The 57671-nt window shown below is 41.9% G+C and carries 42 protein-coding genes and 1 tRNA gene (2 of these 43 only partly in view); 24 read left to right on the forward strand and 19 right to left on the reverse strand.

The annotated features are described in order from the left end of the window. On the reverse strand, positions 1–405 hold the beginning of the coding sequence (locus HUJ22_RS05205) for an FAD-dependent oxidoreductase (protein ID WP_290874914.1). 453 nt of this gene lie to the left of the window's left edge; 405 of the gene's 858 nt are visible here — the first part of the coding sequence; the start codon lies at positions 403–405; the stop codon falls past the left edge of the window. Positions 406–714: 309 nt separating this feature from the next. Continuing rightward, the gene (locus HUJ22_RS05210; RefSeq protein ID WP_290874918.1) at positions 715–1731 is read right to left on the reverse strand and encodes a hypothetical protein; all 1017 of its coding nucleotides are present in this window, start codon (positions 1729–1731) and stop codon (positions 715–717) included. 352 nt (positions 1732–2083) lie between these two features. Between HUJ22_RS05210 and HUJ22_RS05215 the strand changes: the two genes are divergently transcribed. Continuing rightward, positions 2084–3172, forward strand: coding sequence for a 3-oxoacyl-ACP synthase III family protein (locus HUJ22_RS05215; protein ID WP_290874921.1), 1089 nt, complete (start codon positions 2084–2086; stop codon positions 3170–3172). Positions 3173–3535: 363 nt separating this feature from the next. Here the strand turns inward: HUJ22_RS05215 and HUJ22_RS05220 are convergent, their stop codons facing one another. From HUJ22_RS05220 to polA, 3 genes are all read right to left on the reverse strand, one after another. Further along, positions 3536–3979, reverse strand: coding sequence for an SRPBCC domain-containing protein (locus tag HUJ22_RS05220; protein ID WP_290874924.1), 444 nt, complete (start codon positions 3977–3979; stop codon positions 3536–3538). Positions 3980–4014: 35 nt separating this feature from the next. After that, positions 4015–4332: a metalloregulator ArsR/SmtB family transcription factor gene (locus HUJ22_RS05225; RefSeq protein WP_290874927.1), complete on the reverse strand. Its 318-nt coding sequence runs from the start codon at positions 4330–4332 to the stop codon at positions 4015–4017. Positions 4333–4724: 392 nt separating this feature from the next. After that, positions 4725–7478: a DNA polymerase I gene (gene polA, locus HUJ22_RS05230; RefSeq protein WP_290874930.1), complete on the reverse strand. Its 2754-nt coding sequence runs from the start codon at positions 7476–7478 to the stop codon at positions 4725–4727. Between the two features lie 377 nt (positions 7479–7855). On the opposite strand from polA, the gene add reads away from it, so the two are divergent. After that, positions 7856–8836: an adenosine deaminase gene (add, locus tag HUJ22_RS05235; protein ID WP_290874933.1), complete on the forward strand. Its 981-nt coding sequence runs from the start codon at positions 7856–7858 to the stop codon at positions 8834–8836. A gap of 80 nt (positions 8837–8916) precedes the next feature. On the opposite strand, the gene HUJ22_RS05240 is transcribed toward add, so the two are convergent. The 4 genes from HUJ22_RS05240 to nusB all read right to left on the reverse strand — a co-directional run bounded on the left by HUJ22_RS05240 (position 8917) and on the right by nusB (position 12819). Beyond that, the gene (locus HUJ22_RS05240) at positions 8917–10437 is read right to left on the reverse strand and encodes an amidohydrolase family protein (protein WP_290874935.1); all 1521 of its coding nucleotides are present in this window, start codon (positions 10435–10437) and stop codon (positions 8917–8919) included. 124 nt (positions 10438–10561) lie between these two features. Then, on the reverse strand, positions 10562–11656 hold the full coding sequence (gene ychF, locus HUJ22_RS05245; RefSeq protein ID WP_290874938.1) for a redox-regulated ATPase YchF: 1095 nt from the start codon (positions 11654–11656) through the stop codon (positions 10562–10564). An 18-nt stretch (positions 11657–11674) separates the two neighbouring features. Further along, positions 11675–12352, reverse strand: coding sequence for a metallophosphoesterase family protein (locus HUJ22_RS05250; protein WP_290874941.1), 678 nt, complete (start codon positions 12350–12352; stop codon positions 11675–11677). Then, entirely contained in the window at positions 12352–12819 is a 468-nt protein-coding gene (gene nusB / locus HUJ22_RS05255; protein ID WP_290874944.1) for a transcription antitermination factor NusB, read from the reverse strand. Before nusB ends, HUJ22_RS05250 begins: the two co-directional genes overlap by 1 nt. Positions 12820–13068: 249 nt before the next feature. On the opposite strand from nusB, the gene HUJ22_RS05260 reads away from it, so the two are divergent. After that, positions 13069–13142: transfer RNA gene (locus HUJ22_RS05260), tRNA-Val, on the forward strand. Positions 13143–13170: 28 nt separating this feature from the next. On the opposite strand, the gene HUJ22_RS05265 is transcribed toward HUJ22_RS05260, so the two are convergent. After that, positions 13171–15309: a PAS domain S-box protein gene (locus HUJ22_RS05265; RefSeq protein WP_290874946.1), complete on the reverse strand. Its 2139-nt coding sequence runs from the start codon at positions 15307–15309 to the stop codon at positions 13171–13173. A gap of 158 nt (positions 15310–15467) precedes the next feature. On the opposite strand from HUJ22_RS05265, the gene thrS reads away from it, so the two are divergent. From thrS to HUJ22_RS05320, 11 genes are all read left to right on the forward strand, one after another. Next, entirely contained in the window at positions 15468–17411 is a 1944-nt protein-coding gene (gene thrS / locus HUJ22_RS05270; protein ID WP_290874948.1) for a threonine--tRNA ligase, read from the forward strand. Positions 17412–17429: 18 nt separating this feature from the next. Continuing rightward, entirely contained in the window at positions 17430–17972 is a 543-nt protein-coding gene (infC, locus tag HUJ22_RS05275; protein ID WP_290876629.1) for a translation initiation factor IF-3, read from the forward strand. A gap of 75 nt (positions 17973–18047) precedes the next feature. Then, entirely contained in the window at positions 18048–18248 is a 201-nt protein-coding gene (gene rpmI, locus HUJ22_RS05280) for a 50S ribosomal protein L35 (RefSeq protein ID WP_290874950.1), read from the forward strand. 19 nt (positions 18249–18267) lie between these two features. Next, positions 18268–18615, forward strand: a complete 348-nt coding sequence (gene rplT, locus HUJ22_RS05285; RefSeq protein WP_290874951.1) for a 50S ribosomal protein L20 — start codon at positions 18268–18270, stop codon at positions 18613–18615. 168 nt (positions 18616–18783) lie between these two features. Beyond that, positions 18784–19791, forward strand: coding sequence for a phenylalanine--tRNA ligase subunit alpha (gene pheS, locus HUJ22_RS05290; RefSeq protein ID WP_290874953.1), 1008 nt, complete (start codon positions 18784–18786; stop codon positions 19789–19791). A gap of 16 nt (positions 19792–19807) precedes the next feature. Beyond that, on the forward strand, positions 19808–22216 hold the full coding sequence (gene pheT, locus HUJ22_RS05295; RefSeq protein WP_290874955.1) for a phenylalanine--tRNA ligase subunit beta: 2409 nt from the start codon (positions 19808–19810) through the stop codon (positions 22214–22216). A gap of 16 nt (positions 22217–22232) precedes the next feature. Further along, a complete protein-coding gene (locus HUJ22_RS05300) occupies positions 22233–22487 on the forward strand; it encodes a hypothetical protein (protein ID WP_290874957.1) in 255 nt (84 codons plus the stop codon). Next, positions 22484–22777 (forward strand): cell division protein ZapA, encoded by a 294-nt coding sequence (locus HUJ22_RS05305; protein ID WP_290874959.1) that lies wholly within the window; start codon positions 22484–22486, stop codon positions 22775–22777. The genes HUJ22_RS05300 and HUJ22_RS05305 overlap by 4 nt, the downstream gene beginning before the upstream one ends. 33 nt (positions 22778–22810) lie before the next feature. After that, entirely contained in the window at positions 22811–23626 is an 816-nt protein-coding gene (locus tag HUJ22_RS05310) for a TIGR00282 family metallophosphoesterase (protein WP_290874962.1), read from the forward strand. Further along, the gene (locus tag HUJ22_RS05315; RefSeq protein ID WP_366871013.1) at positions 23626–24318 is read left to right on the forward strand and encodes an ABC transporter ATP-binding protein; all 693 of its coding nucleotides are present in this window, start codon (positions 23626–23628) and stop codon (positions 24316–24318) included. Before HUJ22_RS05310 ends, HUJ22_RS05315 begins: the two co-directional genes overlap by 1 nt. Before the next feature lie 70 nt (positions 24319–24388). Continuing rightward, positions 24389–25075 carry a tetratricopeptide repeat protein gene (locus tag HUJ22_RS05320; protein ID WP_290874966.1) on the forward strand — a complete coding sequence of 229 codons (687 nt, stop codon included), beginning with the start codon at positions 24389–24391 and terminating at the stop codon, positions 25073–25075. Between the two features lie 62 nt (positions 25076–25137). Here the strand turns inward: HUJ22_RS05320 and HUJ22_RS05325 are convergent, their stop codons facing one another. The 4 genes from HUJ22_RS05325 to HUJ22_RS05340 all read right to left on the reverse strand — a co-directional run bounded on the left by HUJ22_RS05325 (position 25138) and on the right by HUJ22_RS05340 (position 32580). Next, positions 25138–26343, reverse strand: a complete 1206-nt coding sequence (locus tag HUJ22_RS05325; protein ID WP_290874968.1) for a TlpA disulfide reductase family protein — start codon at positions 26341–26343, stop codon at positions 25138–25140. Positions 26344–26503: 160 nt separating this feature from the next. Continuing rightward, positions 26504–29977, reverse strand: a complete 3474-nt coding sequence (locus HUJ22_RS05330; RefSeq protein ID WP_290874970.1) for a methylmalonyl-CoA mutase family protein — start codon at positions 29975–29977, stop codon at positions 26504–26506. A 129-nt stretch (positions 29978–30106) separates the two neighbouring features. After that, positions 30107–30994, reverse strand: a complete 888-nt coding sequence (locus tag HUJ22_RS05335) for a mechanosensitive ion channel family protein (protein WP_290874972.1) — start codon at positions 30992–30994, stop codon at positions 30107–30109. Between the two features lie 2 nt (positions 30995–30996). Continuing rightward, positions 30997–32580, reverse strand: coding sequence for an Ig-like domain-containing protein (locus tag HUJ22_RS05340; protein ID WP_290874974.1), 1584 nt, complete (start codon positions 32578–32580; stop codon positions 30997–30999). A 243-nt stretch (positions 32581–32823) separates the two neighbouring features. Between HUJ22_RS05340 and HUJ22_RS05345 the strand changes: the two genes are divergently transcribed. Further along, the gene (locus HUJ22_RS05345) at positions 32824–34221 is read left to right on the forward strand and encodes a nicotinate phosphoribosyltransferase (RefSeq protein ID WP_290874976.1); all 1398 of its coding nucleotides are present in this window, start codon (positions 32824–32826) and stop codon (positions 34219–34221) included. A 4-nt stretch (positions 34222–34225) separates the two neighbouring features. Then, positions 34226–34840: a bifunctional nicotinamidase/pyrazinamidase gene (gene pncA / locus HUJ22_RS05350; RefSeq protein ID WP_290874978.1), complete on the forward strand. Its 615-nt coding sequence runs from the start codon at positions 34226–34228 to the stop codon at positions 34838–34840. A 160-nt stretch (positions 34841–35000) separates the two neighbouring features. Here pncA and HUJ22_RS05355 read toward each other — a convergent pair whose 3' ends face one another. Both HUJ22_RS05355 and HUJ22_RS05360 read right to left on the reverse strand, forming a co-directional pair. Beyond that, on the reverse strand, positions 35001–36497 hold the full coding sequence (locus HUJ22_RS05355; protein ID WP_290874980.1) for a DUF5723 family protein: 1497 nt from the start codon (positions 36495–36497) through the stop codon (positions 35001–35003). A gap of 28 nt (positions 36498–36525) precedes the next feature. Further along, entirely contained in the window at positions 36526–38778 is a 2253-nt protein-coding gene (locus tag HUJ22_RS05360) for a hypothetical protein (protein WP_290874982.1), read from the reverse strand. Positions 38779–39080: 302 nt separating this feature from the next. Here HUJ22_RS05360 and lysS point away from each other — a divergent pair, with 302 nt between their 5' ends. Together lysS and HUJ22_RS05370 are read left to right on the forward strand one after the other, a co-directional pair. Beyond that, complete coding sequence (gene lysS / locus HUJ22_RS05365) at positions 39081–40613, forward strand: lysine--tRNA ligase (RefSeq protein ID WP_290874984.1); 1533 nt, start codon at positions 39081–39083, stop codon at positions 40611–40613. A gap of 112 nt (positions 40614–40725) precedes the next feature. Beyond that, positions 40726–41952: an FtsX-like permease family protein gene (locus tag HUJ22_RS05370; protein WP_290874986.1), complete on the forward strand. Its 1227-nt coding sequence runs from the start codon at positions 40726–40728 to the stop codon at positions 41950–41952. A gap of 65 nt (positions 41953–42017) precedes the next feature. Here HUJ22_RS05370 and ald read toward each other — a convergent pair whose 3' ends face one another. Next, complete coding sequence (ald, locus tag HUJ22_RS05375; protein WP_290874988.1) at positions 42018–43133, reverse strand: alanine dehydrogenase; 1116 nt, start codon at positions 43131–43133, stop codon at positions 42018–42020. A gap of 322 nt (positions 43134–43455) precedes the next feature. Here ald and HUJ22_RS05380 point away from each other — a divergent pair, with 322 nt between their 5' ends. Then, complete coding sequence (locus HUJ22_RS05380; protein ID WP_290874989.1) at positions 43456–45786, forward strand: zinc-dependent metalloprotease; 2331 nt, start codon at positions 43456–43458, stop codon at positions 45784–45786. A 54-nt stretch (positions 45787–45840) separates the two neighbouring features. Here the strand turns inward: HUJ22_RS05380 and HUJ22_RS05385 are convergent, their stop codons facing one another. Next, complete coding sequence (locus HUJ22_RS05385; RefSeq protein ID WP_290874991.1) at positions 45841–46104, reverse strand: hypothetical protein; 264 nt, start codon at positions 46102–46104, stop codon at positions 45841–45843. A gap of 202 nt (positions 46105–46306) precedes the next feature. Here HUJ22_RS05385 and HUJ22_RS05390 point away from each other — a divergent pair, with 202 nt between their 5' ends. The 5 genes from HUJ22_RS05390 to HUJ22_RS05410 all read left to right on the forward strand — a co-directional run bounded on the left by HUJ22_RS05390 (position 46307) and on the right by HUJ22_RS05410 (position 57395). Continuing rightward, entirely contained in the window at positions 46307–48385 is a 2079-nt protein-coding gene (locus HUJ22_RS05390; RefSeq protein ID WP_290874993.1) for a HAMP domain-containing sensor histidine kinase, read from the forward strand. 13 nt (positions 48386–48398) lie between these two features. Next, positions 48399–50174, forward strand: a complete 1776-nt coding sequence (locus HUJ22_RS05395) for a hypothetical protein (protein WP_290874995.1) — start codon at positions 48399–48401, stop codon at positions 50172–50174. A 4-nt stretch (positions 50175–50178) separates the two neighbouring features. Then, positions 50179–54414, forward strand: coding sequence for a PKD domain-containing protein (locus tag HUJ22_RS05400; RefSeq protein WP_290874997.1), 4236 nt, complete (start codon positions 50179–50181; stop codon positions 54412–54414). A gap of 114 nt (positions 54415–54528) precedes the next feature. Further along, a complete protein-coding gene (gene trkA / locus HUJ22_RS05405; RefSeq protein ID WP_290874999.1) occupies positions 54529–55881 on the forward strand; it encodes a Trk system potassium transporter TrkA in 1353 nt (450 codons plus the stop codon). Continuing rightward, positions 55881–57395 (forward strand): TrkH family potassium uptake protein, encoded by a 1515-nt coding sequence (locus tag HUJ22_RS05410; RefSeq protein WP_290875001.1) that lies wholly within the window; start codon positions 55881–55883, stop codon positions 57393–57395. Before trkA ends, HUJ22_RS05410 begins: the two co-directional genes overlap by 1 nt. Before the next feature lie 61 nt (positions 57396–57456). Here the strand turns inward: HUJ22_RS05410 and HUJ22_RS05415 are convergent, their stop codons facing one another. Then, positions 57457–57671, reverse strand: the 3' end of a protein-coding gene (locus tag HUJ22_RS05415; RefSeq protein WP_290875003.1) for an FAD-dependent oxidoreductase. It continues 1336 nt past the right edge of the window; the window shows 215 of its 1551 coding nt (coding positions 1337–1551); its start codon lies beyond the right edge, outside the window; it ends in the stop codon at positions 57457–57459.

Here is a 57671-nt window from a genome sequence, read left to right on the forward strand (position 1 = left end):
ATCAGATACCCTGAAAGCTTCTTTCCAAAAAGCCCGTTGAGCATCTCCATCACCAAAAACCCGGGTACATTCCTGCATCCATACCTTACGATCTTTGTATCGAATGATCTGCTCTCCATCTATCCAAACCGACATACTTGGAGTAATCTCCTCCCTGGGAATCTGGATTCCGGTTTCCTTCTCCAGCTTCCACAACGGCTGATTTTCATCAAAACCAATGAGCGTGGTCGCTCCCGACTCAAACACATATCCTTTTCTAAAATAAGACGAAGAACATCCTCCCGGAGCGTGGGCTTTTTCGAGGATGAGGACTTTAAAGCCGTCCTTGGCGAGCATGGCGGCGGCACTCATACCACCCATGCCTGAACCAATAATTATAGCGTCATAATCTTGATTTATTTTCATGTGGGTTTAACATGAAATGGAGGCTTAAATGTTCCCAAGAAATGGAACGCTGATGATACGGATTGAACGGATGCTCACAGATTTTATTAGGGTACCAAAACCTCGTTCCGGTGCTCAGCTCCGAGATGCCTCATCTTTATGCTCGTTCCCAGACTCCGGCTTCTAATTATTGAAGCATGATTAGCAGGATTAAGATAACCTGTATTTTTTCATTTCTCCACAGAACAAGGTTTCAACCCGGGATTGGTTGATGAAAATAAAAAAAGCCACATCACTGTGGCTTTAAGTTACGGTAAAATCAAAATCACCTTATTCTGAAATGGTGAATGTTTTTAGCATGCCTTTATCAGCCGGATCCGGGACTTCAGCAATCCAGGCGTAATCACCCGGCTCAAGGTCCAAATGCATATATCCGCTTTGCCCCTCGGTCATTGCCATTACACCTCCAACAAATTTAGCACCGGTTGGTGCATTCTTGGTCAAACCGAAAGGAGTGGTCCAATTCATCCACTCTCCAAGAGATTGAAGTAAGGAATCGTCTTCTGCATCCTCCAGTTTTACAAGCTGCACATTATGCCCAAGCAGATGGCTATAGGTTGTCTGATCGGCGTAATGAACTTCAACAACTTGCTCTCCGGCTTCAAAAGGTCCGGTGAATACTATTCCATTCTCAGATGAGATGGTTACGGTTTTATGTGCCCGGGGTTCTTCAGCTTCGGCTTTCTCGCTGGTTACCGTTAACTGCTCTAACATTCCGATATATGAATGAAATACCTGTTCTTCATCCTTTACATAGCATTCTACAATATATTCGCCCGGATCGAGATAAACAGTTGTTACAGAGCTACTTCCTGCTGCCGTAAAACCAGGGCCTCCCATTGGCGGGGCTCCAGGATCAAAGAACCATGGTCCTTTTTCTGATATCTCTGCAACCAAGTTGTCTACAAATTCTCCATACCCAACATTTCCATTTATGTATGGATTGAATTGCTCTTGAAATGGAGCTGTAATCGCACCATACCAATGTTGTAAAACAGGTTCACCGGCTTCTTCTGCAGCCTGAATTGCCGCTTCAGGAACTTTATACAGCATGAAGAAATGATCCGAGGGAGAGGCATTATTAAAATTAAAAGTTACCCATCCGGATTTTGTTTCTTTGGTGCTCAAATCAAAGATATGCTGATTGTTTTCAGCATCATGTTTGGCGGTTACTTCTACGGTGTTTACATCCTTTTCTTTTTCGGTACAAGAAATCAGTGAGAAACTGAAAAAAAGTGTTACGATTAAAAGCTGTGAGAAAATGCCCCATAGTTTAGAATATTTCATAGTTCCTTAGTTTCGTTATTTGTTTATTGTGCCCCGGTAAGCGGTTCCCCTTATGTATCACATCTTTGCTTTATTCTAAGAATAGTCTGAGTTGATATAAAGTATTTTTAAACATGAATCAACTCCACAGTTATATTCTAACACCCCTCCTTTAAATACGGAAAGTGAAATTAAAGGGGCTCATCTAAATTATCACACTGTTAGCTTTCAAAGTTGCCCTCCTTTTTACGCAGTGTAGCAGGAGAAGAACAAAAAGTGTAAAAAATCATTTGAATTTAGGGGATCAAGCTTTACGTTTAATGAAGGGCATTTAACGTGTCGCACCAGAAGTAATTGGAAATTGAGGACCGTTATGAAGAATTCAATCAATAGCGTAATTGCCGGAACAGGCAGTTATATCCCCACCCGGCGTGTTAAAAATGAAGCTTTCCTTAAAAATGAGTTTTTTGATATAAATGGAAACCGACTCGAGAAAACAAATAAAGAAATCATTCAAAAGTTTTTCGAGATCACCGAAATTAAGGAAAGACGCTATGTGACCGATAACCTGGTTGCTTCAGACATTGCCTACCTTGCAGCCGAAGAGGCTCTCAAATCGAGTGGCATTGATAAAGAAGAACTGAATTATATCATTGTGGCCCATAATTTTGGGGATGTAAAGCACGGCAGTAACCGCACCGATATGGTTCCGAGTCTGGCGGCCCGCGTAAAGCATAAGCTGGAAATTGAAAATCCCGGAACCATTGCCTATGACTTGCCCTTCGGATGTCCGGGATGGCTGCAAGCAGTCATTCAGGCTGATTATTACCTTAAATCCGGGGATGCTAAAAAAGTGATGATCATCGGAGCCGAAACTTTATCCCGGGTTTCAGACCCACACGACCGAGACAGTATGATTTATTCTGACGGTGCAGGCGCTACCATTCTGGAAGCCCGGGAAAGTGAAACTCCCACCGGTATTCTCTCCCACAATGCCCGCTCCGATACCAAAGTGTATGCCAAGATGCTATATATGGATAAATCCTATAATCCGGCACTAAAAGACAAAGGTGACATCTTCCTGAAGATGCACGGGCATAAGCTTTACCAATACGCCCTGACCAATGTACCTAAAGCCATAAAAGGCTGCCTGGATAAAAGCGGTCTTTCCATTCAGGATGTCAATCATATACTCATTCATCAGGCTAACGGGAAAATGGATGATGCCATCATAAAGAGACTGTATAAGCTTTATGGCCGGGAGGAAGTCCCCGAACATGTAATGCCTATGACCATTTCCTGGCTGGGAAATTCATCTGTAGCCACTATCCCCACTCTGCTGGATCTTATCTGGAAAGATAAACTGGAAGGCTACAATATCAATAAAGATGAAGGCAGCATCTTTGTTTTTGCTTCCGTCGGAGCAGGAATGAATATTAATGCACTTGCTTATAAAATATAACCGAGCTCTTAGCTAACCTTTCTCCTCTTATCCAGGGAGATCTTTCACTTCATTCCGCTTCGCTCCATTTCGTTCAAGATGACAGGCGAGTAATTAGAAAACCGAAAACCGCGCTGGCGCGGCTTTTGAGCGCCCCCCTGTGGCAATGTCATCCTGAACAAAGCGAATGCGGAGTGAATGCGGAGTGAAGGATCTCCATGATATGTCTTCGATTATTTCCCTTTTCCTCGTTCCGGTGCTCCACTCCGGAATGCCCTATTGAGGCTCTGCCTCAAATCGATTGAAGCAGGAAGCTGAGCTTGCGACAAATGTACCGCAACAGAGCGCCGGAACAAGAATAAAGGTTGGGTTAAGGTGAATCGTTTACCCGGTCACTGTATCCCTTTCAGCAACAACATTTTCCAAGCGGTCAAGTATAACATTCCAGCCTTTGTTATGGCCTTCAACCAGTTTTTCATTAGGCAGGAATTCATGAACCAAAGTCACTTCTGTTCCTTCCCGGGTTTTATTCAGTGTGATGGTTACAACGGTATCCTCCACAACATGTGAATTCCAGGTGAACACCAGCTTCTTGTTAGGTATCACCTCCTTAAATTCCCCGGTGTGGGTAAATGTTTTCTCCTTTTCGTGCATGTCTATCTGGTACTTTCCTCCAACCGATGCTTTACTTTTTACGGTTGCTCCTGTTCCTTCAGGGGCTGCAAAAAACCACTTTTCCATGATCTGCTCATTCGTCAGCGCTTCAAAAATGGTTTCCGGGTTGGCGTCAATCATTCGTTTTACGGTAAGGGCTGAATTGTTACTCATAGGTATTCCTCATTTATTTTATTGAAAACCTTTTTTCAGGTTTTAGGTTTATTTTTAGACAAAAAATCTTCCAGTTCGTCGAAACGAGCTTCCCAGAACTGTTTGTATTCCACAATCAGCTCTTCCACTTCTTTGAGCGGAGCATAATTCATCCGACATTTATAGCTCCTGCCCTCTTTTCTTTTAATGATCAGGTCGGCTTTCTCCAATACCTTCAAATGTTTGGAGACCGCGGCCAGCGACATATCATAGGGTTCGGCAATTTCATTCACCGAGTGTTCTTTCTGAGCCAGCCTGCCAAGAATAGATCTGCGGGTAGCGTCCGATAAAGCGTATAGCGTTGAATCTAACATAGAATTATATTTAACTGTTCGGTTGAATATAATACGTACACACAAAACATTCAACTGATTGGTTAAATATTTTTCTGAATGATTGGTTTACCCCCCTAGCTCCCCTTGCCCCTCGTTCCCAAGCTCCGGCTTGGGAATGCCTTTCCGGAAGCTCCAGCTTCCGATTGTGAACCATGATTTGCAGGATTTTCGACTCGTTACGAACCTCAGGTTCGCAATGCCTGACGGAACCTCCCGGTTCCAGTTATGAAATATTCTCCTCTCTTTTACACACGGACCGGGTGGTCCTGACTAGCATTCCCAACAGGAACGTTGGGAACGAGAATAGCTTATGGAGTGGGGTTTAAAAGATTGATATGAGCTAATTCACTTTATTACTTTATTACTCATCACTAATGAGCTTCCAGCCAATTCTCCGCAATCCCCGCCTCCACTTTCAGCGGCACATCCAGTTCCACGGCCGACTCCATTAACTTGATGATCTGATCCGGCACTTCATCCATTTCGCTTTCGTGGATCTCGAAGATGAGTTCATCATGTACCTGCAGGAGCATGCGGCTTTTTTTTTCGTTCTCCTTCAGCCAGTGATAAATTTCGATCATAGCGAGTTTGATGATATCTGCCGCTGTACCCTGAATGGGCATGTTAATGGCCACGCGCTCGGCAAAGCCCCGCACGTTCCAGTTGCCCGATTTGATATCCGGCACATATCTGCGGCGCCCCAGCATCGTTTTCACATAGCCGTGCTCTCTCGCAAACTCTTTCGTCTCGTTGATGTAGTTCAGGATGTTCGGGAACCGCTCAAAATAATGGTCGATCATCTGCTTGCCTTCCTCATTTTCAATGCCCAGATTTTGCGCCAGTCCATAGGCACTGAGTCCATAGGGAATGCCGAAATTGACTTCTTTGGCTTTTCGCCGGTGGTCTGCGTTGACATCCTCCAGTGAATCCAGATCGAAGATCTCCTTGGCGGTACGGGCGTGAATGTCTTCTCCGTTTTTAAATGCTTCGATCATGGCTTTATCTTTGGCGATGTGTGCAATCACCCGCAATTCTACCTGAGAGTAATCGGCAGACATTAATTTGAAGCCTTCCTCAGCCACAAATGCCTTCCGCATTTCCCGTCCCCGCTCGGTGCGAATGGGAATATTTTGCAGGTTGGGATTGGAAGAAGCCAGCCGGCCGGTGGCAGCCACGCTTTGGTTGAATTCGGTATGAACGCGCCCGGTTTCTTCATTCACCAACTCCGGGATGGCATCTACATAGGTAGATTTAAGCTTGGCCAGTTGACGGTATTCAAGGATCAAACTCGGCATTTCGTACTTGGGTGCCAATTTGGTTAATACCGATTCAGCCGTAGAATACTGACCTGTTTTTGTTTTTTTCCCGGCCGGCAATTCCAGTTTTTCAAACAAAATGGTCCCAAGCTGCTGAGGTGAATTGATGTTAAACTCCTCTCCTGCCTTTTCATAAATCTCTTCTTCCAGTTTCTTCAGGTCGGTTTCCAGCTCTTTAGAAAACTCAGTCAACATTTCAGTATCCAGCTTAATGCCATTCAGTTCCATCTCTGCCAGCACTTCCATGAGCGGGAAATCTACTTTGTAGGCAATTTCGAGGAGTTCATCATCTTTTAGCCGCTTATTCAGAATTTCATACAGGCGAAGGGTGATGTCCGCATCCTCGCAGGCATACAAGTAAACATCCTCCACCTTTAAATCCGCCATTGACTTCTGCTTCTTCCCTTTACCAATCAGTTCTTCAATGGCTACCGGCTTATAATTCAGCAGACTCTTGGACAGCTCATCCATTTTTAGCCGCTGATTGGCATCGATCAAATAAGCCGCAATCATTGTGTCAAAGGCATTGCCTTTTACTACCAATCCGGCACGCTTGAGAATCAGAAAATCGAATTTAAAATTGTGGGCAATTTTCAGGATATGTGAATCTTCAAACAGCGGGCGAAGGGCTTCTATGACTTCCTTCTCATCCAATCCTTCCTCCACATTTACCGGAATGTAATAAGCCGTTCCCGGAGTGGCGGTGATTGAAATCCCCACTAAGGAAGCAGCCACCGGATCAGGGCTGTCGGTTTCGGTATCAAAACAAAAGTGATCTTCATCCTTATATTCATCCACTAATCCTTTTACTTTTTCGATGGTATCGAGCAAGGCATAATTTACCTTTTCTTTGTCCAATTCCTGCTTGGGGGCTTCTTTTTTGAAGGAGCCGAACAGATCAACCTGATCACCGTCTTTAGAAGCTACGGGCCCTTCTTCACCCAAATATCTTTTAGTCAGCGTACGGAACTCCATCCGCTTGAAAAATAAACCCAGTTTTTTCTTATCGGGGCCCTCCCATCCCAGCTCTTCCCAATCTTTGGTATTTGGGACATCGGTTTTGATGGTCACCATGTCTTTTGCGTGAAGAGCTTGTTCGCCGTATTCCATTAGTCCTTCCCGCGCCCTCTTGCCTTTAATATTCGGTGCGTCCTCAATCGCGGCTTCCAACGATCCATATTTCTTGATGAGCTTTGGCGCCCCCTTCTTTCCGATTCCGGGTACGCCGGGAATGTTGTCCGAGGTGTCACCTATAATCGCCAGCACATCTATTACATCTTCGGGATAAACGCCAAAATAATCTTTCACTCCCTCCCGGTCGATTATATTAAACCCTCCATTGTTGTTATCCGGTTTCATCATCCGAATGTGATCGTGTACAAGTTGCATAAAGTCTTTGTCGGGAGTAACCATCATAACGTCCACATCATCCGCATTTGCACCGCTGGCGATGGTTCCGATGATGTCATCGGCTTCATAGCCGTCTTCCTCCAAATTCTGAATGCCCCAGGCCTTCACCATTTCCTTTATAAGCGGAATCCCGATTTTAAGTTCTTCGGGCTGCGGCGGACGGTTGGCTTTATAGTCTTCATCTTTTTCATGCCGGAAGGTGGGTGCATGTGTATCCCAAGCCACGGCAATATGCGTAGGTTTTTTCTCCTCCAGCATTTTCTCCAGCGTATTGGCAAATCCGAGCACCGGCCCGGTTGGAATGCCTTCTGAGTTTTTTAATCTACTGTTGATAAATGCAAAATGGGCACGATAAGCCAGCGCCATTCCGTCTAATAAATAAAGGAGTTTTTTGGACATTGAATCTGTTATTTTTAAAACCTCGATTTCCGAATGGAAACTAATTTTTTTTGATTCTAATTACGAATGTAGATTTGAGGTTTAAATAAATCCTATAGTTCTGACTGACCTCCCTGAAAAATCAGTAAACTGATTTTTCTATCCCTACCGGCGGGACACAGGTTTTTAGGCTTAGCAAAGTATATATTTAAAGTTAGGTTATTTGCTCATTCACGAACCTATCTCTCTTTGGAGAGAGACCGATTTCAGCTTGCTGTAAATCAGAGAGAAGAAAGCCAGGGGCTTTTATTTCTTACATGACAATTAACGATTAAAAAGAAAGACTTCCATGAGGAAGACCTTCTTAGAATTTTAATACCGAAGTATTTAATCATTTAATGAACATAAAATTACTCCCAAAAATAGAATTGCACTTGCACTTGGATTGCTCGCTGAGCTTTGAGGTGGTTCAAAAACTGCGTCCCGGTATTTCAAGAAAAGAATACGACCGGGATTTTATTGCTCCGGCTAATTGTGCCAGTTTGCAAGAATACCTGAAATGCGCACACGAACCCATAGCCATCATGCAAACCAAAGAACAGCTGGAAGCCGTAACGCTGGATTTATTTGAACAACTGAAAGCCGATAATATCATTTATGCTGAAATCCGGTTTGCCCCTCTTCAGCATTTAGATCAAGGTCTGAGTGCTAAAGATGTGGTGAGTATTGTAAATGAAGCTACCTCCAGGGGAATTAAAAAAACCGGTATTGAAGCCGGAATTATTTTGTGCACACTGCGCCATTTCTCGGAAGCCCAAAGTATGGAAACGATCAAATTGGTTGAGCAATTTAAGGATACCAAGGTAGTTGGATTTGATATTGCAGCCGATGAAACACTCCCCATCGACAATCATATTAAAGCATTTGAATATGCCCGAGAGAAGGGCATCCCTTGTACAGCACATGCCGGAGAAGCCCGCGGACCGGAAAGTGTTCGAGAGGTTTTGGGAAATTTTTATCCCTCAAGAATTGGCCATGGTGTAAGAAGCATTGAGGATCCTGAGCTTATGAATCACCTGAAGGAAAAGAATATTCACCTGGAAATTTGCCCCACCAGTAATGTGCAAACGGGAATTTATGATTCTGTGGGCAATCATCAGATTAATGCCATTTATCAGAATGGAAACTCTTTAAGCATCAACACAGATGGGCGGACTATTTCAAATGTTTCCCTGAATGAAGAATACCAAAAATTAGACCGGCATTTTGATTGGCGAACTGAGCAGCTTCTGCAGGTTAATCAGTATGCAATTGATGCGGCTTTTTGCGATGAAGAGACGAAAGACAGACTTCGCGAAAAATTAATGAAAGGGTTTTAGTGATGAAGTAATGAAGTGATAAAGTATTTACTTTTGACCTACTTTATCACTTCCTCACTGTATCACTTCATCAACTCTGATTATTTTCTTAGTACACTACCATTTCTGTCTCCGGAGAAAACATCCCCTTCTTTGGCAACTTTTCCGTTAACAATGACCCAATGAAAGCCTGCCGCTAACTCATGGGGACTCTCAAAGGTTGCACGATCCTTGATTTCATTTGGATTAAAAATCAAAATATCTGCTTTATTTCCCACTGCAAGTGTTCCCCGGTGGGTAATCCCAAGTGTTTTAGCCGGCAAGCCACTCATTTTATAAACAGCCTTTTCTAAGGGAAGCCGGTCTTCTTCTACCACATATTTATGAATCACTTTGGCAAAACTCCCATACCCGCGCGGGTGCCGCATGGTTGGACTTCCATCAGAACTGATCATAATATCTATTGCGACGGCAATCTCGTCTTGCAATGCTCCATTCATTACAAAATGAGCCGCAGAGGCTCCCCCGGGTCCTATTTCTAACAGCAAATCAACGGGGGAGATCCCCTCTGAAGCTGCCGCTTCTTTTAGCGTTTTACCTGCATATTTTCCTGTACCAAAAAGTATCGCCTCCGGTCCATTTCGTTGTTCTACTTTAGAAGTAAGATATTCCCGTAAAATCCCGGGATTCTCGTTCATGGCTTGCTTCCACTCTTCCTCCGTTTTAGCCCAGCCCGGGAAAACGATCCCAATACCTGTAAAACTGGCCGCATAAGGATATGTATCCGCAGTAATATCTATTCCATTATCCTGATAGGTTCTAAGCTGATTAAGGATTTCGCGCGCGCGTTCTGCCCCTTTTCCATATACTACTTTCAAGTGGGACGCATGCACTTTTGAGTACTTTCCCAATCCCGCTAATTCTTCCAATGAAGCAAGAATTCTCGAATCATCTTCATTGCGCATATGGCTCATTACAATTCCATCATAAGCACCGGTTACTTTAGCCAGGCGTTCCAGCTCTTGGGCTTCTGCATATAAACCAGGTACATATTCAAGCCCAAGACTCAAGCCAAATGCTCCATCATTAAGTTTGGCTTTAAGTTGCTCTTCCATAGCCTCCAAATTACGCTCATGGACCACTGTATTTTTCTCCAAACCGGCATTTCGACGAAGGGTACCGTGACCTGCAAGCGTTGCAATATTTATAGCCGGCTGAGCTTCCTGAACACGATTAAACCAATTTTCAAGAGATGCATTGGTTGGACAAGAGCCATCTTGTCCCAATAGAATAGTGGTTACGCCCATTGCCAGAAAATTTTGAAACTCAGGGGTACTCAATGGATTGCCATGGGCATGTACATCAATAAAACCGGGTGAGATAACCTTTCCGGCAGCATCAATAGTTTTTTCAGCATGAATAGTGTTCGCATTAATCATGCCAATAAATGCAATGCTATCGGCTTTGATGAGAATATCAGCCTCATATGCTTTCTCTCCTGTTCCATCTATTACCAGCCCTCCCTTGATATGCACATCGTACGGATTTTGAGTTGCAACAGTCGTGCCAAATCCGATCACCAATCCAATAAGAATGGCAAGGATAAAATTATTTCTAAACATAATTCAAAGTTTCTGATTACAAAATCATAATCTGAGTAAGATACAATAATATGAATCAGAAACAGCTGAAATGGCAACAAAGTGATAACTAAGCTATAACGATAAGAGGTCTCATCACTCTCAGTTATACGTTAAATCTAAACAATAACACATCTCCGTCTTTCACCACGTAATCCTTACCTTCCTGCCGCATTTTACCTGCTTCTCGAACTGCTTTCTCAGTACCATATTTTGCGTAATCCTCATAAGCGATGGTTTCGGCCCGGATGAATCCCCTTTCAAAATCGGTGTGGATGACTCCGGCTGCTTGCGGGGCTTTGGTTCCCTTTTTAATGGTCCAGGCACGGGCTTCTTTGGGGCCGGCTGTGAAGTAGGTAATGAGTCCCAGTTCTTCATAGGCAGCTTTAATCAGTCGGTCTAATCCTGCGCTGGCAACCCCAAGTTCCTCCAGGAACATTTCTTTTTCATCCTCATCCAGCTCAGCAATTTCAGCTTCAATTTTCGCGCAGAACATCACGGTTTCGTCATCATGTTCTGAAGCTATTTCCTTCACGGTTTCCACATATTCATTTCCTTCTTCCAGGTCAGATTCCCCAACGTTGCATGCATACAACACTTGTTTATCCGAAAGCAGGAATAAATCTTTATATGCGGCTTTATCATCGGCACTGACATCAAATGTACGGGCTGAATTTCCCTCGCCCAGGTGCTCAGCCAGCTTTTCCACAATATCTAATTGAGCTTTAAGAGTCCGGTCTCCGCCTTTGGCTTCTTTTTTAAGTCGTTCTACTCTTTTCTCAACACTCTCCAAATCTTTCAGGATAAGTTCTTCCTCAATGATTCGAATATCCCGCTCAGGATCAACACTCCCTTCCACATGGATAATATCGTCATCGTCAAAACAACGCACTACGTGAAGAATTAAATCAACCTCACGGATATGAGACAAAAAAGCATTCCCCTTCCCTTTTCCTTCCGAAGCTCCTTTTACCAAGCCTGCGATATCTACAAATTCTATAACAGTGGGAAGAACATTTTTAGATTCCGCCAGTTCTGCCAATTTCGAAAGTCGTTCATCGGGAACAGGCACCATGCCCACATTGGGATCGATTGTACAAAAAGGAAAGTTCGCGGATTCAGCTCCGGCATTGCTTAGCGCATTAAATAAGGTTGATTTACCTACGTTGGGCAAGCCAACAATTCCACATCTTAAGCTCATTTACAGTCTGTTTAAATATTAAAAGTCTATACTTTCTTGTTGAATAAATTTCATTTCAGGCAATACTACGGCTGTTAATACACCAAAGCCTCTGCTTTTGAAAACACAGCCGGTATCAATTCCAATCATATTTTCTTCCACGATAGGCTCCTTCACCGGTGTGTGTCCAAATACAACCGTTTTCTCCCAGCGATTTTTCCGGGTATATACATGATCACGTTGCCATAGAAACTGATTGCGTTCGTAATCACTTTCCAGATTTTCCTGAACCGTTAAATCCGGTGAAATACCTCCGTGAACAAAAAAATATCTTTCTGTTTGCCAATAAAGCACAGTGTTTTTGAAAAAATTGTAATGCTCTTCAGGCATGTTAAAATGCCCCGGCTCAGAATCATAATTTTCTAAAGTAGTACTTCCCCCGTTACTCAGCCAAAGGTCCCACTTGCCGTTCTCATAAGCATCCAAAAGCATTTGATCATGATTTCCCTTTAAGAAAACACATTCGTGATTGCTGTTAAATACTATCAGGTCTTCTACGACCTTTTTTGACTCCGGCCCGCGGTCAGTGTAGTCTCCAAGAAATACATATGTCGGCACCGAGCCGTAATCTTTGTCCAGTTTTTTGAGTAAGGCTTCGTTTGATACGGCACATCCATGGATGTCGCCGATAGCAATTATTTGTTCATTATTTGGCATTATTTACCAAGAGATTGTTGAATCAGTCCTCGTCCTTTCTTGTTAATACGTCCTGATTCATTTAAATCGGTCAAAGCGGCATCAAGAATTCCATTAATAAAACGCCCGGATTTTGCAGTCGAATATCTTTTTGCAATCTCGATAGCTTCGTTGATGCTCACTTTGGTTGGAATTTCTTCAAAATATATGAATTCACAGAGTGCCATCTTCAATACTAAACGATCAATCAGTGCCAATCGTTGGATATCCCAATTCTTAATATGTTTGGAAATAACTTCATCCAGCTCTTCTTCATGTTCAACCGTATTGAAAAACAATTTTTCAGCAAAACGGCGAAGATCTTTTTCTTTTGCGAATTCTGCTTTTTTAATAATGGTATCAGTGACGTGCTGAGTAGAATCCTTCCCGAGCTGGAGTGCGTAAATTGCTTTGAGAACCGTTTCTCGTACTTGTCTGCGATTGATCATGCCAAATAACTATCTTAATGAGCGCCAAAGATAAGGCATTGCTCAAACAATTGTACAGTATGTTAGCAGGAAATTTTAGTTCGCAATTCGATCTATCGGTCGGTCGTTCATCGCATTTCATTTCTGGCTGAAATGCGATGAACCGATGTTCGAATGATCGATGGACGATTTTTCAAAAATGGTCCAATCTTTCGTTGTAATCCTGCACAAAAGCTCCCTATATTTGGAGCCGTTTATTTATTGACTCTTGCGTCCTTAGCTCAGTTGGTTAGAGCGTTGCATTGACATTGCAGAGGTCACTGGTTCGAATCCAGTAGGACGCACTTTAGAAACCCCATGAAATCTATTCACTCAAACTTCCACGGGTTTTTCTATATCAGCCGCCTGTTCCTTCTTCTCAAACTTAAATTCAAAAACGGCTCCACCCTCATTCCTGAAGCTGAAGGAAGCATTCAGCTGTTTAGCCAGCGTTTTAATGAGTGTCATTCCCATCGACTTAGTGATATCCATTTCAGAGTTTTCGGGCAACCCTATCCCGTCGTCCTGAATGATTAACAGCAGTTTATCTTCAGGCTGAGACAGGCATATCTTTATATTCCCCTTTTTACTATCCGTAAAAGCATGCTTAAAGCTATTGCTTAAAATTTCATTTAAAAGGAGTCCGCACGGAATAGCTTGTGTAATAGGTAATTTAACGGGTTTGATATTAAGCTCAATATCTACTTCCAAATCAGACTGCTGCATGGTTTTATGGATGATCCCGGAAAGCTCTTCAAAATATTGATTGATATCGACCTCCGAAAAATCCTCACTTTGGTATAACTTTTCGTGTACCATGGCAATAGAATTCACCCGCATCTGACTATCCTTGAGAATACGCTTGGCACTTTCACTTTCGGCCGAATAAGATTGTAATTCCAACAGCCCGGTTATTACCGCCAGATTGTTCTTCACTCTGTGGTGAATTTCAGCGAGCATCATTTCTTTTTCTCTCAATGATTTACGAACCTGCTCTTCCGCCTTTCTCCGATCTGTTATATCTACATAAATTCCATAAATACCCACCACACTCTTTTCTACCACCACCGGAACGGCGTAAATAATAACATCTAGGATGGTACCGTCTTTTCGAATGCGTTTTTCTGTAGCTTGTTTAACACGTTCACTTTCACTGAGACGAATAGCTTCTTCATGATCCTGCTCCAGCACAATCAATTTATCCAGGTCAAGCCCCTTAAGCTCGTCTTCGCGATATCCGAACAGCTGTTCAAAACCATCATTAACCATTTCCACTTCCCGGTGTTCATTCAATAAAGCAATGCCGATAGGTGAAGAATTGAACAACTTGCTGAATAATCCTTCCCGGTGTTTCAAAGCCTCTTCTGATTCACGACGTTCACTTATATCACGCTCTATCACAATCAAAACTTCTTCCCCAAAATAATTACCGGTATTTACCAAAAACTCTGTGGGGAAAATCTCTCCGTTTTTCTTTCGACCCCACCCCTCATATTTACCAGGTTTCCCGTTATGAGCCAATCTTATAATTTCCTGAATGCGTTCCTCGTCATATTTTCCGGGAGCCGCCAAAATCTTATTGTGTTTGCCAATCACTTCCCTTCTGCGATACCCAAACGTGCTTTCCAAACCTTCATTTACTTCCACAATATAGCCTTCCTTATTTAACAAATAGATGGCATCACTGATAGAATTAAACAAATCCTGATAACTTCTCACGCTACGCCGAGTACTCAACAAAGCCTCCTCACGCTCCGTTACATCGTGAGTCAGTGAATAAATAGAAACGACATCCCCGTTATTATCATACAAAAATGAATTATACCATTCGCAATAAATTACTGTTCCGTCTTTAGTAATATTTCGGTGTATGAGCGATACTTCTTCCTTCCCCTCTTTGTATGTCTTTTCAAGTGTTTGATGCACATAATCCAAATCATCTTCATGTATAAATTTCTGCAGCAGCCGGTCTGTTGAAATTGCCTCCTCTTCTGAATAGCCAAACAATTCTTCTGCTTTTTCTGACCATCTGATGATTTTTAAAGAGGGATCCCATTCAATTTCTGCCAAGGGAAAGTTATTCAAGTTAAGCTGACTGGAAAGAAGCTTTTTCTGAGACGTTTTACCCTCAATAATTTCCGTCACATTATGGGCTACCACTAATTTAGCGGGGCGTCCTTTGTAATTAATCATGTGCGCCGAAAGCTGAAAATAAATATCCTTTCCCGCTTCCGTTTTAAATAACCAGATATTATCTAAAGAAAGATGATTATTCCTTTTTGGATCTGAATCAAGCTCATTGAAAGATTTCTTTATGCCAAAATCCAGAATCCTTTTCTTGAGGAACTTTTTCTTTGAAAACCCTAAAACCTGAACTGCCGCAGCATTCGCATCTAATATTTTCAATGATGCCTGTTCACAGACAAACATTGGCTGAGCATCAAAGAAGCTCGCTTCGGGAATAAAATTCATTGAATGTAGAGAGGTTAATTCATTGCCGAACGAATATCCCATTTCTAAATCAGCAAGTCCAATGCATTTTTTAAAAAAATATAGCAGGAATAAGCCTGTGTGTACATGCTATTTTTTTTATCTTGTCTCATTAACAAATTCTGAGAATAAATATCTGAATGGCAAACCATAAAATTACGCTTACACTACCCGACGGAACACAACGTGAATATTCATCAGGAGTCACCGGGCTTGAAGTGGCCCAATCTATTGCAGCCGGATTAGCCCGTGTCGCCCTTAGCATTACCGTGAATGGAGAGATTACAGATTTGGATCGTCCCATTACTGAAGACGCGGATATCACTATAAATACATGGGATAGTGAAGACGGGAAATACACTTTTTGGCACTCCTCTGCTCATTTACTGGCTGAGGCTGTTCAAGAACTTTATCCGGAAGCAAAGTTCGGTATAGGCCCGCCGATTGAAAGCGGATTCTATTATGACATCGATTTTGGTGAGGAACAAATTACCCAGGAAGATCTTCCCAAAATTGAAGATAAGTTCATTGAAATGGCTCGCAAAAAATCTGAGTTTGAGCGCAAAAATGTTTCCAAAGACGAAGCTCTGAATTTCTATAAGGAAAAAGGCAATGAGTATAAAATTGACTTGATTAAGGATCTGGAAGACGGAAACATTACATTTTATACCCAGGGTGATTTTACTGATTTATGTCGCGGACCACACATACCGGATTCGGGAATTGTGAAGGCTGTAAAACTAACCAGCCTGGCCGGAGCTTATTGGCGCGGTGACTCAGACAGCAAGCAGCTTACCAGAATTTACGGGATCAGTTTTCCAAAACAGAAAATGCTGGAAGAATATCTTCACCGAATTGAAGAAGCTAAGAAACGCGACCATCGCAAGTTAGGGAAAGAGCTTGGCATTTATATGATTGACAATATGGTAGGCAGCGGCCTCCCCATGTGGCTCCCGAACGGAACCGTGCTTCGCAGAACACTGGAAGCTTTCCTCCGGGATGAACAAAAGAAGCGCGGATATAAAGAAGTAATCACTCCACATATCGCAAGCCTGGAGCTTTACAAAACCTCCGGGCACTATCCATACTATCAGGATTCGCAGTACAATCCTATGAAGGTGGATGATGAAGAATATATGCTTAAGCCGATGAATTGCCCTCATCATCACCGAATTTATTCCAATGAAATGCGCAGCTACCGGGATCTTCCATTGAGATTAGCCGAATTCGGGTCTGTTTACAGATACGAACAATCCGGAGAATTGAGTGGGTTATCGCGAGTCAGGGGATTTACTCAGGATGATGCGCATATTTACTGCACCCACGACCAACTCAAAACCGAAATCAAGAATACCATTGAATTAACTCAGTTAGTATTCAGCACGTTTGGGATGCCTGTGGATATCCGCCTTTCCTACAGAGATGATAATGACAAGAAATATGGTGGCAACACTGAATATTGGGATCGTGCTCAAAAAGAAATCAAAGAAGTAGCGGATGAAATGGATCTGGATTATACCATCGCTCCCGGAGAGGCTAGTTTCTACGGGCCAAAAATTGATTTTATTATTCGGGACGCCATCGGAAGAAAATGGCAATTGGGAACTGTACAGGTAGATTATGTGATGCCGGAACGATTTGACCTGACCTATATCGGCTCTGACAATGAAAAACACCGGCCGGTCATTATTCACCGTGCCCCTTTCGGTTCCATGGAACGTTTTACCAGTATTTTAATAGAACACTTTGCAGGAGACTTCCCGCTGTGGTTATCTCCGGAACAAGTTCGCATCCTGCCTATTTCGGATGATCAAAATGCTTATGCCGAATATTGCTATGAGAAATTGCAAGAATTGGGCGTTCGCGTAGAAATTGACAAAAGAAGTGAGCAAATCGGAGGAAAAATCCGGGATGCTGAAACGAGCAAGACTCCATATATGTTAATAGTTGGAGCAAAGGAAGTCGAAAATGAAACTGTTTCTGTACGCCGCCATAAAAAAGGGGATATTGGAACTTTCAATTTTTCTGATTTTCTTTCAGATATCAAAACTGAAATTGAAACAAAAGCATTACCTAAAGACTAACTAAACAACGAGGTTACTATCGCAAGAAGAAACTTTCAGAGACGGCCTACAAATGAAGACCGTCCTCGAATTAATGAAGAAATAGACGCAGCCAAAGTTCGGGTTATAACACCTGATGAAGAGCATGAGATCACTACATCTGACCGTGCCTTAGAAATTGCTGCATCGTACAACTTAGATCTTGTAGAAGTTGCACCCAAAGCCAAGCCCCCGGTTTGCAAGGTGATTGACTACGGCAAGTTCATGTACGAAAAAAAGAAAAAAGAAAAAGAAGCCAAGAAAAAGCAGCATACCATTTCGGTAAAAGAATTGCGCTTCCGTCCGAACACGGACGATCATGATCTTGAATTCAAGACCCGTCACGCCAGAGAATTTTTGGAAGGTGGCGACAAAGTTAAGGCAACCGTTCAGTTCAGAGGGCGAGACATGCTCTACACTGAAAAAGGCGAATTACTCCTTTTACAGCTTGCTAAAGACTTATCTGATGTGGGTAAGATTGAATCTAAGCCCAATATGGAAGGTCGCAGAATGATTATGATGATCACCCCATCTAAAAGTTAATTCCTTCATTGCGTAGGGGTTTAAATCTCCCTATTTTATAAGTCTTTAAATTTTCACAAAAGTTGGTGGATTTCCATGCCAAAAATGAAAAGTAACAGTGGTGCTAAAAAGCGGTTTAAAGTTACCGGTTCCGGTAAAATTAAACGCAAAAAAGCTTTTAAGCGTCACATTTTGACTAAGAAAAGTAGTAAAACTAAGAGACAGCTTGGAAAAGACACATTGGTTGATAAAGCCGATGAAAAGTCTATAAAAAGGCAAATCCCTTATAAACTTTAATTTCTAAACTAACGACAAAATGCCACGTTCAACAAATTTAGTGGCTTCCCGTCACCGTCGCAGAAAGATTCTAAATCAGGCGAAAGGTTACTGGGGCAAGCGTAAGAACGTTTACACCATTGCAAAAAATGCGGTAGAAAAAGGTCTTTTGTACCAATATCGCGATCGCAAGAATCGTAAACGTAATTTCCGTCGATTATGGATCACCCGCATCAATGCGGCAGCAAGACTCAACGATACCACCTATTCTAAACTCATCCACGGGATGAAGACAAAGAATATGGAGATTAATCGTAAGGTACTTGCAGATCTTGCCGTCCACGATGCAGATACGTTTGCTGCTATTGTAAAGGAAGCCACTGCTTAATTGCATATATTATGATATAAACCGGTAGATCTTTTTCATAAGGTTTACCGGTTTTTTTATTTTCAGCAGTTGGTTAATGAGGAAATAAGCAGATGAGGTTTTAACCTTGTTTACTTATTTCCTTATTAACTTATTCTGCCACTTACTAAACCACATAAAAAGCATCACATGCTTGATGATATAAAAGTCTTAGAACAAGAAATTCAGAACTTCAAAATTTCCAGCGAGGAACAGCTCGAAGCCTTCCGTCTTGAATTCCTTTCCCGTAACGGAAAAGTACAATCCATGTTCAAAAATATGGGAAGCGTACCAAAAGAAGATAGAGCTGAAGTTGGTAAAGCAATGAATCAGGTTAAGATTCTGGCTGAATCCAGGTTTGAAGAAGCCAAAGCTTCCCTGCAACAAAATACGAGCAAAGATTTCAGCGCCAAAGACGATATCACATTAACCCCTCCTTCCTATCCGGTGGGTTCTCTTCATCCCTTAACACAAACTCTGGAAGAGATGAAATCCATTTTTTACCGACTTGGGTTTACCATTGCAGACGGTCCGGAAATCGAAGACGACTTTCATAATTTCACAGCACTCAATTTCCCTCCCAACCATCCTGCCCGGGATGAACAGGATACTTTTTTTATTCGCAAAAGCGAGGATCCGGACGTGCAGGATTTGGTACTTCGTACCCACACCTCTCCTGTTCAGATTCGATTAATGGAGAAAACCGAACCTCCTATCCGGGCAATTATGCCGGGCAGGGTGTACCGGAATGAGGCTGTTTCCCCAAAATCCTATTTCTTATTTCACCAGGTAGAAGCACTGTATGTAGATGAAAATGTGAGTGTTGCTGACCTGAAGGAAACCCTCATTACTTTTGCCAAGCTGATGTTTGGTACAGATGTTAAATACCGTCTGCGTCCCGGTTTCTTTCCATTCACCGAGCCCAGCCTGGAGATGGATATTTGGTGGGGATCGGAACAAGACGGGAAATGGCTGGAAATATTAGGATCCGGCATGGTCGATCCCAATGTATTTAAATCTGCCGGCGTTGACCCGGAAAAATATACCGGCTTTGCCTGGGGTATGGGTGTTGAACGAATAGCTATTCTCCGCCATGGCATTGATGACATTCGCACCTTTTATGAAAATGACATTCGTTTTCTGGAACAATTTAATTAAATACTGAAAAGCTTTAATGAAAGTATCCTACAACTGGCTTAATGAATTTATTGACCTTCCGCTCTCACCGGAAGAAACCGCAGAAAAGTTAACGCTTATCGGACTCGAGGTTGAAGAAATCGAAGAATTCGGCAGCTCGCTGGAAGGCGTGATCGTCGGCGAAGTACTGGAAGTCCGTGAACATCCCAATGCCGACCGGCTTCAGGTGTGTGATGTAGATCTCGGTGATTCCAAAACTCAGATCGTTTGCGGAGCTAAGAATGTAGCGGCCGGGCAGAAAGTTCCTGTTGCCACTGTCGGCTCCACCCTCCCTATCAAACTTGATGACGGTTCAAACCTCAAGATCAAGAAAGCAAAACTTAGGGGAGAAGTTTCAGAAGGCATGATCTGCGCCGAAGATGAACTCGGGCTGGGAACTGACCACTCCGGCATTATGGTATTGAAGAATGATCCTAAAACAGGCACACCCATTTCGGAAATTTTTGACCTCTATCAAGATACCATAATTGACATTGCCATCACCCCAAACCGACCGGATGCAACTTGTCATCTCGGTGTGGGCCGCGACCTGGCGGCAGCTTTAAATCTGGAACTTAAGAAACCGGATATCAAATCCGGAAAAACGGTTCAGGATTCCGATGATATCACCATTAAAATCGAAAATGCCGAAAAGTGCCATCGCTATGTCGGTAAAATGGTGAAAGGCGTTAAAATTGAAGAATCTCCGAATTGGCTGCGTAATAAACTGAAGGCTATCGGGGTTCGTCCGGTGAATAATGTCGTGGATGTAACCAACTATGTGATGTATGAATTGGGGCAACCTCTGCATGCCTTTGATTATGCGACCATACGGGGAAAAGAAATTGTAGTCCGTGATTACAAAAAGGAAATTGAATTCGAGACCCTGGATCACGTAAAGAGAAAATGTTCGCCCGGAACACTGTTTATTTGTGACGGCGAGGGTCCTGTAGCAATAGCGGGAGTAATGGGCGGTGTGGATTCTGAAGTCAGTGATAAAACCACAGATATTTTAATTGAAAGTGCATACTTCGATCCCGGTTCTATTCGCAGAACAGCTAAAGAACAAACTCTGCAAACCGATGCATCATATCGCTTCGAGCGTGGCATAGACCCAAACCTTCAGGCCCTGGCCGCGGAACGTGCGGCTCAGTTGATATCCGAGGTAGCCGGCGGTAAAGTTATGAATGAAACGGTGGATATACATCCAACCAAAACCGAGGCATACGAAATTAAACTCAGAAAAAGCTACACAAATAGGCTGTTGGGAACCGATTTTGACACCAATACCATTAGCTCCATTCTGGACGGGCTTGAACTGAAGGAAATCAAAAAGGATAAAGATAGCATTACATTTGAAATTCCAACTTTCCGCCCTGATTTAGAGCGTGAAGTCGATTTGATTGAAGAAGTAGGCCGTTTGTTTGATTACAACAAAATCCCTGCCCCTAAACACGGCATTTATGTTTCCTCAGAGTCGTTGACCGATTGGGAACAATTGAATCAAAAAATCAGGAATACCGCTCTTCAACTTGGATTGCGGGAAATCTATTCCAACTCATTGATTTCAGAAAAGGATGCGAGTCACTTCGGCGATTTGGATGAAATGATTTCAGCACTTAATCCCCTCAATAAGGATATGAGTACGCTTCGCCCTTCCCTCCTGCATGGGTTTTTAAAATCAGCTTCCTATAATTTCAACCGTAAAGCAGCCGGAGTAAGGTTTTTTGAATTGGGTCATGTATTCAATGCTGACAAAGAAGGAACCTATTACGAAGGAATTAAAGAAGAAGTACATGTCTTATTTGGCTTGGCTGGGTTAAAAAACACTGAGAATTGGGCGCAGGAAGCCACATCATATACGGTATTTGATTTAAAGGCATTGGTACATGCCTTCTTCAAAAAGTTAAACTTGCTGGAATCCCTGAACTCCCGGGCAGTGGACGAAACAACTTTGGAATATTACTGGGGTGATCATAAAATCGGTACCATTTTCTACCCCGGAGATGAGCTCAAAAAAGCTTACGATTTTGAACAGGATGCTTTTGTAGCCGAACTATCTGTTACTGCCATAGCTGAGGCATTAAGTGTAATTCCGGAAACTAAATTCAAAACCGTTCCCAAATTTCCCGCTTTTGAATTTGACTTCGCTGTCATTGTTTCTCAATCAGTTACCGCCGGGGAACTCATGGAAGTGATTGAAGATAAAGCCGGTGATCAGCTCGAAAGCATTGATATTTTTGATGTTTTTGAAGGAAAATCAATTGGGGAAGGAAACAAAAGCCTCGCCTTCAGGTTACATTTCATTGATCCCAACAAGACCTTGAATATCAAAGAAGTAGAACCTATTATTCAGCGTATTGTTAAATCATTGGAAAAAGATTTTTCAGCTAAATTGAGAGGTTAGGGTAACCTGTAGAGTTATGAATAAACTTGCACAACAAAGCGACAAGTTCAGGCAGCTTCTGGATGAAGTGGGTACTGAAGTTAACAGCCTGAAACAAGAAATTCGTGAACTGAAACGAGACAATGCCAAACTGAAGGCCAAACTGGAAGAAGAACACGAGAAACAAACCGATATCTTCTCGGCCATCAGCGAAAGTGAGCGGCTTGCTCTACGCCAGCACGTACAAGGCCTCATTTCTAAAATAGACCACCACCTGGGGGCTGACTCATGAAATCAATTAAAGTTACTATTCTTGGCAAGCAGTACCCTTTAAAGGTTGAAGATCATGAAGAAGAAGCCATGATCAGAATCTGTAAGTTTGTGGACGATCGGTTTAAGACATACCGACAGCAGCTGGTAAAACAACCGGAGTCAACGGTAATGGTATTGGCGGCGCTTAGTATTGCAGAAGAATTATTTGAAGTCAGAAATGCAAACAGTGAACTGGAGAATAACGAAGAAGTTTTGATGGAGCGTATAAATCACAGCCTGGAAAGACTGTTGACAGAAATCAAAGAATAGTAAATAAACCCAATTAAATTACAGGAGTTCGCTTTGGCTGATACCGTCAGCATTTTTTTTGTAGGAGATATTGTTGGAGATCCCGGCATCGAAATGACAAATACTTTTCTGCCCAGCTTGATTAAGAAATATGATGCCGATTTTGTAATTGCCAATGCCGAAAATTCCCACGAGGGCTTTGGCACCAATCGTACAATTATCAAAAATTTACTGAATCTCGGTGTGCATGTAGTAACCGGCGGCGATCATTCCTTCGATAAATGGAAAGTGTTTGACTACATGCGTGAACATAACCATATCCTGCGCCCTCTTAATTACCCCAAAGGAAATGCCGGATTGGGCTTTAGTATTTATCCTGTGCCCGGAAAAGATCTCAAAATCGGGGTTTTAAATTTACAGGGCCGTACTTTTATGAAGGCCATTGACGATCCTTTTACTGCGGCAGAATGGGCGCTGGAAAAGATAAAGGAAGAAACCAATATTATATTTGTAGATTTTCACGCTGAAGCCACCGCTGAAAAAATGTCTATGGGCTGGCATATAGATGGAAAAGCGTCTGTTATGGTGGGTACACATACCCATGTTCAAACCAATGATGCACGAATTTTACCTCAGGGCCTGGGATACCTGACCGATGCGGGCATGACCGGTTCATTCGACTCTGTTATTGGAATGGATAAAAAAGTATCCATTAAACGATTCATGACCGGGGTTCATCAAAAATACAAAGCAGCCAAAGGAGATAATCAGCTTTGCGGGGCTTTTGCGAAAATAGATACGGAAACAGGGAAATGCGTGCATATCGAGCCCATCACCTATCCCGGACTAAACAATTCGTCTGCTGAATGATGGAAAATTCAAAAATAGTTCTCGAAGCCAAAAATCTTCATAAAAGCTTTCCTGCAGGTCCTGATAAAGACGAGCTGCATGTTCTTCAGGGAATGAACCTGGAAGTTGCGGAAGGCAGTATCACTTCTATCATTGGATCCAGTGGAAGCGGTAAAAGTACCTTGCTTCATATTCTCGGAGGGTTGGACCGGGCTGATAAAGGGGATGTTTTTTGGGATGGAAAGAATATCACTGAATATAAACCCGATGACCTTGCTGCGTTTAGAAATACATATATAGGTTTCGTGTTTCAGTTTCACCATTTGCTTCCGGAGTTTACCGCTCTTGAGAATGTAGCAATGCCCGGACTTATTGCAGGCACTTCTTCAAAAGAAGCTTTTGATCGGGCTGAAGAATTATTAGGCCTTTTTGGTGTAGAAGCACGAAAGGGTCACCGCCCTACCCAGCTTTCCGGGGGTGAACAACAGCGGGTATCGATGGCAAGAGCTCTTATGAACAACCCTCGAATTATACTTGCTGATGAGCCCACCGGAAATTTAGATCAGGACAATACAGATATTATCCTGGATCTTTTATTTGAGCTTCGGGAAGCCATGGGAGTCTCGGTTTTGCTCATTACTCACGAAAAAGAAATTGCCGGTCGCTCAGATCGCATATTAGAGTTGAAAAAAGGAGTTTTAGAATCACTTTAGTGTTTTGGTAAGTCCCAAAACAGTCCTATTTTTACACTCTTAAAATCACAGCTATTTCAAATAAAAAAATATGTCTAAAAGGCTTTCAAAAGAAGAATTAGAAACCGATCCGTTAATTGAGAATTACAATCGATTAGCCAACTATTATCAACAAAACAGAACCCGGATTACCTCTATCGCTATTGCAGTGATCATACTTATAGGAGGTATTTTTGGATACAACTACTATTCGTCTTCTCAGGAAAATCAAGCCCAGGAACTTCTGGCCATTGCAGAAAACTATTATGCACAGGGAGATTATGAAAATGCCCTGTATGGGAATGAATTTGAACTTACCTACGGCTTTGATCAAATAGCCGAAGAATTTCCATGGACGAATGCCGGGAACATTGCCAACTATTATGCGGCTGTATCCAGTTTTGAACTGGGAGATTTAGAAAATGCCCTTATGTATATCGAAAACTTTGATGTTCCCGAAGGCATTTTGGGAGTAGGACCGCTTGTTTTCCATGCGAAAATTCATTTGGCTAATGAAAATTATACCGCCGCGGGCGAAAAATTTATCCAGGCCGCCAACTGGAACGTAAATGATGTAACCACTCCTTCTAACCTATATGAAGCAGCTCAGGCTTACTACAAAGCTGAGAATTATGATCGCGCTGATGAATTAGTGAGCAAGATTATTGATGAATACCCTCAGAGCGATAGATTAGCTGAAGCTCAACGCTTGAAAGGAATGCTTGCCGCCATCAATTAGACAACTGACTATTTATTACTGTACCAAAAGGCCTCTTGGAGGCCTTTTTTATTTTGATGACTTTACTCTGAAGTCAGTTCATCCACAATAGTATTAAAACGCCGCTTAAAACCTTCATAATATTCCACGGTGGCCGGTCCCGTAAAATAGCTGTGAACATATCTGGCATATCCCTCTTTACCCACAAATACCAAAGTAGGGAAAGCCATGATACGGTCAATAAATGGAAATGCATCTGCAGCTAATTTCTTATTCAACTCCCCGCCCAGTATCATGGGATAATGTATACCGAGACGCTCTTTGTAAGTTTTAATTCGGCTCTGACCGTATTCCGGTGAATAATTCGCTTCATAGTTCACAGCCAATATTTCTACTCCCCGGTCTCTGTTCTCTTCGTACCAGTCTGTCAAATAGCGTGTTTGATCCTGACTGTTTGAACACCAGGTCCCCATAATCTGAATGATCAGCACTTTGCCTTTATAGGAGTCCGCAATAATACCCTCACCGGATAAAGCAGTTAACTTTTCAAAATCAGGTTTAACCTGCTTCCCCTCCAAATCTACCACCTCAAACGGATCTGTTAAGCTTGCATTTTCATCATATTCTGCCTCCCATTTTCTGGAATAACCGTCATCTAAAACCAGCTCTCCCTTCCATTTACCATTCTCCCGGGTACCCTTAAATAAAAAGGAATGAACCCCGTCAAATGTCGACATCTCTATTTCATTGCCTTCAATTTTCCCTTCAAAAAATCGATAATCACTAACCTCCGTCATGATGGTCCCCGTCACTTTATTGCCATCCTGTTCAAATAAAGCCACTGCCGGATATTCGTTTTGAGTACCAACATTCACCTTCATACTCCACTTCGAGCCAATCTGAACCGGATCATTTTCTTCTTCTATATCGTATCTGGGTAACCCATATTCAGCTTCAAAAGAATAGCTTTTGTTGCTGTAATGTTTGACCAGCTCACCCTGCATTTTCTTTTCTCCGATTGCCATGCTGAGGGTGATATCAAAGGCAAACATAGGGATGATCAAGCTGTCATTTCGTTGTATAGCCTCCAGGGATGCCCGGTCTTTTCCATTAATAAAAGTTAGTATAGGTGCACCCGCGTTTTCAGGATAGACCACCTCAAAGGTAAAAGGAATTTCTGCATTTGAATAGACGATGACTCCCTTCCAACTCCCTTCCCTGGGCGACTGAGCCATGGCGGTTGATTGAGCGACTAAAAATAGAACAAGCAGACTGATTAATTTTTTCATGCGAGAAGATAGAAATTTCGGTAAAAAGTGCTAAACGTGAATTTTAGCAGGAAATTACCCTAATGGAAGTCAGAGACTTCCTATTCACCAACTTTCCGTCTCCGCTTCGCTCAAGACTTAAAGGATCTCTGTGCAATCCCAAAATCCCACAAATCTGTGATCACATGTTACGCCGATACTGCCCACCCACTTCATACAAGGCATGAGATATCTGACCAAGTGAAGCTACCTTCACCGTTTCCATCAGTTCTTCAAAGAGATTGCCGTTATTGCGGGCTACCTCTTTGAGTCGTTCTATAGCCTGTTTTGCATCTTTTTCATTGCGTTTCCAGAACTGCTCCAGATTTTCGATCTGCTGCCGTTTTTCTTCTTCGGTAGAACGAATGAGGTCAACCGGTTTTTGCTCAATCTCATCTTTCTTTTCATTCAGGAAGGTATTCACCCCGATAATCGGGAGCTCACCGCTGTGTTTCTTAGACTCATAATACAAGCTCTCATCCTGAATCTTACCCCGCTGATACATACTTTCCATCGCACCCAAAACCCCCCCGCGCTCAGTAATGCGATCGAATTCAGTAAGAATGGCTTCCTCCACCAGATCAGTCAGTTCCTCAATAAAATAAGACCCCTGGTTGATGTTCTCATTCTTGGCCGTCCCCATCTCTTTGTTAATAATCATCTGGATGGCTAAAGCGCGGCGCACCGACTCCTCAGTCGGGGTTGTAATTGCTTCATCGTAGGCATTGGTGTGCAAAGAGTTACAATTATCATAAATCGCCAATAATGCCTGCAAGGTGGTGCGTATATCATTGAACTGAATTTCCTGCGCATGCAAAGAACGCCCGCTGGTTTGAATGTGATATTTAAGTTTTTGAGAACGCTTGCTGCCTTCATACTTATTCTTCATCGCTACGGCCCAAATGCGGCGTGCAACCCGGCCGATAACTGCATATTCAGGGTCAAGGCCGTTACTGAAAAAGAACGAAAGGTTATGGGCAAAATCGTCCACATCCAGTCCCCGGGCCAGGTAATATTCCACAAAGGTAAATCCATTGGCAAGGGTGAATGCTGCCTGTGTAATTGGGTTCGCACCGGCCTCGGCAATGTGATATCCGGAGATAGAAACCGAATAATAATTGCGGACGTTATGCTCGGTGAAATAGGTTTGGATATCCCCCATCATTTTAAGCGCAAATTCCGTGGAGAAAATACACGTGTTTTGTGCCTGGTCCTCTTTCAAAATATCTGCCTGAACGGTACCGCGTACCACAGAAAGTGTATCTTCTTTAATTTTCTCATAGGTTTCTTTAGGCAAAAGATGATCTCCTGAAATGCCTAAGGTAGCCAAACCAAATTCATCGCTGCCGGCCGGGATTTCACCCACGTAATCAGGCTGCTTAACCCCGCGTTCTTTGAAGTAGGCTTTGATCTTCTTCTGAGCTTGCTCCCACTTTCCTTCATTCTTCAAATACCGCTCCACTTCCTGGTCAATAGCCGTATTCATGAACATAGCTAAAATCATGGGCGCCGGACCGTTGATGGTCATAGAGACAGAAGTTTTCGGGGAAGTAAGCTCAAACCCGGAATACAGCTTCTTCATGTCGTCCAGTGTACAAATACTAACTCCGGAGTTCCCGATTTTCCCATAAATATCCGGACGATAACCGGGGTCTTCCCCGTAAAGCGTTACTGAATCAAAAGCAGTTGAAAGCCGGGCTGCGGGCATTCCCTCACTTACATAGTGAAATCTTTTGTTGGTTCGCTCCGGGGTTCCTTCGCCTGCGAACATTCGGGTAGGGTCTTCTCCTTCCCTTTTGAAAGGGAAAACGCCGGCAGTATATGGAAAATAGCCCGGCAGATTCTCTTTGAGTGCAAACTTAAGCTGGTCACCTTTGCTTTTGGTTTTCGGTAGGGCCACTCGCGGGATCTTCAACCCACTTAGAGATTCCCGGTATAATTTATTTTTAAATACCTTCCCACGAATTTTAACTTCAAACTCATCTTGCTGATACTCTTCATACAGTTCATCCCACCCTTCTAAAATCTTTTTGGGAAGTATATCAAGCTTCGACAGCCAGTGCTCCCTCATCTTAGTCAGGTTTTCTTGCATCACCGATTTTTCATCGGGATTCCAGCTTTCGAGCTGATCGATGGTTCCGGAAACCTGATCTAATTTAGAAGCGGCCTCCACTTGTTCCTCCACCCACTCATGGTAACCCCTTACTGTTTCAGAAATCTCTGATAAATAGCGGACTCTTTTCCCGGGAATAATAGCTTGAGACTGTATGTCTTCAGCAGGTTCGGGATTTGTATATAGTTTTGTCTCCCAGCCAATCTCATAATGGTCATTAATCTTATCTACCAACGCTTTAAACAAACGGTTCACACCTTCATCATTAAACTGAGCTGCAATGGTTGGATAGACCGGCATGTCTTCTTGTTTGGCGTGCCATGAACCGGTATTTCGTATCATTTGCTTGCGAATATCTCTCAGGGCATCCAATGATCCTTTTTTCTCAAATTTATTCAGAACAACCAAATCTGCTAAATCCAGCATATTGATTTTTTCCAATTGGGTGGCTGCTCCATATTCACTGGTCATCACATAAAGAGGAATGTCTGTGATATCAACAATCTCAGTTCCACTTTGTCCAATACCACTGGTTTCTACAATAATTAGATCAAACCCGGCAGCTTTATATAACTCAATGGCTCCAAGTAGTCCTTTACTGGTGGCTCGATTTGAAGCTCTTGTAGCCATACTGCGCATATACACCCGATCCGTATCAATACTATTCATGCGAATGCGGTCGCCCAGCAAAGCTCCTCCTGTTTTTACTTTGGAGGGGTCCACAGATATGATTCCGATGCTCAAGTCTTCAAATTCAGTTAAAAACCTGCGGACAAGTTCATCCGTTAAAGAACTTTTTCCGGCTCCCCCTGTTCCCGTAATCCCAACCAGGGGAATAGTCTTTGAACCGATCTCAATTTCATTGCCCTTACCATCAAACAGCTTGCCTTCTTTATAAGACAGCACATCCTCTTTTTCATTTTCGATGGCGGTAAGGGAGCGTGCCAATGCGATGGTATCACGTTTGATTACTTTCTTATAATCCGGCTTGGCTATCGTCAAAGGATCAAAATCACATTCTTTCAGCATGAAATTAATCATCCCCTGAAGCCCCATTTCGCTTCCGTCATCTACCGAAAAAATTCGGGTTACGCCGGCATTGTGAAGATCTTCAATTTCATCTTCCACAATCACACCGCCACCGCCGCCAAAAACTTTAATATGTCCGGCTCCGTGTTCTTCAAGCAATTCAATCATATATTTGAAGTACTCAACATGACCGCCCTGGTAAGAACTGATGGCAATACCTTGGGCATCTTCCTGAATGGCACAGTTTACAATTTCATGTACCGAGCGATTATGCCCTAAGTGAATCACTTCGGCCCCGCTGCTCTGTAAAATGCGCCGCATAATGTTAATGCTGGCATCATGGCCGTCGAACAAGCTGGCAGCTGTTACAAAACGTATTTTATGCTTAGACTGATAGGGCTCCTGTACGGCCTTAGTACTGTTAGACTTTACAGTTTCCTTCTTCGCTGATGTTAATTTTGTTGTTGCCGACATAAACTTAATGACTTAATGTTTGGAAGCGGTTCCACAAGATAAGGATTTGATCAGGGATTATCGATGTTTGATTACGATTAATATACAGTAGGGGCGTATTGCAAGACGCCCCTACTGTATCAATACCAATTACAGTATATCTTCAGCGGAATCCGGCTTGGGGTTTTTATATACCAACGTTCTGTGTGGGAAAGGAATTTCAATTCCTTCAGCATCAAAACGTTTTTTTATGCTTTCAAGTAAATCACAACCCATTAAAAATGCTGACGGAGGGTCTTCAGCCCAACTCCAGGCGCGTAAATTCACGGATGATTCCCCCATCATTATGACTCTAACCGGTACTATCTCTTCTCCGGCTTCTTTTTCTTCTTCGGTTCTGTTATCAATAAATAATGGGTGCTTAAGGACTTCCTCTTTCATAATCGCTTTCGCCTTATCCACATCGGAATCATAACTTATTCCCATATCAATCCATTTACAAATCTTGTTGTCTTCGTAATTTGAATTGACCAATACCTCATTGCTGATAACAGAATTAGGGATAATAATTCGTTTGTTTTCAAAATTTCGGATCACCGTGTGACGGAGGTTAATGTCTTCTACTACTCCCGACAAATCGGTCCGGACCTGAATTCGATCCGAGATTTTATATGGTTTGAAGAGCACAATAAATAAGCCACCAATCACATTTGAAAGTGCAGCTTGAGAAGCAAAACCAACCGCTACAGCTAATAAACCAGCCCCGGCTAATAAAGACCCTCCAATAATGCGAAGCGGGGGGATCATATACATGGCAAAACTTAAACCCGCAATGTAAGTAAGTACTACAACCGAACGTTTAAAAAATATTAAACTGGTTACATCTCCATGGTCTTCCGCTTCCTTATTCCTTTGAATAAGTGCATTAAAAACACGGGAAGTTAAAGAAGCTACGATAATGGTCATCAAAAAGATGAAGCCAATCAATAAGGGTAAATGCCAAATTTCATCAATGTATGTGCTAAATAATTCTTTCATAGTCATTCAAATGTAATATTTACTTCGGAGGTAAAACCTTCTTGTACTCGAATACCTCTTTGTACGTAATAGCGTTCAGGCATGCGATAAGGGATTACTGATCCGCGATCCCATCGTTCATTTCCGTTTTCATCCCGGAATAAAATCAAAGTATAATTAAGAGGAGGTAAATCTGAAATAGTTGTTTCAGCATTGAATTTCACGGATTGCACTTCTTGCCCTTCCGGCCCAAGTACTCTTGCAAAATGAGTCATAAACGAATCGACATTGTTAACGTATATTTCCAATTCTCCATATTCGGTAGAATCCCATACCTCGGGTTCAAACATCTTTCTTCTCTGCGTAGCCGGATTCCAAGCCAGAAACTGATATTCAACACCTTCAATCCATTCTTCCTGAGGGTTAACAATTAATCGATTTTGATCCGTCACTATTTCCGGCCAGTCGTCAAAATCCACTGTCCCTTCAATAACAACAAGTGAATCAGTAATTTCATTTTGTATTATAGGCGCTGCATAAGTAACAATAAATGGATCCGTTTGTGAGAGTCCGTTTTCACCATTTGCTGTTATAATTCGCTGGTTTGTGGTGTCTTCCTGAGCCGTTCCGGTAAAACTAAACGGCTCAGTATCAACAGGGTTGTCACTCAAATCAGTAACCCCCTCCGGATTTATCATAAAGGACTGTCCCTCTTCAAGCGGTGCTTCACTCTGCGTAAATAATACAAATCTCTCTTTCGGGGAAATATACAACGGATAAGCTGTTGAGTATTGATTACCCAAAGAATCTGTGATTTCGAAGCGGGTATTGTCTTGAACCTTAATACTCTCGCTAAACCTTAGCCTCATACGATTTATGGAAAATAAACCTACACCTTGCAGTTCCGGAACCGTAGAGTCTATTTGAGCAGTATATAAAACATCTAAGGTGTCAGCTGATTCTTTTTCAAGTCTTACAGTATCCCTGTAAAACGGATATGCCGACTCAATTTCCCGGTCCCAGATTTTATTTCTGTTTCTGTCATCTACCAATACGGGTTTATAGTTCCCTTCGGACAGATATGAAAATTTGAACGCACCGGAAGTATCTGTTTGTGCCTGATAAGTAGCCCTTTTTGTTAAATCTATGGGCTCGCGGTATAATAATACCCTTTGGTCAGCAGCACCTCTGCCATTACCGGCCGTTAATATTTTTCCTGTTATTTCCCCGCTGTCTATTTCATCTCCGGTTGAAATCGCCAAGGCAATTGGACTGGCTATTTTATTACTTCTGGTATCTGAAATATTTGTGCCGAGTTTCAGAATTACGGTTGTAGAATCCGGAAATGAATCCTCAAACTCTACAATTAGTTTTTTTCTTTTCCATGAAATATCATAATTGATACCCAAATCCGGTTCCACGGTAATAGCTTGTCTAACAGTCGACCGATTTACAAACTCATCAAATTGAAACTCAAAAACCCTGCCTTTAAAATTAGTCGTCCCGGTTTCAGGGGTCGTAAATTCAAGAACAGGTCCCTCCCGGTCAGCAGGTCCACCTGTTGGGGCAATTGGAGTTGCACAAGAAACCAACGCAACAAAAATCATTGACCCTAAAATGCAATATAACAATCGGTTATTATTCACGTAAATTGTTTGAAGTTTAAATTTCACCACATCTTAAATAATGTGTTGGATATTTTTTTAATGGCAACTAAGATAATCATAAATAAGGCCGGATTTAACCTCTTTTACCCCAGGGTATTCATTTTTCTTACAGGAGGATAAATTTCATTATAGACATTAAATAAAGGCTTTCTGATTCTCGGAAAGCCTTTATATTTTACAGGCATGATTTTAGAAAAACCAGCTCTCTACACCGACCTCTACGAATTGACTATGGCCCAGGGATATTTTCTTTCCGGCCGCTATAAACAAATAGCTAATTTTGATTATTTCTTTCGAAAACTGCCGTTTGAAGGCGGTTATGTTATTTTTTCCGGTTTGGGCGATCTGCTTGAAATCATTCAAAATTTTCGGTTCCACCCCGATGAAATCGAATACCTGAAATCAGAAGGTTTCAAAGATGACTTTCTGAAATATCTCAAAGACTTCCGTTTTAAAGGCAACGTTTACTCCGTAAAAGAAGGGGAAACGGTGTTCCCGAATGAACCGGTTCTGAGAGTTGAAGGAACCGTACTCGAAACTCAGATTCTGGAAACAGTTCTGCTTAATACCTTAAATTTTTCCTCTCTGATAGCCACTAAGGCATCCCGTATCAAGCAAGCAGCCGGAGAGAAATCTGCCGTCGATTTTGGTTTACGAAGATCTCAGGGACTCGGTGGTTTGCAAGCTTCTAAAGCAGCGATCGTCGGGGGTATGCAGGGCACTTCAAATGTTTTGGCGGGTAAGCTTAATAATATCCCTATTAATGGGACCATGGCCCATTCATGGGTGCAATCTTTCGAAGATGAACTCACGGCCTTCCGAACCTATGCAAAATATTATCCGGAAGCCTCCATCCTTTTGGTAGATACCTATAACACCTTAAAGCAAGGAATTCCAAATGCAATCAAAGTGGCCAAAGAGCTTGAAAAAAAAGGCCATAAGCTTATTGGCATACGATTAGACAGCGGTGATTTGGCCTATTTTGCACGTCAAAGCAGAAGGATGCTGGATGAAGCCGGACTGGAGTATGTAAAAATTGCAGCTTCTAACCAGTTGGATGAGTATCTCATTAAGAGTTTGCTGGACCAAGGAGCACCTATCGATTTATTTGGGGTGGGCACAAAACTGGTAACAGCATTTGATGATCCGGCTTTGGACGGTGTGTATAAATTGAGCGCCATCAACGGAAGTCCCACTTTGAAGATTTCTGAAAATGAAGAGAAAATCACCTTACCCGGTTCAAAAAAAATTATTCGATATTTTAATAAAGACGGTTCATTTTACAGTGATGGCGTTGCTCTTGAAAGTGAATCTGAACCTGATGCCATTTATCACCCATATATCTCACACAGATCTACAGCTGTTGCTCATTTAGAATCTGAAGAACTGTTACAAAAAGTCGTTGATAAAGGAGAGGTGTGTGTTCCGATCCCTTCTGTTCAAGAAAGTGCCGACTATGCGCGTGAACGTCTTTCGAAACTAAATGGCGAGCATAAACGCTTTGATAATCCCCACGTGTATAAAGTGGGATTGAGCAAGAAATTGCGTGAATTGAAAATCGAACTCATCAAAAATGCATAGTTCTATGAAAGCATTAGTAATCGTAGATGTTCAAAATGACTTTTGCCCGGGAGGAGCGCTGGCCGTTCCCGGCGGTGACAAAGTTATTAAACCCATAAATGAGCTTACAAAATCATTTGACTGTGTTGTTCAAACACAGGATTGGCACCCCAAAGATCACCTTTCTTTTGCCTCTAACCATGACGGTAAAAATCCATTTGATACAACTGAAATGGATTATGGAGAACAGGTACTTTGGCCCGATCATTGTGTGCAAGGAACAAAAGGTGCTCAATTTCATCCCGACTTAAATACGAAACCTTCTCAACTCATTGTGCGCAAAGGATTCCGAAGACACATCGACTCTTATTCAGCCTTTTTTGAAAACGATCAAGAAACGGTAACAGGTCTGAACGGATATTTACAAGAAAGAAATGTGAACGAACTTGTAATTACAGGACTGGCCACTGATTTCTGTGTGAAATGGACCGTACTTGATGCCTTAAAATTAGGTTACAAAGTAACCCTGATTGAAGATGCTGTCAGAGGCATCGATATTGAGGGTTCGGTTGAAACAGCTATGGAAGAAATGAAAGAAGCCGGAGTTCAAATCAGTTATTCTAAAAATCATTTAGAATAACTGATTCAATCACAGTATTTTTTATCATTGTGTACCTGGAGCCTAAAGGATTGCTCCATCCTTATGCCCTACCTATGTAATAATATAATAAAGCCCGTTACAAGTACGGAAAACATCCGATTTTATAACGGGCTTTATGAAAATCTTTTATTTGGCAATTTTAAAAACGGATCACAATACCACTCCAGGCTGCGCCAACTGAAGATCCATTGTTTTCAGAATTACCCACCGTTGAAGCTCCAACTGTAAACTCAAGGAAATTAAAATCGAGTCCAATTCCTGCAGAGTAAGCCGCAGAGGAATATCCCCCAATTCGGGTTCCGGCACGAACAGGTAAAAAGCCGAAAAAGTGGTACTGAGCACCAAGAGCCAAAACACTCCGGGTTGAATTAATTCCTGCATTATTAAAACCAACTCCGTAATCTAAGGCTACTAACAGTTTGCCCATCTCCAGGGAAGCTCCAAAATTATACATGGAAGGTAAATTATACGTCACCGCATCAATATCCTCGGAATTGAAATTGCCATACACATCATTTTTAAGGCTGTCCCCTAAGTTATCGAAGAAATTGTTGAAAGAGTCTTCATCTTGTGCGCCCGAGTAACTGAATTCACCGTCAGCATACACATTTGAGGCCGACTGGTCATAGCTCAATTTCCCTAAATCAGTTACCGACATTGATAATCTCAAGGTCTTTTGTTTGTTGAAAAACAAAGGAATTGGCAAAGCTGAGACATCCATTTGCAGTGTAGCACCAAAATCTACCCCAAAGCCTGTAGCCTGTGCTTCTCCAAGATCATCTCCCTCATAATCCACATAGTCCTCAAATTTTGCATTTTCATCTTGACTGAAAGCAGCTTCATACGCCCGTAACTGGCGAGATAGCTCTCCGATAGTTTGAAGACTGTAGTTAAAATCATGGTTGATAGTGAATGGGCTGCTCCCGTCACTGCGTGTCATTTGCAAGGTTGAATTAAAATCCAGATCTGCTGTATAAACTCCGTATAAATATTTGGGAGCAACACCCACAAACAGCTTGATATCTTTGGCAAACGGAAGGTTTGGAAGATTCATGAGGTGGCGTGCATATCCAACGGATATTTCTGCAAAAGCCACCATGTTGGAATTAAAATTGATTGGGGTCGGGGTTGAGAATTTATCCGCATCCAACCCATACGTCAATAATTCAGCCATCCCTTTATTCATCGAAAAATCTTCAGTAATCCGAACCCGGGAAGCCATGCTGAAGGCCTGTTTTGAGCTCCTGTGCGAGACCCCAATAGGAGCAACACTCAACGTGGTTGCCAATTGTCGTGTATTATTTGGATTACTGCCAAACCAATCGTTAAGCATATTGGTACGTGTTTCGCCGGCAATCAATTGACCGGAGGTTAAATACTTATTGTAAACAGCTATATTAACTAAGCTTCCTCCTGCATTCATCCCAATATTCGCAAAACCAATCGTGGTATTGGAGCGATGTATATCTAACATCAAATTCGCGGGATTCAAAAAATTAGCCTGGTATCCGTCAACATAAGCCGTTCCGCCGCTTCCCATCCCAAGGGATTGAGCTGTCTGGTGACGAGATTGGGCTAATGCAGAAGCAGCCGTTACTCCAAATATCAGGATCACCAATAGTAAGTTTCTCTTCATAGTATTCTTAATAATCAGATTCTTCATTTTAGTTTACCTCCGATTCGATGGTAAATTCAGCATTGACTGACAATGTTATTGAATCGGTTGTTCTAACTTTCACTTCATCACCGGTGCCATCACCATTCTCATCGGTTGTAAGCAATTCAGCCGATATTTCCAGATATTTGGTTCTGTAAAGCTGTCGAAGCTGACTCTCAGTTAATGCAATTTGAAGTGAACCTGAAGTAGGATTGGTCGCAAAACGAGAATTTGAATCAATACCTGAAGCTAAAAGAGTGATACTTTCACCGGATAAAGGAATACTGTCAAACTCATTCTTTAGTGAATCCAAAAAAGCGATATTCAGACGGACCTCCATAGGTAATCCATTCTCATATTCAATAATTAACCGACCCTCTTTTATAGTTCTTTTATCTCCTTTTTCCGGTGAAGGCATATCCTCCAAATCCTGATCAGTAGTATCGGTAAAAGTAGCTGCTTGTATTGTTCTGAAAGCAAGTGGCAGGTTAACACTAATCTGCGGACTCAACTCAATAGGTGTGGTTACGGATCCCTCAATATTATCTTCGTTTACCACCGCCTTTCCAATGAATCTGATTTCACTGGGGAGATTGTTCAGAAACTCGTTAACATTAGTTCCATTTTCATCAAAAATAACGGCCCCGTTATTAGCAGCAGGATTAATTTCAAACTTAATGAGCTGTGCATTATTTAAGGATACACCATTTGCATTTAACCCATCAATCTGTGTCGTAACCTCAAATTCAGAACCGGCATCACCGGTAAGGTAAATCGCCTCTCCTTTACCGTTAACACCTAGAATAGCACCGTACACCATGGCGGGGACTCCAAGGGAGGTAATATAATTAATACTCAAAGTCGGTTGAGTAAATTCCAAACCTTCCAGTTGTTTTGACAAATCACTGAGTCCATCAATCTCTGTTAATTCAACTTCGTTACCATTATATAGATCCAGCTCATCGATACCGTTATTAGGATCATCAGTGCTAAGCAGAATAGTTTGCGGGACAATTTTACCAAAGGCTTCCTTAACTACCATGTTGTTAATAGAAACTGATGATGAAACCTGATCGGTTTCTGAAATCACACGCGTTTCTGAACCCGCTCCTGACTGTGTATTTTCGGTAGTCGCTACAATGTTATATTCAATTTGATTATTTTCGGCATAAATTCTAAATCCGGTCAAATCAACTTGACGAGCAGGTGCACCGCCGTTTCGGGTAATCTCAGTTGAACCGCTATACACAATCTCTAAAGAGTCAGCCGCATTGAAAGGAGCAGATCGAATACCCGGGAAGGAAATCACCATTTGCTCTACCGTGATGTCAATACTGTTTATGATCTCATCGATGCCAAGCTCTCCGGACTCAAGTTCCACGTAATGATTTGGAGTATCAAAAATAAATTCACTGTTATCAAAGTTGGTGACATTAACCATTGCAAAACTTTGGGATTCCACAGCCGCTTCAACCTGGGAAGCCACTAAATCAACTCCCTCCGCACTTTCTACAATTAATGCATTGGGTTCTTCTTGTGTAAACTGATCTGACCATTCTAAAGATACATCCAGGTTAATATCCTGAAGTACATCCCCATTATTAAAGTTCAATACTCCAGAAGCAGTTGTATTATGTGCTACACCGTTTATTGTTGTTGAGCTGACCAAAGTACTGCCAGATTTCAGATCTAAATAAATTACATCAATATCAATACCAAGATCATTGTTAACGGTTATTTCCAAATCACCACTCTTGATTGTAGCGCTTACGAAATAGTCAGCATTGCTTCCTATATCTATATTATGGGGAGTTGTTTGCCCCATTGATCCGGGTATAAATGTGCCCGGAGGAAAGGCTGCTGAACTGCTTCCTGTCAAATCTTCAAAACTTGCAGAACCCAAGGTATCTCCACCCGATGAAAAACTACCCAATTCAATCTCTCCTACTGTTGCGCTAAAGGAAGTCGGGGCAACATTTACTTCAGGTATGGCATCATTCAAATCTCCAAAATCGAAATCCTGCTCTTTGGAAATAGTAATAAAGTTTTCCCCATCCACAGAAAACAGGGAATCCATATCTGCACTTGTTGTATCAATAAGTACATTACTCCCCTGCCCCATGAACTGAAATGTTTTGTTGTACATTATCGGGGCTTCTATTTTGTGCGAAGTTTTAAAATCCGGTTTTTCAGGAATTTCACAACTTGCAAACGCAAGCCCAATAATAAGCCACGCAAGAATGTGTTTATAGTTTTGCATTACCAAAAATTTATAGATTATTTTTTAAACGTTGCAGTCTGTAGATAAAGCCAAAAGCATAATCTGCAAGAACTCCTAAAGCTATCAAAGCTTGATGAATAAAATAAATTAAGAATGCTTCATGTTTATGAAAACGCATGAATATACAGTGAAATAAATTACTCCGGTTCCAAAGAATATTCCAGCATCACAGGAAAAAATTTCCGGGCTAAACTATTTCTCTATCCTGCTCACAATTCTCTCTACAATTCGGTATTTTTACAGCTTCGTTTGAACGTCAAAATTAAATTCAATTTTTATAAATGTCTGAACAGGAATTATCCCTCTCGGAACAAGAAGAAATTCGCCGGGAAAAACTTGAACAACTCCATGAATTAGGAGTGAACCCCTACCCTTACTCTTTTGATGTTACTCACACTTCAAAACAAATTTTAGCGAACGAAAAAGAATTACTTCGGGATGAAGAAACCAATCCTGATTCTGAATCTGTGGTTATTGCAGGACGGGTAATGTCTCGCCGGATTATGGGGAAAGCTGCCTTTTTCAACCTTCAGGATTCCGAGGGAACCATTCAGGTTTATATCAGGCGAGATGATGTAGGCGTTGAACAATACAATACTATCTTTAAGAAGCTGGTGGATATTGGGGATTTTGTAGGGATCAAAGGATTTGTATTTAAAACCCGTACCGAAGAGACTACCGTACATGCTGAGGAATTTCATTTTCTATCCAAAACCATCCGCCCTATTCCCACTCCCAAAGAAGAGAAAACGGAAGATGGTGAAACAATCATCCATGATGCCTTCACAGATAAAGAACAGCGCTACCGAATGCGCTATGTGGATCTTATCGTAAATCCTGAGGTTCGCAAAACGTTTCAGCAGCGTACCCAGATGGTTCAGGTTATGCGTGAAATGATGAACGCCAGAGGGTATCTCGAGGTAGAAACCCCTATCCTGCAGCCTGTATATGGAGGAGCTGCAGCGAAGCCTTTTGTAACTCATCACAATGCCCTGGATATGGATTTGTATCTGCGTATTGCCAATGAGTTATATCTGAAAAGACTGATTGTTGGCGGATATGATGGAGTCTATGAATTCTCTAAGGATTTTCGCAATGAGGGGCTCTCCCGATTCCATAATCCTGAATTTACCCAGGTTGAATTATACGTGGCCTACAAAGACTATAACTGGATGATGGAATTCACCGAAAATATGCTGGAGAAAATTGCTCTTGAACTCCATGGCTCTACCAAAGTTCAGGTAGGTGAAAATGAAATCGATTTTAAAACACCATGGCCGAGAATTCCTTTATTTGAAGCGATTGAAAATGAAACCGGTAAAGATTTGTATGGTAAAGACCTCAAAGAACTTCGTGCCATTGCCAAGGAACTGCATGTGGAAATTGACAAGTCTTTTGGAGCAGGTAAAATTATCGATGAGATTTTTGGTGAATTTGTGGAAGGTAAACTTATACAGCCTACATTCATTACGGATTATCCGCTGGAGATGAGCCCGTTAACCAAAAAACATCGCTCCAAGGAAGGATTGGTAGAACGATTTGAGGCTATATGCAATGGAAAAGAGATTGCCAATGCTTATACCGAGCTTAACGATCCCATCGATCAGCGTGAACGACTTGAAGAGCAAGCAAAATTACGAGCTGAAGGAGATGATGAAGCGATGACCATTGACGAAGACTTCATTCGTGCTCTGGAGTATGGGATGCCTCCTACTGCCGGAATTGGAATCGGTATCGATCGCCTGGCTATGATCATGACCAACTCCGACTCCATTCGTGATGTTCTCTTCTTTCCGCAAATGAAACCGGAATAACCTAAGGTTAAATACCAATGATCAAATTCCAAACATCAATTTCTCGGTATATGAATACAAAGGCATTAAAGCTTCTTTGGAATTTGGGATTTGAAAATTGGAGTTTATTCTAATGAAGTTTGAATGGTATCTCGCCCTTCGCTATTTCAAAGGCTCTCGAAAAAGCTCAGGCTTCCTTTCGTTCATTAAATATATGTCTATAGCCGGTATAGCTATTGGCGCTGCGGGACTTCTCATCGCCCTTTCCATCGTTCATGGTTTTAAATCTACAATCAATGGCAAAATTATGGATTTTGCCCCCCATGTAACGGTAAATACCTTCATCAACAGGCCCATTCACCGAGCAGATACTCTACTTACCCACTTGGATAGATATCCTGAGATTAAGAGCAAACAAGTGGTTGTGCAGGGGCAGGTGATGATACAAACAAAAGATCAGGTAACCGGAACCACCTTGAAAGGTGTAGACCTGCAAAAACCAGAATTTGGAGTAGGGAATTACATAACTCGCGGAGAATACAATTTAGAACCGGACTCAGCAGGCATGCCGGGAATTGTACTGGGTTCTCAACTGGTAGAACAACTTCAGGCCGATATCGGTTCTGTCATTACCGTTTACACTATTGAGGGAATACCTTCCCTGATAAATTCTCCTGAAATCAAACAATTTCGATTAACCGGTATTTATGAAACCGGAATTGATCTGTTTGATGATGTATTTGCTATGGTAGACAGGCAGTATGCCCGCGACCTTTTTAAATACAGCGAAACGCAAGCAAATGCTATAGAAATTCGCCTGCACGACGATTCCGAGATCCTTGCTTTCAAAGAGAAACTGGATCAAACTGTTATCTTCCCCTTCTTCAACGAAACCATCTATACCGTTTTTGGTAATATTTTTGCATGGGTTGAATTACAGGAGAATATGATTCCCCTGGTCATAAGCGGGATGATTGTTGTTGCCGCTTTCAATTTAATTGGGGCAATTTTAATGATGGTTTTAGAACGCACCCGTGATATTGGGATATTAAAAACCATAGGTAGTAAATCTAAAATGATACGAAGAATTTTCTTAATGGAGGGACTCATGGTAGCTGGAGTTGGCCTCATTATTGGGATTACTATATCCCTGCTTTTCTATTTCCTGCAGGTCAATTATCAAATTATCCCCCTCTCGCAGGAAAATTACTATATGTCTTACGCTCCTGTTGAACCGCAGGCCATTGATTTCATCATAGTCTCTATAGTAACCATCATCTTATCCGGATTAGCTTCCTGGTTCCCTGCTCGTATTGCCGCCAATACTGATCCCGTCAAAGTAATTTCTTTCGGCCGGTAATTAGCCCATAAAAAAAGCCCGGTGACATTACTCAACGGGCTTAGCTTTCACATGTTAAAAGCTTATCAATTCAGTACAGAATCAACATCTTCCCACTTCATGCCAAATGCTTCTGCAACATCTTGATAGACGATAGATCCGTCAGCAATGTTCAAGCCTTTGAGAAGCTCAGGATCATCTTTAAGAGCCTGTTTCCATCCTTTATTAGCAAGTTGCACTGCATAAGGCAAGGTCACGTTAGTCAGTCCCATCGTAGAAGTATAAGGTACTGCTCCGGGCATATTAGCCACGCAATAATGCACAACATCTTCCACCACGTACACCGGATCTTTATGAGTTGTTGGCTTAGAAGTCTCAAAGCATCCGCCCTGATCAATGGCAACATCCACTAATACGGTTCCGGGTTTCATTTCCTTGAGCATATCACGGGTGATAAGATGTGGGGCTTTAGCTCCAGGTTTCAGGACTGCACCAATCACAAGGTCTACATCCGGAAGCATTTTCCGAATATTGGCTTCAGATGAAAACATGGTCGTTACATTTTTCTCCATAACATCATCCAGGTAACGCAGACGAGGCATATTAATATCCATAATAGTTGTTTTGGCCCCCATTCCTGCGGCTATTTTGGCAGCATTCACCCCTACAATACCGCCGCCAAGTACTAATACGTTAGCGGGAGGCACACCGGGGATTCCCCCCATCAATACACCACGTCCGCCTTTAGGTTTTTCCAGATAAATGGCGCCTTCCTGGGCAGCCATACGTCCGGCTACTTCACTCATTGGGATTAACAAAGGAAGAGAACGGTCGGCTTTTTCCACCGTTTCATAAGCAATGGCAATACATTTCGAATCAACCACTGCTTTGGTAAGGGCTTCTTCTGCAGCAAAGTGAAAATAGGTAAAAATAACCTGCCCTTTTCGCATGCGCGGGTATTCAACCGCTATAGGTTCTTTTACCTTCATGATCATTTCGGCTTTCTTCCAAACCTCTTCAACATCATCAATAATAGTAGCACCGGCATCAATGTATTGTTGATTACTGAAGCCACTGCCAACTCCTGCATTATTTTCAATTAAAACTTCATGTCCGTTACGCTTTAGTTGAACCACGCCACCGGGTTGAATAGCTACCCTGTTTTCGTGGGTTTTAATCTCTTTAGGAACTCCAATAATCATGATATAAACATTTTAGTTAGGCTGTTGTTTTTGGGACGCAAAGGTAGGCATTTTTCCGGAAAACTGGATAATGAATATTTGCTAATACTCCTTCTTTTCAATTATGTTATTTGATGTTAAATGGCCAAATGTTTGGATCATTTACCCTAAATTTATAAAAATATTTTTCGGAACTAAGCTAAAGCGCATTATGACTAAATATATCTCTCAAATTCTGTATGTCTTCTTATTCGCATTTTTAATTACCACGGGGTGTACATCCTCAAAAAAAATTACGGGGAATCAAGAAAAATCTTCCCGTGCTTCCTCTTCCTCAAATGGAATGAAAAGTTATAGCTCAGTAATAACCAAGGACGCTGAAACTGATGAAGGATTGTTTGACGTCCACTGGGTTAAAGACAAATTGTATTATGAGCTTCCCGATTCACTGTTAAATCGTGAAATGTTGTTGGTAAGCCGAATAGCTGAAGTTCCAACCGACTATTTTGGATTCTTTTCAAGTGGAGCAAAAACAGCTGAACAAGTTATCACCTTTGAACGTCAGAGGGATCAAATTCTCATTCGAAAGCAATCATACAATGCTGTTGCAGCTGATACATTGCCCATTTATAAATCAGTCAAAGCAAATAACTTTGCGCCCATCATAGCTGCATTTCCCATTGAAACGATAAGTGAAGACTCCTCTTCCATTGTCATTGAAATGACTGATTTCTTTACTTCAGATATTGAAGCCATCAGCGGGGCCATTAGTTTTCTGAGACGCGAATATCAGGTACGCCGACTGGATGGAGATCGCAGTTACATTGAATCGGCCAAAAGCTTTCCGGAAAATATAGAAATACGCCATGTACTCACATATAATGCGGGAAATCCTCCCTCTGATGAACAAACAGCTACACTTTCGATGTTAATGAGCCAATCCATGGTACTGCTTCCGGAAGAGCCAATGCGTCCAAGATATGAAGATTACCGCGTAGGTTGGTTTACCGTTAATCAAATTGACTATGGCTCAGATGAGCAAAAAGCGGCAGAGAAAAGCTATATTCGTCGTTGGAGGCTGGAACCAAAAGACCCGGAAGCTTATGCACGAGGCGAACTTGTTGAGCCGGTTAAACCAATTGTATATTATCTTGATCCTGCCACACCTACCAAGTATGTGCCATACATAAAACAAGGTGTAGAAGACTGGAATGAAGCTTTTGAAGCGGCCGGTTTTAAAAATGCTGTGATTGCCAAAGAAGCCCCTTCTCCGGAAGAAGATCCGGATTGGAGTCCTGAAGATATTCGTTATTCTACGGTCCGTTGGGTTGCCAGTACTATCCGAAATGCTGTTGGCCCAAGTGTCAGTGATCCGCGAACCGGTGAGATTATTGAAAGTGACATCGTTTGGTATCATAACCATATGCGTTCTTACCGCAACCGCCTGATGATTGAAACCGGAGCCGCAAATCCTGAAGCCAGGAAATTAAAGTTGGATGATGACTTGATTGGCGAAACCATGCGCCGTGTTATTTCTCACGAAATTGGTCATGCCATTGGCCTGCCCCATAACATGCAGTCTAGTTCAGCCTACCCGGTAGATTCCCTCCGTTCCGGATCTTTTACCCAAAAATACGGAATTGCTACAACTATCATGGAGTATGCACGGCAAAACTATATTGCTCAGCCCGGCGATGAAAATATCCGATTCATTCGAAAAATAGGACCCTATGATAAATACGCCGTGAACTGGGGATATCGTGTTATTCCCGAGGCCAGAACCCCGGAAGATGAAAAACCCATTTTAGATGAATGGATCCTCGAAAAAGCCGATGACCCGATTTATCGATTTGCATCTTCTACCGGATACGATCCTTCCGCTCAAACGGAAGACTTATCCAATGACCCGGTGCAGGCCAGTACTTATGGATTAATGAATTTGAAGCGTGTGGTTCCCAATCTCATTGAATGGACTTCTACTCCCGGTGAAGGATATGATGATCTGGAAGAAATATACAGTGAACTCATTTTCCAATGGGCACGCTATGCCGGACATGTTTCCACCAATATCGGAGGAGTATACCAAAACAGAAAAAGCTCTGATCAGGAGGGCGTGCTTTACACCCCTGTTCCTAAAGATTATCAACAAAAAGCCATGGGATTCTTGAATGAACATGTGTTTTCTACTCCGGACTGGCTTTTGGATAAAGAAATACTTCGAAGAATTGAACATGGCGGAGCTCTGGACCGCGTAAAAAACCTGCAAGCTCGTATACTTAATGATGTAATGGCAGCAGATGTAATGATACGCTTGAATGAAAGCCATGCCTTTGACGGGGAGGAAGCTTACACGCCTTTAGAAATGCTTGAAGATTTACGGCGGGGTGTTTGGGCTGAAATCTACGAAATGAGAATGATTAACCCTTATCGCAGAAACCTGCAACGAATCTATCTCGATAATATGGAAAGCATGTTTACCAATGATGAATCAAGCAGTTTTCGAAACCGTATCGATATTAAAAATTCTGACATTCGCACATTCTTACGGGTAGAATTGAATAGGCTTCGAAATGATTTAGGCCGAGCCCAAACCCGAATATCGGATGAGCTAACTCGTGCCCATTTAGAAGATGCCCTTTTCAGAATAGATGACATTTTAGATTCTGACAACTGAAAACATGCTTCTTCTTTTAACAAAGCCTCTGCTAAATAAAGTGCAGAGGCTTTGTTATTTAAATTTCGCAGCCTTTATAATTCCTTTTTCCGTAATTTTAACATGGCCGTAAAGAAATGGGCCGCCAATTGAAGCTATTTCAATCAGCTGTCTTCCTTCAAGATATTCAAGTAAATTTTTCAATTCTATCCTATCCAAATCAAGATGACTAACCAATTCTTCAACCGGAACTTTGGTCTCCGGGTTATTCTCACTCATCCTCTCCAGCAAAGCCAAGAGTTGTTTTGCCCTGTTATTAAAATCTCCGCCTATCAGCATATAATTAACTGGTGAATAGTTAACGGAGAATCATCATTTCAACTAAACAAAAGGTTAACTAATTGTTAAGCTACCATTAATAAAACCTTCTTTGTCTTCATGTTTATTACGGTTGTATATGAAATATTTCTAATCGAATGTTTGAATAGTTTAAATGAACTTAATGTATTAATATTAAATAATTATGTTTAATAAGTTCACTTTGAGGAAGAGAATCTTCTTATTCTCTTCAATTCTGATTTCGTTGGCTTTTACCCTGATGTGGGTATTTGTGCGTCCACAGTATAAAGAAGCCATTATTAACGAAAGAACGACCATTGTTTCTCAGCTTCAAGAATATTCGCTGCAACGTTCTGATCAAATCATACGAAACTGGTTGAATTCCACCAATTACATGGTCCGTCAGATTGAAAACAATCCTGCTCAAACTCAGGATATCGTTACCAAAACTGTTAATCTCACGCCCGGTTTAATGAGAATCTCAATTTACCAGGAAGGCTCTTCTGAATCTGTTGATATTCGCCGATCTATCTATGACGGAGTGGATTTCAGTAACCTGGCCTATAATTGGCACCCCTCCCGGTTGGATCCGACAATTAAAGTAAGTCTCAATCCTGATAAACTAAATGAAAACTACTTCCTGATCGCACAAAAAGCAATTCGGATCAGTAATGACGTCTTCTTCCTTGAAATGTTTTTTGATGCAAACACTATCGTCAATGATCTTATTGACATCCCTTTGGGCGGTGCTTATGAAGCAAATATCTTTACCAATAATGGATTACAAATTCTTCCTTCTAAAGAAGTTGAACTCCCTCAATCGTTATTGGAGGATGCCGGCTATTCAAATCAGTTGACTATTGATATAAATGATAATCAATGGTTTTTATTGAATTCAAGATTTCAAACTATACCTTTTTGGCATATCGTGGCCGTTAAAGATTCCTTTATTCTAAAGCCGGTACACGACCTTATCACCTTCTCTTTGATTACTGGGGGCAGCATTTTACTGATATTGTTCAGTTTTAGCTGGTATGTGAGCCGACGTGTAAACAAACCGGTAGCTCAAATTATAGATGATGTAGAATATATGAGTACGCTGAATTTTGAACATCCCATTAAGCCGGTCGCCCTTCCCGAATTTAATCTGATGCAGAATACACTGGAAACCATCAGGATTACATTAGCCCGGTACCAAGAGATAAATGTTGAAAAAATCATTCTTGAGGAATGGAAAAACAGGTATATGATGACCTATTCCGAGGATTTGATTGGTATTCTGGATTCCTCTAAACACTTCAGTTTCATAAATAACAATTTCGAGCAATTCCTAAATGAGCTTAACATTAAACCCGAAAATGCACATTTGGATGACATATTTTCTCATGATGATATTTCGGTCGCTAAATTTGAACAAAGAGTACACAATCCGGATCCCTATACCGTAAAAATCAACAATTCTGAAGTTTCTCGTTACCTGAATGATAACAAAAGCGATTATTACGATTTTCAGTACGTTTCCATTATCAATAAAGAAGGAGATGAAGAAGCAGCCCTTATCATTCTGCACGACAAAACTGAAGACAGACTAAATGATATCAAGCGAAATGATATGATCAATATCATTGCCCATGAACTAAAAAATCCAATTACAAGTATTATGGGCCTTTCAGAAGTGCTTATGGATTCCACTTATAACATGGATGAAAGTGAAAGGAAAAACATAGTCGATGAAATTCTCCTTTCCGGAGAACGAATGAAGAGCCTTGTAAATCGTTTTCTGGATATTCAACGCATTGAATCAGGTCGAACAAATATCGATTTTGAATCTATTGACCTTCTGCGTATTACCGAAGACGTCAAAAGTATTTCCCACCCTCTCCTTCTTAAGAAAAACCTGAAAACAAAACTCATTAAAGAAGGAAGGAATTTCAAGATAAACGGGAGTTCTGAGCTTATTTTCGATGCCATCCAAAACCTATTAAGCAACGCAATTAAATACGGAGATCCCAACCGAACTATTGAAATAAAATTAAGCAACACCCCGGATTCAACCAGTATTAGTATTACAGATTATGGGTTTGGGATCGATCTTGAGGAACAAAAAAGGATATTTGATAAATTTTACCGTGTTAAATCCAATAAAAAGGCCGCCCGGGAAAGCGGGACCGGTCTTGGTTTGGCATATGTACGCGAAATAATTCACTTGCACAACGGAGAAATAGAGCTTGAATCAAATGAAGAGATTGGATCTCGCTTTATGTTGGTTTTTCCAAAATAACGGGGTATACAATATGAAAGTAAAATTCCAAATAGGTTATTTATTCTTAGCTACAGCATTGACTATTCCGAATATCGCGTTTGCTCAAGAAAGTCCGATTACCTTTAAAGCGCAAGAACTACAAAATATTGCTCAAAAGTATACGGGCAGCACTGTTAATTGGCCTCTGGTGATTAATTTAGCGACACACAATACTGAGGATAATTCATTCACCATTACCCCCTCTCAATTACAAGAGTTGCAAAATTTTTCCCAGGTTTCAACTCAGGTAGTAAATCAAAAAGAAAGAATCAGTGAGTTGATTTCATCTGGGGCAACTGTTTTTGCTCCGGATCAATATTCCGAAGTTCAAGAACTTATTACGGAGTACACAAAAGCTGTAAATGATGGAGAAATTGAAAAGGCATTTGATTTTGGAAACCGGGTAAAACCGGCAGTCGACCTTATGGAAACCACTTTATTTGAAAATAGAATAGTGGATGTACAGGCACAGCTTGCCGATAAAACCGGTAAAGTTGACCGGAGGAAGGGGCTTTTAGGATCATGGATTGATGCCATGAAAGGTGATCTGTTTGCGCAATCTGACGGGATCAGGACTTTTATTGAGAGCTACGCGTTGCTATCATTTGTAGACGGAAGTAATATTCAGGTAGAACCTAATACCATAGCAGTTATTCGAAAATCACGCATCGATCGGCTTAATGATGCTGCAGACACTGAAATTACCCTGGAGGATGGAGGGTTATTGGCAAAGCTTTCCGCAGCCGGAAAAAATAAAAGTAAATATACTTTAAACGCCGGGTCATCTGTTTCGGAACTCAGAACTCAGAATTTTTATGCCGAAACCGATACCTCTGATTTAGTAAAGCTTACCAATTATGACGGACAAGCCATAGTCAACTCCAATGATGTTTCAATAACTATTAGGGAAAACGAAGGTACAATTGTGGAAAGAGGTAAAGCTCCAATGCAACCTGTTAAACTGTTACCCTCTCCCACACTCACTTGGGCTAATACTGATACCGTCGTAAATAACCAGACTATTGTTTTTTCATTTGATGAAATTGAGGGAGCGGAAAATTACAGGATCCAATATGACAGCTCCCCAAATTTCACTGAAAATGTAGTTGACGTAGAAACAAACGAAACTTCATTAGCACTCGATAACCTGCCAATGGGTATGACTTATGTAAAGGTTCAAGCCATTGATAATTTAGGGTTAAGGGGGCCTTTTTCAAAAACGGCGCGGATCATTCGTACCATAGATGATGTTCCACCACCTATTTTTATTGATGACATGAATGGTGAGGTACTATTAACCGGTTCCGGTTCTTTGCAAATGACCGGAGTAACTGAACCTGAAGCCCGTCTGGTTATTGAAGGAAATAGTGTGCGGGTACAATCTACCGGGCGTTTTTCTTATACCGTTTCAAATGTTGAAAGTACAAAAGATATTACATTAACAGCTACTGACCGGGCAGGAAATAAGGGCTCTAAAAATATCCGTGTTATTCGATTGACTGAAGAAAAACTTTATAACTTCAGACTTCGGAGTGCCACAAATAGTACCCTATCTGCTATAAAATCCGGTTCAACTACATTTTCCGGAAATCTGTACCCCGGTATTGAAATAGTGCTGACCAATGAAAATCGAAAGGAAAGAGTGCGCACTGATTTTAATGGAAATTGGGGAATCACACTGGATTTGGTTCCCGGACAACTCACAATTGAGTTTAAACATGCAAAAAGCGGAACCCTATATTCTTCTAAATCTTATACGGTTGAATAGTGAAATGAAAAAACAGTTTTTAAAAACCCTTGCTATACTTATTGTATGGTCTATCTGTGTTTTTCCGGTAAAAGCCCAAGAACTTTATTTAACCGTTGCAGGAAAACAGTCAGAACTTGTCAGTGATCATTCACCAGAGCAATACGATATCTGGATTAAACCGGGAGATAATGCCGGCAATGCCATCCTTCAGATATATGATGCAGGATTAGGAGGAAGAGCAGATAATCAAACAATAACCAATTCTCCGAATACTGCTACCACTTTCAGATTATATTCCTTTGATGATGTATACCTATCAACTTCAAACACTCCGGTTAAAAAAAGAACTTCATCTTCCCCCATTAAAACTTTAACCACTCGAAATGAAGAGAATTATATCGATCAATGGGTAGATTTTACCGACATAACCAACCGTGAAAATGGATTTATACTACGAGTCACAGTAGATAATGGGGAGGATACAAACAACTTTAAACTCCGGCTCGTTGATGGTTCTGGCAGACAAATTAAAAATGATTCATGGCAAGTCATTACTTTTGATTTGTCCATTGGAATATTTGACTTACCCGCTAATGAAGCACTCCAGCTAAAGCCTTATCAGTCGCAAAATACAGTACAACCATTTGAAGTTTCAGGTGACGTAAATAGCAATGCTGAGATTCTTGACAGATTTGGAAATACCTATGCTTTGGACAAGCCCTTGATTCCAGAAACCGTTTCAGGTACAGAAAATAATTGGGTGCTTAGCCTGAGTGGATCTGAAAACAGAATGAATAACTTGATGATTCACGGGGGCAATCAACCTGCACTTTGGATCTATGATGCGACATTTACGGCATTTCAAAAACCTGATCTGACTATTACCCAAATCCCGACGATACGATGTACAGAAAAATCTTTTGAACTGACAAGTCAGCACTTAAATGCTCAGGCTCTTCAAGCAGCTCAATGGCAAATTAATGGCAGAACCTTAGGCACCGGAATATCCCCTTCCCTGTCATTTGTCTCAAGAGGCGAAGTTACCTTAAATGTTCGCGTTCCCAATACTTTATCCCCATTCCCTGAATTTTGGAATGTTAGACAAGATGTTTTGATCAACGAACCTCCCATAGCAAGGTTAGAAACTGCGAAAACTGTTATTGGTCCAAATCAGATACTTACCTTGTCTGCTGAAAGCTCTTATGACTTAGGGGGCAGAAAATTAAATTATTATTGGTTTGTTGACGGACAACTGGAAGGCACTGAACCTACTTTTGAATTTTCAGCCGCCCGGGAAGGAACCCATATCATCTCGGTAAGAGTTAATAATGGAGGTCAAATTCCCAACTGCAGCAACAGTCAGCGACAAATCCGCATTCAAATAGACAATGATGCCTTGAGCGATACAAGTCCCGACAAAATTATAGTTCGGCGGATAGAAGCACCGGCAGTCTCTTCGAATGCAACCGTTGCCTTTGGTTATACTTCAAGTGGTGACTCTACAGTAGACGCCAGCAGCAGTTATACATGGGTTTTGGGAGACGGCACCACGATAGCCGGACAAAATATCACCCATACTTATGAGAAAACCGGCACCTATCAGGTTGCGCTTCATATCGATGACGGAAAAGGACGAAATAATAGTATTCAAACCAAACAGCACACCATTATTATAAATAAATTCCCGGAAGCTTCTTTTGAAATACCCGAAATTGTGGGGGCGAATAACAGTTTTATAGTAGATGGGACTTCCAGCTTTGATGAAGATGGAGTCATTACAAGCTATGAATGGTTTATTGATGGAGAACCCGCTGCCAGCGGCCCTACCCCTTCACTTGAAATCGATACGCCGGGTGAGCATGTTATTTCATTGAAAGTACGCGACAATTCCGGAAATGAAATAGCTCAAAGTGTGGCGAGTAATAAGGTTTGGGCTAATCATTCCCCTGTTTTGAAGTGGAGCACTTCCCCGGATATTGTTGGTCCCGGAGATGAAATTACTTTTAATGCAGAAGGGTCTTATGATCCGGATGGAACAATTGAAAGAATCTTTTGGACTTTTCAAGATGGCACAGTGATTGAAGGAGAAGAAGCCACCCGCAGCTTTAAAGAAAGCGGTGTGCATTATTTCACTCTCACGGGTGTAGACAATGAAGGAGTTGCCAATTCCGAATTCAGTGTGGAGGGAACCGTAAATGTTAATCACACCCCATATATCGTAACTGAATCTGTAATTCGTTCAAATTCATTGGATATTCAGCTGGATGGCTCTCGTACTTATGACGCGGACGGTGACCCCCTAAACTTTGAGTGGACCCTTCCTGATGGTTCAAAAAGATCTGAAACCAGTTTTAGCTGGAAAGCCCCGGAGTTTGGTGTACACATTTTTGGATTGAAAGTTAATGACAGCCGTGGCTTACCAAACAGCTCCGCCGAAAAAACAATTCGTGTTTTAATTAACAGGCCTGTTAAGGCTGTGGTAGACTCATTAATTTTATCGTGTTCGGGGCAAACCATTTTATTCAACAGCTCGCAAAGTTACGATCCTGATGGAGATCCCTTTAATGTACATTGGGATTTTGGAGACGGTCAAACTTCAAATCGTGCTAATCCCTCTTACATTTATGACCGACCCGGTATTTATGGTGCCAAACTTACTATGAGTGACGGAATTTCAGAAAAAGCCACGGTAACAAAAATCCCGGTAATTATTGGAGATTCTCCGGTTGCCAAAATGAACCTGGCAGGTGCAGATTCAACCATCTGTGTTGACACAGCCCTTGATTTTGACGGTTCAGGAAGTCTTGATCCTTCCGGTGCCCTGCCCTCTCTTTTGTGGGAATTCGGAGACGGTACCGTTGAAACCGGCCCAAAAATTCGTCATGTATTTACTGAACCCGGGGTGTATCCGGTGTCACTTACCGTTGAGGGATCAGGTTCCATCAATTGTGGAAATATGAACCAGGTCAGATCTACCATACGGGTTATTGAAGGGCCTAAAGCTGTTTATGAAGTCCCAGAGTGGATTCCGCCGGGTGAACAGGTAAATCTTGATGGCTCATCCTCCACTGCCGAAGATGATTTTTCTATGGTTGAGTGGGAAATTCAGGACCAGGGACAGACGATTACAAGAGAAGGATTACAAACAAGCTATCGCTTTACTGAACCCGGGGAATACCTTGTAACCCTCAACCTGGAAACAAATTCAACCGCAGCCTGTAACACGGCAACCCTTACAAAATCAATCCGGGTGAATGCGCCCCCGGTCATTAACTGGGAGTTGCCGGAAAAAGTAGCTGCCGGAAGCGACTTGCGCCTTGATGCCATGGGATCACTTGATCCCGATGGTTATATAAAAGAATATAACTGGTATTACGATGGCGAACTTCTCAGTACCAATTCAGCTGAAATGATTAAGGCCATAGAACCTGGCTTTCATACCGTTACCCTTGTTTTAAAAGATAATTCACCTACTTCGAATAATACGGCAAGGGAAGAAAAAACCTTTTTTGCCAATAACGCTCCAAAGCCAAAAATCACGACTTCACGAGTCAGGTATGTAGGTGAAGAAATTTTCTTGACCGGAAGCCCTGATCAAGATATTGACGGTGACCGGGTAACAAATCAATGGCTGATTAACGGGAGGCCAATACAGGGTTCTTCCTTCATTCCAAAAAAGCCAAAGAAATATTACATCACTTTACTCCAGGACGATGGGCAAGGAGCTCCAAATTCAGTTGATTCCACAATTGTGGAAATCACCCCAAAAGACATCCCAAAAATAGATCCTGATTACCCAAAAGCTATTATAAAAGGCAGGGCTATTACCCTGAATGAATTGAATATTCCATCTGGCTGGCGGTTTTCGGTGAACAATAATTTTACTGACCGATGGGTGGCTCAAACTGCAGGAGCTGACAGCCTAAATTTATATTGGTTCCTCGATGGAAAAGCCATCTACAGCAGGAAATTTCCAATCACTGTAAAAGAGAAACTTGGCTTTGCACAAAGTACGACCATTATTGAAATGGACTGGAACCCTGTAAATCCATCCACCATCCTTGATGCCCCTGAAGTAAACAGAAAAACATCAGAAGTAAAATATACCTGGTTTCAAAATGAAGAAATTATTGGTTATGGAGCACAGCAAGAGCTTCCTTTAGCTCAAGGTGAAAACCGGTTTTCCATTCAGGTAGAAGACTTAAGAGTAGCACACTCTACACCGGCGGAAGCAGAAATTATTATTATCACTGAATAGAATTTTAAATTAATTATTATTAGTAACTTATAGATTAATATTAAGTTTTATTTTAAATCAAAAAGATGGTAATATTGAATGCTTTATAATTCTAATTAAATCATCAGGCTTCTTTTGAAGATTGTTATTATAGGTGCCGGCGAGATTGGATATGATCTGGCAAGTGTATTATCTACTGAAAAACATGATGTTACGGTAATGGACCGGGATAAAGATTCCCTTTCCAGAGTTTCTGATTCTCTTGATGTGCTGCCCATAGAAGGAAATGCTACTTCCGTTAAAGACCTGGTTAATGCCTCCGTTGGTGAAGCCGATATTCTGATCTCTGTAACCAGTATCGATGAAGTAAACATGATATCCGGAATGATCGGGAAACGACTGGGAGCAAAAATGGTGATTGCCCGAATACGCAGTGACGAATTCTCTGATGAAGACTCCCCGATCACTCCTTCCGACCTCGGTATCGATGTGATGATTCATCCCGAGTTAAGTGCCTCCCATGAAATTGCACAGCTCTTAAAGCGCTCTTCCGCAAGTGATGTTATCAACCTCGCTGAGGATCGGATGCAATTAATTGGTATCCGTCTGGAAAAAGATTCCCCCCTGATAAATAAATCTTTAAATGAATATGCTGCAGCTCACGCTGACTTAACCTTTCGTGTCGTTGCCATAGGCAGGCGTGGAAGAACCATTATTCCCAATGGTTCGGTTAAATTACAGGCCTACGATCAGGTTTTTATACTTGCCGAAACCAAAAACATTAATGGTGTGGTTAAAACCACCGGAAAAAAGGAAACCGAACTCAATACCATAATGATTGCCGGCGGATCAGGCATGGGTGCTATGATTGCCCGGCTGCTATGCGCCGATGAATCTAAAAACTGGACCATCAAACTAATTGAGCCCGATTACAATATTGCCGAAGACTTAGCCATTGAGATGAAAGAGGTAATGGTTTTACACGGTAATCCCACCGATCCTGATTTGTTGGTAACTGAAGGCATTAGCGAGATGGATGCTTTTATTGCCGTAACCGATGACGAAGAGTCCAATATTATTTCCTGCCTGATGGCCAAACACCTGGAAGTAAAAAAAACGGTGGCCTTGGTTTCAAAACCCGATTTTATCCCACTGGCACAAACAATAGGACTGGACGCCGTAATAAATAAAAAGGTGGCGGCATCCAACGAAATTCATCGCTATGTACGCCGCGGAAATGTAATCTCTGTAACAGAATTAAGGGGAATAAAAGCTGAAGTAATAGAATTAGAAGCCGCTTCTGAGTCAAAAATCACCAAAAAACCCATTAAAAAATTAAATCTTCCGGAAGGTTGTGTAATTGGAGGCGTTCTATGTGACGGTGCTGTTGAAATTGCTACCGGTGAAACCCAAATACAATCCAATGACAGGGTTATCATCTTCTGCCTCCCTGCTGCCGTTGATAAAATAACAAAGCTTTTCCAATAATGGCTTTAGTCTCCAATAGCTCCGCTCCGCGTGCCAACATTGACTTTTTTATGGTGTTGGGGATCCTCGGTGCCTTTATTTTCTTTATGGGGTTCGCTCTGTTGATGCCTGCCGGTGTTGATTTAATTTATGGACAAGATACCTGGCATTCCTTTTTAGTTTCTGCTGGCATTGCTTTTTCCCTGGGAGGACTTCTGTGGTATTTTTTCAAGCCGCAACAGGAACTCCGTATCCGTGAAGGCTTTTTGATTGTAAGTTTAACCTGGCTTTCCCTCTCCCTTGTAGGTGCACTGCCCTTTGTGATATCCGGTGTACTTCCCAGTTTCACGGATGCGGTATTTGAAACCATGAGCGGCCTTACCACCACTGGCTCAACTATTTTGGGGGGAGCCACCAGTGATGGTTTTCAAAACCCACAAATCGAAGATATTCCAAAAAGCTTTCTATTTTGGCGTTCCCTGGCCCATTGGTTGGGCGGAATGGGAATCATTGTACTTTCATTGGCTATTTTGCCCTTATTAGGTATTGGAGGTATGCAATTATTTCAGGCGGAATCGCCCGGCCCCACCACCGATAAACTTACTCCCCGTGTTCAGGAAACCGCCAAGCTGCTTTGGGTAGTATATGTGGCCCTCACAGGAGCGGAATTCCTGTTGCTTTGGGCGCACCCGTCTATGGATTGGTTCGAAGCGATTAACCATGCATTTTCCACGCTGGCAACCGGTGGATTTTCCACTCAAAATACCAGTATTCAGGCTTTTGACTCGGCTTATATAGATTGGGTCATCATTGTATTTATGTTTCTGGCCGGTATCAACTTTGCCATGCATTTCCGGCTTTTCCGGGGGGATGCACAATCCTTCTTTGCTAACCGTGAAATCCGGTTTTATACGCTCATAATTGGTATTGGAATTCTCATCATTTCAGGCTCTCTTTTGGTGATAGATAAATATCCCATCTTTGAAGCCCTGCGTTATGGAGCTTTCCAGGTTTTAGCTATTGTAACCACTACCGGATTTGGAACAGACGATTATGAAATATGGAATACCATCGGTGCCTTTTTCCTGTTTCTCCTTTTCTTTACCGGAGGTTGTGCCGGCTCCACTGGCGGAGGTATCAAAATGGTCCGATGGATGATTTTGATTCGCAACACCGGCCGGGAAATTAAGCAAATCGTTCATCCCAAAGCTATTCTGCCTGTTCGAATTGGTGATCAGGCCATCAGCCAGCATATACAGCGGACGGTACTAAGTTTCTTTATCCTCTACATCTTTATTTTTGCATTGGGAGCATTCATTATCAGTTTATTTGGATATGATATTATGTCTTCTATTGGGGCAAGTATTGCCGCCATCGGAAACATTGGTCCAGGCTGGGGTGACTTCGGCCCCACCGATAACTTTGCTCACCTTCCCTATCTCGGAAAATGGGTACTTATTATGCTAATGATGGTAGGCCGCCTTGAGATCTTTACCGTACTGATTATCTTCTCTCCTGCTTTTTGGAAGCAATAGCGGTTGGGCAAATTGATGCAATAAAAAGCTATGCTGCCCCTGGCACCAACCTCTTACCATTTCACTCTGCTTTAATACGTCCCGCGCATTTCATCCCATCCATTGCCGCAGATACAATGCCGCCGGCGTAGCCTGCTCCTTCCCCGCAGGGATACAATCCTTGAATCTGAATATGCTGCAAAGTCTCCGGATCACGCGGAATTTTTACCGGGCTGGAAGTTCGCGTTTCCGGAGCATGTACCACCGCTTCGTTGGTGAGATAGCCTCTCATACTTT

It is taken from the genome of Gracilimonas sp., from assembly GCF_014762685.1.
Lineage (GTDB): Bacteria > Bacteroidota > Rhodothermia > Balneolales > Balneolaceae > Gracilimonas.

Excerpts from the sequence above, each read along its gene's own strand:
- pheS (WP_290874953.1), top strand. The coding sequence starts at position 18,784 with ATGCTTGATGATATAAAAGTCTTAGAACAAGAAATTCAGAACTTCAAA.
- polA (WP_290874930.1), bottom strand. The coding sequence starts at position 7,478 with ATGTCCAAAAAACTCCTTTATTTATTAGACGGAATGGCGCTGGCTTAT.
- HUJ22_RS05325 (WP_290874968.1), bottom strand. The coding sequence starts at position 26,343 with ATGAAAAAATTAATCAGTCTGCTTGTTCTATTTTTAGTCGCTCAATCA.
- HUJ22_RS05400 (WP_290874997.1), top strand. The coding sequence starts at position 50,179 with ATGAAAAAACAGTTTTTAAAAACCCTTGCTATACTTATTGTATGGTCT.
- HUJ22_RS05300 (WP_290874957.1), top strand. The coding sequence starts at position 22,233 with ATGAATAAACTTGCACAACAAAGCGACAAGTTCAGGCAGCTTCTGGAT.
- rpmI (WP_290874950.1), top strand. The coding sequence starts at position 18,048 with ATGCCAAAAATGAAAAGTAACAGTGGTGCTAAAAAGCGGTTTAAAGTT.
- HUJ22_RS05395 (WP_290874995.1), top strand. The coding sequence starts at position 48,399 with ATGAAAGTAAAATTCCAAATAGGTTATTTATTCTTAGCTACAGCATTG.
- HUJ22_RS05225 (WP_290874927.1), bottom strand. The coding sequence starts at position 4,332 with ATGTTAGATTCAACGCTATACGCTTTATCGGACGCTACCCGCAGATCT.
- HUJ22_RS05340 (WP_290874974.1), bottom strand. The coding sequence starts at position 32,580 with ATGATTTTTGTTGCGTTGGTTTCTTGTGCAACTCCAATTGCCCCAACA.
- HUJ22_RS05360 (WP_290874982.1), bottom strand. The coding sequence starts at position 38,778 with ATGCAAAACTATAAACACATTCTTGCGTGGCTTATTATTGGGCTTGCG.
- HUJ22_RS05355 (WP_290874980.1), bottom strand. The coding sequence starts at position 36,497 with ATGAAGAGAAACTTACTATTGGTGATCCTGATATTTGGAGTAACGGCT.
- HUJ22_RS05215 (WP_290874921.1), top strand. The coding sequence starts at position 2,084 with ATGAAGAATTCAATCAATAGCGTAATTGCCGGAACAGGCAGTTATATC.
- pheT (WP_290874955.1), top strand. The coding sequence starts at position 19,808 with ATGAAAGTATCCTACAACTGGCTTAATGAATTTATTGACCTTCCGCTC.
- HUJ22_RS05380 (WP_290874989.1), top strand. The coding sequence starts at position 43,456 with ATGAAAAGTTATAGCTCAGTAATAACCAAGGACGCTGAAACTGATGAA.
- HUJ22_RS05410 (WP_290875001.1), top strand. The coding sequence starts at position 55,881 with ATGGCTTTAGTCTCCAATAGCTCCGCTCCGCGTGCCAACATTGACTTT.
- rplT (WP_290874951.1), top strand. The coding sequence starts at position 18,268 with ATGCCACGTTCAACAAATTTAGTGGCTTCCCGTCACCGTCGCAGAAAG.
- pncA (WP_290874978.1), top strand. The coding sequence starts at position 34,226 with ATGAAAGCATTAGTAATCGTAGATGTTCAAAATGACTTTTGCCCGGGA.
- lysS (WP_290874984.1), top strand. The coding sequence starts at position 39,081 with ATGTCTGAACAGGAATTATCCCTCTCGGAACAAGAAGAAATTCGCCGG.
- HUJ22_RS05320 (WP_290874966.1), top strand. The coding sequence starts at position 24,389 with ATGTCTAAAAGGCTTTCAAAAGAAGAATTAGAAACCGATCCGTTAATT.
- ald (WP_290874988.1), bottom strand. The coding sequence starts at position 43,133 with ATGATTATTGGAGTTCCTAAAGAGATTAAAACCCACGAAAACAGGGTA.
- HUJ22_RS05265 (WP_290874946.1), bottom strand. The coding sequence starts at position 15,309 with ATGAATTTTATTCCCGAAGCGAGCTTCTTTGATGCTCAGCCAATGTTT.
- HUJ22_RS05335 (WP_290874972.1), bottom strand. The coding sequence starts at position 30,994 with ATGAAAGAATTATTTAGCACATACATTGATGAAATTTGGCATTTACCC.
- HUJ22_RS05385 (WP_290874991.1), bottom strand. The coding sequence starts at position 46,104 with ATGCTGATAGGCGGAGATTTTAATAACAGGGCAAAACAACTCTTGGCT.
- HUJ22_RS05220 (WP_290874924.1), bottom strand. The coding sequence starts at position 3,979 with ATGAGTAACAATTCAGCCCTTACCGTAAAACGAATGATTGACGCCAAC.
- HUJ22_RS05345 (WP_290874976.1), top strand. The coding sequence starts at position 32,824 with ATGATTTTAGAAAAACCAGCTCTCTACACCGACCTCTACGAATTGACT.
- HUJ22_RS05370 (WP_290874986.1), top strand. The coding sequence starts at position 40,726 with ATGAAGTTTGAATGGTATCTCGCCCTTCGCTATTTCAAAGGCTCTCGA.
- HUJ22_RS05315 (WP_366871013.1), top strand. The coding sequence starts at position 23,626 with ATGGAAAATTCAAAAATAGTTCTCGAAGCCAAAAATCTTCATAAAAGC.
- HUJ22_RS05250 (WP_290874941.1), bottom strand. The coding sequence starts at position 12,352 with ATGCCAAATAATGAACAAATAATTGCTATCGGCGACATCCATGGATGT.
- HUJ22_RS05240 (WP_290874935.1), bottom strand. The coding sequence starts at position 10,437 with ATGTTTAGAAATAATTTTATCCTTGCCATTCTTATTGGATTGGTGATC.
- add (WP_290874933.1), top strand. The coding sequence starts at position 7,856 with ATGAACATAAAATTACTCCCAAAAATAGAATTGCACTTGCACTTGGAT.
- HUJ22_RS05210 (WP_290874918.1), bottom strand. The coding sequence starts at position 1,731 with ATGAAATATTCTAAACTATGGGGCATTTTCTCACAGCTTTTAATCGTA.
- nusB (WP_290874944.1), bottom strand. The coding sequence starts at position 12,819 with ATGATCAATCGCAGACAAGTACGAGAAACGGTTCTCAAAGCAATTTAC.
- HUJ22_RS05330 (WP_290874970.1), bottom strand. The coding sequence starts at position 29,977 with ATGTCGGCAACAACAAAATTAACATCAGCGAAGAAGGAAACTGTAAAG.
- ychF (WP_290874938.1), bottom strand. The coding sequence starts at position 11,656 with ATGAGCTTAAGATGTGGAATTGTTGGCTTGCCCAACGTAGGTAAATCA.
- thrS (WP_290874948.1), top strand. The coding sequence starts at position 15,468 with ATGGCAAACCATAAAATTACGCTTACACTACCCGACGGAACACAACGT.
- HUJ22_RS05305 (WP_290874959.1), top strand. The coding sequence starts at position 22,484 with ATGAAATCAATTAAAGTTACTATTCTTGGCAAGCAGTACCCTTTAAAG.